Below are 57671 nucleotides of genomic sequence, written 5' to 3' on the forward strand. Positions count from 1 at the left end.
GCACGCTGAAAGGGGTCACGATCACTTGCCCTGGGAGGGCCAGCAGGTGGGATCGCCCTTGCACCACATGGTTTTCGTCACCGTCACGGTGACGGTGGGGTTCGGCTGCCCGTTCGGCGGCCGGTACGTGGCGGGCGGGACGGGGTTGCTGGTGGCGTTGCAGTTCCCCAGGCCCTGCACATGGAACCACTCCTTGCCGCCGACCTTCGCGACGAGGTCGCCGCGCACGCAGGCGCCGTCGACGGCCCGGGTGACCCGGCCCTTGACGGTGATCTCCCGCCCGTCGTCCGACTGTCCCTGGCAGTCGACGGAGGCGACCGTGTTCTCCGTCGGCCGGGGCGACTTGCCGGGCGTGTAGGCCTTGTTGTTGCCGTAGGAGGCGGTGCAGCTGAGCCAGCGCACGTTCACGTGCTGCCGTTCGAGCTCCTTGGTGGCGGTCTTGTCGGTCGTGTACGCCACTGCAGCCGGGCTCAGCCCGTCTCCTGGCTCGCAGGCGGCCACGCCGAAGATCCCGGCCGCCGCGAACCCGGTCGCCAGCAGTACCCGTCGACGCCCCGCCCGGCGCCCTGTACGCCTCAAAGCCCCCATGAACGGCAGCGTGCCACTCTCCCGGCGGCCGCGGTAGACCGCATGCGGACACTGCGTGGAGTGCACCGCCCGTCCGTGCGATCCCGGTTCGAGCACCCGCGCCAGGGCCGAACACACGGGCGGACGCGGGTACTTCCTCCGGGGACGTCAGCCCAGGAGGAGCAGCCACTCCTGGAGCTCCACCAGATTCCCCTCGGGGTCCTTGAGGTGCGCGACGCGCATCCGCTCGGTCATGGGGGCCGGGCCGTGCAGGATCGTCGCGCCGCGCGAGGTGATCTGCTCGCAGTACGCGTCCAGGTCGTCCACCCGCAGCACGACCAGCGAGCGGTGACCGGTCGCCAGATCGCCCAGCTCACCGAGGACCTCGGCCATCATCGAGCGGTCCTGTATGGCGATGCCCGCCGAGCCGGTGGAGGGGCTGAACTTCTCGTAGGGGCCCTCGGCCGAGCCCGACTGGGGCTTGAGGCCGAGGACGTCCGCGTAGAAGTGGTAGCAGGCGGCGAAGTCGGAGACGAGCAGCCGTACTTGGGCGAGTTCCAAGGCGATCCCCCGTGCGTGTCAGGACCAGCGGCCGGTGCGTGCCAGCAGCAGCGCCGTCGCCACCGTCCCGGCGGTCGATGTGCGCAGAACGGTACGCCCCAGGTGGAACGTCCGCGCCCCCGCCCCGGTGAAGAGCGCGACCTCCTCGGGGGAGATCCCGCCCTCGGGTCCCACCACCAGCACGATCTCCCCGTCGGCGGGCAGGTCCGCCGTGGCGAACGGCTCGGTGCCCAGCTCCGTGTCCTCGTGCAGCACCGCCGCCAGATCGGCTTTGGCGAGAAGTGCGGCAACCTGCTTGGTCGTCATCGCGTCCGCGACGTCGGGGAAACGGACCCGGCGGGACTGCTTGCCGGCCTCCCGGGCCGTGGCCCGCCACTTGGCGAGCGACTTCGCCCCGCGGTCGCCCTTCCACTGGGTGATGCAGCGGGAGGCCGCCCAGGGGACGATCGCGTCCACACCGGTCTCCGTCATGGTCTCGACGGCGAGTTCGCCCCGGTCGCCCTTGGGGAGGGCCTGTACGACGGTGATGCGCGGCTCCTCCGCGGGCTCCTCGGTGACCGAGTCCATCCGGACGACCAGCCGGTCCTTGCCCTCGGTGTCGAGCACCACGCACTCCGCGTAGCGTCCGGCCCCGTCGGTGAGGACGACGTCCTCTCCGGGGCGCAGCCGCTTCACCGAGACGGCGTGCCGGCCCTCGGGGCCGTCGAGGACGTAGCGTCCGTCGCCGCCCGCGTCGAAGTGCTCGACCACGAACACCGGTGCCGTCATCGGCCCGCACCCGCTTCCTCGTCCGGGAACGCCGACGTGTCCGGGCCCGGCAGGCCCGACAGCCCGTGCGCCGTCGACAACGCTGTCCGGGCGGCGGCGAGTTCGGCGCTCAGCACCTCCACCAGCCGTGCGGCGGGCAGCTCCCGCGCCATGCGGTGGCCCTGGCCGGCCCACAGCGCCATGCCCTGCGCGTCGCCCGCCCGGGCAGCCGCCTTGCGCAGCGGCGAGGTCAGATGGTGGACCTCGGGGTAGGCGGCGGGCGCGTACGGCCCGTGCTCGCGCAGGAACCGGTTGACGAGTCCGCGCGCGGGACGGCCGGAGAACGCCCGCGTCAGCTCCGTACGGACGTAGAGCGGGTTGGTCAGCGCCTGCTTGTGCACGGCGTTCGCGCCGGACTCGTGGGTGGCGAGGAACGCGGTGCCGAGCTGGGCGGCGCTCGCGCCGGCCGCGAGGGCGGCGGCGATCTGGCTGCCGCGCATGATGCCGCCGGCCGCGACGATCGGGATCCGCACGGTCTCGCGGACCTGCGCGATCAGCGAGAGCAGGCCGATGCCGGTGCCGTCCGTCTCCGGGTTGTCGCGATGGGTGCCCTGGTGGCCGCCCGCCTCGACGCCCTGCACGACGACGGCGTCGGCGCCCGCCCGCTGCACCGCGAGGGCCTCGTCGGCCGTGGTCGCGGCGATCAGGGTCAGGGTGCCGACGCGGGCGAGGGACTCCAGGACGTCGGGGGCGGGGCAGCCGAAGTGGAAGGAGACCACCGGCACCGGATTGTCGAGGAGGACGGCGAGCTTGGCGTCGTAGCCGTCGTCGCGGCCGCTGTCCGGGTCACCGAGCTCGGTCTCGTACCAGGCGGCCTCTCCGGCGAGCTGATTGGCGTACACCTCGACGGCCGACCGGTCCGCGTACTCGGGCTGCGGCATGAAGAGGTTCACGCCGAAGGGCTGGGCCGTGAGTCCGCGCAGCTGCTTGATCTCCTGGTACATGCCGTCGGCGGTCTTGTACCCGGCGGCCAGGAAACCGAGTCCGCCGGCCTCGGACACCGCCGCCGCGAGCTGCGGCACGGAGACGCCGCCCGCCATGGGGGCCTGCACGATCGGCAGCGGGAAGAGATCGGTCAGCGGGGAGGACATGACCGCATGTTGTCACGTCCTCCGTGCAAGTCCGAATCCACCCTTCCGCCTGTCCGGAACCGGCCGGAAGGGCACCTGGTCAGCGCCCTCCGCGGCTCCGGTCCCGGCTCTCGACGGTCGCTCAGCGGCCGTTGAACGCGTCCTTCAGACGCGAGAACAGACCCTGCTGGCCGGGCTGGAACTGCCCGGTGGGCCGCTCCTCGCCGCGCAGCTTCGCCAGTTCGCGCAGCAGCCGCTCCTGCTCGGGGTCGAGCTTGGTCGGCGTGGTGACCTCGACGTGGACGATCAGGTCGCCGCGGCCGCCGCCGCGCAGGTGCGTGACGCCCCGCCCGTGCAGCGGGATCGACTGCCCGGACTGCGTGCCCGGACGGATGTCGACCTCCTCCAGGCCGTCGAGCGTCTCCAGCGGCACCTTCGTGCCGAGGGACGCCGCGGTCATCGGGATGGTGACCGTGCAGTGCAGGTCGTCGCCGCGCCGCTGGAAGACGTTGTGCGGCAGTTCGTGGATCTCCACGTACAGGTCGCCGGCGGGGCCGCCGCCGGGGCCGACCTCGCCCTCGCCCGCGAGCTGGATCCGGGTGCCGTTGTCGACACCGGCCGGGATCTTCACGGTCAACGTCCGGCGGGAGCGGACCCGGCCGTCGCCCGCGCACTCGGGGCACGGGGTCGGGACGACGGTGCCGAAGCCCTGGCACTGCGGGCAGGGGCGGGAGGTCATGACCTGGCCCAGGAAGGAACGGGTGACCTGGGAGACCTCACCACGGCCGCGGCACATGTCGCAGGTCTGCGCGGAGGTGCCCGGAGCGGCGCCCTCGCCGTTGCAGGTGGCGCAGACGACGGCCGTGTCGACCTGGATGTCCTTCGTGGTGCCGAAGGCCGCCTCGTCCAGCTCGATCTCCAGACGGATCATGGCGTCCTGGCCCCGGCGGGTGCGCGAGCGCGGTCCGCGCTGCGACGCCGTGCCGAAGAAGGCGTCCATGATGTCCGAGAAGTTCCCGAAGCCGCCGGCACCGAAGCCGCCCGCGCCACCGCCGCCCGCCTGGGACAGCGGGTCGCCGCCGAGGTCGTAGACCTGCTTCTTCTGCGGGTCCGACAACACCTCGTAGGCGGCGTTGATCTCCTTGAACCGCTCCTGCGTCTTCGGATCGGGGTTGACGTCCGGATGCAGCTCGCGCGCGAGCCTCCGGAACGCCTTCTTGATCTCGTCCTGGGAAGCGTCGCGGCGCACGCCGAGCACGGCGTAGTAGTCCGTGGCCACTTACGACTCCGCCAGGATCTGTCCGACGTACCGTGCCACCGCTCGTACCGCTCCCATCGTTCCCGGGTAATCCATGCGGGTCGGGCCGACCACGCCGAGTTTGGCTACTGCCTCGCCGCCCGAACCGTAGCCGACGGAGACCACGGACGTGGAGTTGAGTCCCTCATGGGCGTTCTCGTGACCGATCCGCACGGTCATGCCCGAATCCTTCGCCTCACCAAGCAACTTGAGGAGCACGACCTGCTCCTCCAGCGCTTCGAGCACCGGCCGGATGGTGAGAGGGAAGTCATGTCCGAAGCGGGTGAGATTGGCGGTGCCGCCGATCATCAGCCGCTCCTCGGTCTCCTCGACGAGTGTCTCCAGGAGGGTGGAGAGCACCGTGGCGACCGTACCGCGGTCCTCGGGCTCCTCGAACGCCTCCGGAAGATCCTGCACGAGCTGCGGGACGTCCGCGAAACGGCGGCCCGCGACCCGGCTGTTGAGCCGCGCCCGCAGGTCCGCCAGCGACGTCTCGCCGAACGGCGCGGGGCAGTCGATCATGCGCTGTTCGACCCGCCCGGTGTCCGTGATCAGGACGAGCATGACGCGCGCCGGAGCGAGCGACAGGAGCTCCACGTGCCGCACGGTGGAGCGGGTCAGGGACGGGTACTGCACGACGGCGACCTGCCGGGTGAGCTGCGCGAGCAGCCGCACGGTCCGGGCCACGACGTCGTCGAGGTCGACGGCGCCGTCGAGGAAGTTCTGGATGGCCCGCCGCTCGGGCGCCGTCATCGGCTTGACCCCGGCGAGCTTGTCGACGAAGAGCCGGTAGCCCTTGTCGGTGGGGATGCGCCCGGCACTGGTGTGCGGCTGGGCGATGTACCCCTCGTCCTCCAGCGCCGCCATGTCGTTGCGCACGGTCGCGGGCGAGACGCCGAGCCGGTGCCGCTCGGTGAGCGCCTTGGATCCGACCGGCTCCTCGGTGCCCACGTAGTCCTGGACGATGGCGCGCAGCACTTCGAGCCTGCGTTCACTGAGCATCGCGCACACCTCCAGAAGTCGGCTCCGTGGTCCTCGTGGCCCCTGGCCTGGCACTCAGCGCACGCGAGTGCCAGCGTTCCCCGGCCCAGTGTACGGCTGTGAGGTACGGCCCGGGCAAGGGCCGGCCTGCGATGTCGTGCTCACCACGTCCGCACGACTAGCGTCTCCGTATGAGCGTGACTTGGGAAGAGCCGGGGTGGGAAAGGGTGACACCCCGGGTCGGACGACGGCGGCTTCCGGTCTGGGACTGCACCGTCGGGCTCGTGGTGGGCGAGGACGCCGCGCTCGTGATCGACGCCGGGTCGAGCCTCGGGGAGGGCGCACGGCTGCGCGCCGAGGCGCTGCGGCTGCTCGGACCCGGTCGCAGGGTGACGCACCTCGCACTCACGCACCCGCACTTCGACCACGTCTTCGGTGCGGCCGCGTTCTCGGGGGTGGAGGTGTTCGGGGCGGTCGGGCTGGACACCGTCCTCGCGCACGGGCGTGACGAACTGCGCGCGGACGCGGTGCGCAACGGTCTTGGACCGAGCGCGGCGGCCGAGGCGGCGGATCTTCTGGTGCACCCCCGGCACGCGGTGTCCGGCGAGTGGACGCTCGACCTCGGCGGCGTCCAGGTCCTGCTGGCGAACGTGGGCCCGGGACACACCGCGCACGATCTGGCGGTCCTGGTCCCCGGTGGGCCGGACGGTCCGGAGACCGTCTTCTGCGGCGATCTGGTGGAGGAGTCGGGCGAACCCCAGGCCGGTCCCGACGCGATCCCCTCACACTGGCCGGCCGCCCTGGACCGGCTGCTCGACCTCGGCGGCGAGGACGCGGTGTACGTGCCCGGTCACGGAGCGTCGGTGGACGCGGTGTTCGTGCGCGCCCAGCGGGACGCGCTGGCGGCGCGTTTCGGCGTGTCGTAGCGATCTCCCCCGCACCGCCCCGCCGCTTCTCCTATCGTCATCCGAATGCGCCAGTACTCTCCCGACCTGACTCCGCCGTGGAAGAAGCCCAAGCCCGTGCCGGAGGTCGCGGCGGACGCCGGTCTGGTGGTCGAGGAGCCCGGTACCGGCTTCTGCGGTGCCGTGATCCGCTGCGAGGCGGGCACGGTCACCCTGGAGGACCGCTTCGGCAAGCACCGGGTGTTCCCGCTGGAGCCGCGCGGCTTCCTGCTGGAGGGGCGGGTCGTGACGCTCGTACGGCCGTCGTCGGCGCCGGCCCGCCCGTCCCGCACGGCGTCCGGTTCGGTGGCCGTGCCCGGTGCGCGGGCCCGGGTCGCCCGCGCGGGCCGCATCTACGTGGAGGGCCGCCACGACGCCGAGCTCGTCGAGCGGGTGTGGGGCGACGACCTGCGTATCGAGGGCGTCGTCGTCGAGTACCTGGAGGGCGTCGACGACCTCCCCTCCATCGTCGAGGACTTCGGTCCCGGCCCCGACGCCCGGCTGGGGGTCCTGGTCGACCACCTGGTGCCCGGCACGAAGGAGTCCCGCATCGCCGAGGCGGTCACCAGCGACCACGCCCTGGTGCTCGGCCACCCGTACATCGACATCTGGGAGGCCGTGAAGCCGTCGGCCGTGGGCATCGCGGGCTGGCCCCGGATCCCGCACGGCCAGGACTGGAAGACGGGCGTGTGCCGGGCCCTGGGCTGGCCGGAGAACACCGGCGCGGCCTGGCAGCACATCCTGTCCCGGGTGCGCTCCTACAAGGACCTGGAGCCGGAACTCCTGGGCCGCGTGGAGGAGTTGATCGACTTCGTCACGGCGCCGGAGTGACGGTCCTGCCGCCGGTTCCACGGGTGCGGCGGCGGTGCCCCTTCAGGTCCGGGGCTCCCTCGTAGCCGGACTTCATCCGCTCCGCACCGAGCCAGAGGTCCGGCGCCCAGCGCCGACAGCCCGCCACCACCGCGTGCCGGCCGCCGGCGGGCCGGACGGAGACGCGGTGGCGCAGCCGGGGCAGGCCGGGCCGTGGCGGCTCGCCGTCCCGCACGAACAACCACAGCAGCGGGGCGTCGCGGTCGATCTCGTCCTTCGGGCAGAGTTCGAGGGTGTACAGCGGTGGCGCGCCGTGGATGCCGACTCCGGCGAGCGAGTCCCACGGCACGGTGGCGGACCGTCCGCGCCGGGTGACGTGGACGCCGGTGGCGTCCATGGTGACGCGCTGGTTCCAGACGAGCCGTACGCCCCGCGCGTGGAGGAGGAGGCCCCAGCCGACCAGCGCGACGAGCACGACGGCGGTCACCTCGCGCACGACGGCGACGGCCCCGTGCCCGTGCTCGGGTATGAGGGCCGGCACGGCCCAGGCGCAGGCCGACACCATGACGAGCGCCGCGACCAGCCGGCGGCGGACCAGCACGCCGGCACGGTGGACCACCACCGAGTCGCCGATCTCGACGGTCTCGAAGACGAGTGGTTCGCGCGTGCCGCGCCCCGCCGCGCCGGTCCGCTCCTGGTGGCCCGCGTGATCCGGTCCGCCCAAGTACGACATCGGCTGTTCCCGGCGGCCGAACCACAGCCCGGGCGCCCACTGCTGGAAGGCCTTCTCGTACGCCTTGTGGGAGTCGCCCACGTCGATGCGGTAGCGGAGCCGGGGCAGTCCCGGCCGGAGCGGCTCCGTGTCGCGGACGAACGTCCACAGCAGCGGATCGTCGCGGTCGATCTCGTCCTTCGGGCAGAGCTCGACCGTGAAGACGACCGTCTTGCTGCCGCGAGCCCAGTGGATGCCCGCGCCGGCCAGGGAGTCCCAGCGGATCAGCGCCATCTCCTTGCCCCGCATCCACCAGAAACCGGTCGAGTCGAAGGCGGTGGTCCACTGGCGGGCCCGCCAGCGGGAGACGAGCAGGATCACTCCGGCGACACCCATCGCCATCAGCATCCCGAGCGGTATCCAGCCGGCCCCGATCCCGTCGTGCTCGACGGCGATCCATACCCCCATCACACCGCCGGCGATCAGCACCAGTGCGATCGGCAGCGACATGAGCAGCCGCCGCAGCCCGTACCGGAGGACGGTCGCGTCCTCGGCGGGCCATCCATCGAAGATCATGGCCGCGGACTGTACGGGAACAGTGGTTCAGTCCACCAGGTCCCTGACGACGGCGTCCGCGAGCAGCCGCCCGCGCAGCGTGAGCACCGCCCGGCCGTCCTCGTACGGACCGGCTTCGAGGAGCCCGTCGGACAGGGCGCGGCGGGAGGCCGCGAGGCCGTCCGGGCGCAGCAGGGACAGCGGGCAGCCGTCGCGCAGTCGCAGTTCGAGCAGGATCCGCTCGACGCGGCGGTCCTCGTCGGCGAGGAGCTCGCGCCCGGCCCCCGGGGACCTGCCGCCGGCCAGCGCCGCCGCGTAGGCGCCCGGGTGCTTCACGTTCCACCAGCGGACGCCGCCGACGTGGCTGTGGGCGCCGGGGCCCGCTCCCCACCAGTCGGCGCCGCGCCAGTACAGCTCGTTGTGCAGGCAGCGGCCCGCCTCGGAGGTGGCCCAGTTCGAGACCTCGTACCACTCGAAGCCCGCCGCCGACATCACCTCGTCCGCGATGAGGTAGCGGTCCGCGTGGACGTCGTCGTCCGTCATCGGGACCTCGCCGCGGCGGATGCGGCGGGCGAGCTGGGTGCCCTCCTCGACGATCAGGGCGTACGCGGAGATGTGGTCCGGCCCGGCGCCGAGCGCCGCGTCGAGCGAGGCGCGCCAGTCATCGTCCGACTCCCCCGGGGTGCCGTAGATCAGGTCGAGGTTCACATGCTCGAAGCCCGCCGCGCGCGCCTCGGCGACGCAGGCCTCGGGGCGGCCGGGGGTGTGCGTGCGGTCGAGCACCTTCAGAACGTGCTGCCGGGCGCTCTGCATGCCGAAGGAGATCCGGTTGAAGCCCCCGGCGCGCAGGGTCGCCAGGTACTCCGGGCCGACCGACTCCGGGTTCGCCTCCGTCGTGATCTCCGCGTCGTCCGCGAGCCCGAACTCGTCGCGGATCGCCCCCAGCATCCGCACGAGGTCGTCGGCGGCCAGCAGGGTGGGCGTGCCGCCGCCCACGAAGACGGTGCGCACCGGGCGCGGGTCGTCGCCGAGCACCTTGCGGGCGAGTCGGACCTCGTCGATCAGCGTCGACGCGTAGTTGTCCCGGGAAGCGAGCACGCCGCCCGTGCCCCGCAGCTCGGTCGCCGTGTACGTGTTGAAGTCGCAGTAGCCGCAGCGGGTCGCGCAGTACGGGACGTGCAGGTAGAACCCGAGGGGCCGCTCGGCCGCCCCGGCCAGGGCATGCGCGGGCAACGCCCCGTCGTCGGGGACGGGCTCACCGTCGGGAAGTGCGGAAGGCATGCGTTCCATTGTCCAGCACGGCCGGGGGTACCGGATTCCGGTCCGCGGGCCGGGCTCCGCCGGCACGGGTGATCGGCATCTCGCCGGGCGACCAGGACACCCCAGCCCGTCCACCGGCAGAGAGGCAACAGCCCGTCCGGCGCTTGAGGACGAGACCGTCCAGGCCGATGCATTTCAGCCCGTCCGGCGCTTGAGGACGAGACCGTCCAGGCCGACCGGGGGTCCGGGGGCGGAGCCCCCGGGGAACAGAGCACCCCCCGGGACGACCCCGCGCTACTCGGCCTGAAGCACGAGAAGCGCCATGTCGTCCTCCGAAGGCCCCGTCCCGAACTCGTGCACCAGCCTGCGGATACGTTCCGCGATCCGCTCCGCGGTCAGCCCCGTACAGCCCGCGAGAGCCTCGGCCAGACCGTCGTCGTCGTCGAACTGGCTCGCACCGCTGCGCCGCTCCGTCACCCCGTCCGTGACGCACAGCAGGCTGTCGCCGGGGTGCAGCTCGAAGGTCTCGGAGGTGTACGCGGCGTCCTCGACGACGCCGAGCAGGGTCTGCGGCCGGGCCACCTCCCGTACGTCCCCGTCGGGGCCCAGCAGCAGTGGCAGCGGATGCCCGGCGGAGGCCAGCGTGCAGCGCACCCCGCCGTCGAAGGGGACGAGCTCGCCGTAGAGCATGGACAGGAAGCGCGTCTGCGGGCCGAGGTCCGCGCCGAGCCCCGGCCCGCCCGCGGCCACGAGCGCCCGGGCCGCCGCGTCCGCGGCCTCCGTCGCGTCGTCGAGCAGGAGCTGGTTGAGCCGGTCGAGCACGTCCGCGACGTGGTAGCCCTCACGGGCCAGCAGCCGCAGCCACGGCCGGGCCAGCCCGATCACCACGGCGGCCTCGGGTCCCTTGCCCTGGACGTCGCCGACGGCGAAGCACCAGCGGCCGTCACCGGCCGGGAACAGGTCGTAGAAGTCGCCGCTGGGCCCGCCCTTGTCGAGCGGCTCGTACACGAGGGCGCTGCGCACGCCGGGGATCTCGGCGACCGCTCCGGGCAGCAGACCGCGCTGGAGGACCCGGCTGATGGTGGCCTGGCGCGCGTACTGGCGGGCCGCGCCGATGGCGAGGGCGATACGGCGGCTGAGGTCCTCGACGAGCCCGGTGACCTCGTCGGGGAAGTCGGCCGCTCCGGACCGTCCGATGACGAGCGTGCCGAGCGGCCGGCCACCCGCGATCAGCCGGTACGCGAGCGCCGCCCCGCTCGCCCCGGGGGTGCCCAGGGCCTCGCCGGGCCAGGGCACCGGCACGGCCCGGGAGCGCACCGCGTCCGGGAGCCGCGGCGGGTCCTTCTCCAGGGCGAGGCGCAGCTCCTCGATGCGGTTCTCGCTGCCGTGCCAGACGCGGGCGAGCCGGGGCCCCAGGGCGAGGCCCAGTCCGCCGGCCCGGTCGGTGGCCTCGTCCTCCAGCCACACCGCGCACCAGTCGGCGAGGCGGGGCACCAGCAGCTGTCCGGCGAGCGCGGCGACCAGGTCCTCGTCGAGCTGGCCGGCGAGCAGGTCGGAGGCCTCGGCGAGGAAGGAGAGGGCTCCCCGGTTGAGCCAGTCCTGGTCGGGCTGGGCGTCGCGGCCGGGTTCGGGTGCGCGTATCTCGGGGCCGGGCGTCACGCCGGTCCGGGGTTCGGGCCCCGGGCCCCGCTCACCGGCGTACGTCTGTGTCCTCTCCCCGTGCCGCATCGGCGCCGTACTCCCGCCGCCGTGCCCGGCGTCCGCGGCCCCCACGCCGTTCGCCGACCTCGCGGTGTGCGGCCCTGTCGCCGCGTCCGCCTCCTCCACGGCGTCCGGCTGCTTCGTCGCGTCCGGCCGCTTCGCCGCCTCCGCGGTGCCCCTGAGGTCCGGTGCCGAGCCGGTGCCGGAGAACAGGCCGTCCTGCGACATGCCGTCGCCGCCCGTGCGGCCGTCGAGCGGGATGCGCGCCCACACGGTCTTCGTGCCGGGGCGGTAGGTGATCCCCCAGGCCTCGGAGAGCGCGGAGACGAGTCGCAGGCCCCGCCCGTACTCCGGTGTCCCGTAGGGCCGTTCGACGGTCTCGTCGCGCAGACCGCGCGAGGGGTGGTGGTCGGAGACCTCGACGACCAGGGGGCCGGGCAGTCCGTCCGCGGGACATTCGAGGCGGCACAGCAGGCCCACGTCGGTGCCCGCGTGCACGACCGCGTTGGTGACGAGTTCGCTGACGATCAGCAGGGCGTCTCCGGTGAGCCGGTCGTCGATCATCGCGGCTCCGGGCAGGGCGAGTTCGGCCCATTCGGCCAGGGTGTCGCGCAGGAATCTGCGGGCGGTCCCCGAGGCCAGTGGGGTGCCGGGCAACGAGGTGCGCACCACGACGTCCTGACCGGCGCGGTGGTGCGCAGGCGCATCAGGGGCACGCGCCATGAACTCCCGTTGCGTCGGAATGGCCCCCACTGTGCGGCTCCCTGAGCAGTTCGGACGAATACGCCTCAGCCGATGCGGACAGGGTGACAGACTGACCACGCCCATAAGCGCCGAGTTACCGAAGTGGGCCGCCATGAGTGAGAACAGTGGTATGCAAGTGCTCGAAGACGGACAGATTCGAGCATCGGATCTGCGCCCGCTGCTCGCCGCGATGACCGCCGCGCGGGACGGCGATTTCGGCAAAGTGCCGGAGACGGGCCATGGCCTGGTGGCCGAGCTGAGCACCGTCTTCAACCAGATCATGGACCGCAGCGCCCACTTCAACTCCGAGGTGCAGCGGGTGCGTCGGGAACTGGTGCGCCACGGCCGGCTCGACGAGCGCCTGTCGGCGAGCCCGGGCCAGGGCAACTGGACGACTCGCGTCAACGACGTGAACCAGCTGCTCGACGCGCTGGTCGCGCCCGCGGCGAACGCGACGCGGGTCCTCGACGCGGTGGCCGGCGGCGATCTGACCCAGCGGGTCGATCTGCACGACGGCAATCGTCAACTCCGGGGCGATCTGCGCCGGCTGGGCCGAGCCGTCAACAAGATGGTGGACCAGCTGTCGCTGTTCACCGGCGAGGTCACCCGGGTCGCCCGCGAGGTGGGCACCGAGGGCCGGCTCGGTGGACGCGCCAAGGTGACCGGCCTGTCCGGGAGTTGGCGGGACGTGACCGAGGCGGTCAACACGATGGCGTCCCGGCTGACGGCGCAGGTGCGGGACATCGCGCTGGTCACCACGGCGGTGGCGCGCGGCGACCTGACCCGTACGGTGACCGTCGAGGCGACCGGTGAGCTGCTCGAACTGAAGCTGACCGTGAACACGATGGTCGACCAGCTCTCCGCCTTCGCCGACGAGGTCACCCGCGTCGCCCGCGAGGTCGGCACAGAAGGCCAGCTCGGCGGGCGCGCGCAGGTGCGCGGTGTGTCCGGGGTCTGGAAGGACCTCACCGACAACGTCAACTTCATGGCCTCGAACCTGACCTCGCAGGTCCGCAACATCGCCCAGGTGACCACGGCCGTCGCCAACGGCGACCTGAGTCAGAAGATCACCGTCGACGCGCAGGGCGAGATCCTGGAGCTCAAGTCGACGATCAACACGATGGTCGACCAGCTCTCCGCCTTCGCCGACGAGGTCACCCGCGTCGCCCGCGAGGTCGGCACCGAGGGCAATCTCGGCGGCCGTGCCCAGGTCCGGGGCGTCTCCGGCGTCTGGAAGGACCTCACCGACAACGTCAACTTCATGGCGGACAACCTGACCTCGCAGGTCCGCAACATCGCCCTCGTCTCCACGGCCGTGGCCCAGGGCGACCTCGGCAAGAAGATCACGGTGGAGGCGAAGGGCGAGATCCTGGAGCTGAAGTCCACGATCAACACGATGGTCGACCAGCTCTCCGCCTTCGCCGACGAGGTCACCCGCGTCGCCCGCGAGGTCGGCACGGAAGGCAACCTCGGCGGCCAGGCGCAGGTCCGGGGCGTCTCCGGCGTCTGGAAGGACCTCACCGACAACGTCAACTTCATGGCGCTGAACCTGACTTCACAGGTCCGCAACATCGCCCAGGTGACCACGGCCGTCGCCAACGGCGACCTGTCGAAGAAGATCACCGTCGACGCGCGCGGCGAGATCCTGGAGCTGAAGGACACCGTCAACACGATGGTGGAGCAGCTGCGCGCCTTCGCCGACGAGGTCACCCGCGTCGCCCGCGAGGTCGGCACCGACGGGCGGCTCGGCGGACGCGCCCAGGTGCTCGGCGTGTCCGGCGTATGGCGGGATCTGACCGACAACGTCAACTACATGGCGGACAACCTGACCTCACAGGTCCGCAACATCGCCCAGGTCGCCACCGCGGTCGCCCAGGGCGACCTCTCGAAGAAGATCGACGTGGACGCCCGCGGCGAGATCCTCGAACTGAAGACGACCATCAACACGATGGTCGACACCCTCTCGTCCTTCTCCTCGGAGGTCACCCGCGTGGCCCGCGAGGTGGGCTCCGAGGGCCAACTCGGCGGCCAGGCACGGGTGGAGGGCGTGTACGGCACCTGGAAGCGCCTCACGACGAACGTGAACGAGCTCGCCTCCAACCTCACCACCCAGGTCCGTGCCATCGCCGAGGTGGCCTCCGCGGTCGCCCAGGGCGACATGTCCCGCTCCATCACCGTGGAGACACGGGGCGAGGTCGCCGAGCTGAAGGACAACATCAATCTGATGGTGGCCAACCTGCGCGAGACCACGCGCGCGAAGGACTGGCTGGAGTCCAACCTCGCCCGCCTCGCCGCGCTGATGCAGGGCCACCGCGATCTGATGGAGGTGGCGGACCTGATCCTGCGCGAGCTGACCCCCCTGGTGAACGCGCAGTACGGCGCCTTCTTCCTCGCCGACCCGGAGGAGGACGGGACCTCGCTGCGCACGGCCGTCCCGGCCAAGGGACTCGCCTTCATCGCCGGCTACGGCTCGGCGCAGGGCGCGACCGTCGACACGGGCGGCATGCCCGTGCACGGGCTCGTACGGCAGGCTGCGCGCGAGAAGAAGCGGATCCTGGTGGAGGAGGCCCCACCGGACTACATCAAGATCAACAGCGGTCTGGGGGAGGCCGCGCCCGCCAGCGTCGTCATCATCCCGATCCTGTTCGAGGACACGCTGCTCGGCGTGATCGAGCTGGCGTCCTTCTCCCGCTTCTCCGACGTCCACCTGGCCTTCTTCGACCAGTTCGTGAACACCATCGGTGTCGCCATCAACACCATCATCGCCAACTCGCGCACCGAGTCGCTGCTCGGCGAGTCCCAGCGGCTGGCCGTGCAGTTGCAGGACCGCTCGGACGAACTCCAGTCGCAGCAGGCCGAGTTGCAGAGGTCGAATGCGGAGCTGGAGGAGAAGGCCGCGCTGCTCGCGACGAGTTCGCAGTACAAGTCCGAGTTCCTGGCGAACATGTCGCACGAGCTGCGCACCCCGCTCAACTCGCTGCTCATCCTGGCGCGACTGCTGTCCGACAACCCCGACGGGCATCTCTCCGACCAGGAGGTGCAGTTCGCGACCACGATCCACCGCTCCGGGTCCGACCTGCTCCAGCTCATCAACGACATCCTCGACCTGTCGAAGATCGAGGCCGGCCGCATGGACGTACGGCCCAAGAAGCTGCCCCTCATCAAGCTGCTCGACTACGTCCACGCGACCTTCCGCCCGCTCACCCTCGACCGGGGGCTCGCCTTCGAGGTGACGGTCGGCGAGGACGTACCGCGCGAGATGTACTCCGACGAGCAGCGGCTCCAGCAGATCCTGCGCAACCTGCTGTCCAACGCGATCAAGTTCACCGCGACCGGCCGGGTCGAACTGCGCGTCAGCCGCCTCAAGGACCCGGGGCACATCTTCACCCGCGAGCACAGCGACGACGTGATCGCCTTCGCGGTGTCCGACACCGGCATCGGCATCGCCGCGGAGAAACTCCCGGTGATCTTCGAGGCGTTCCAGCAGGCCGACGGCACCACCAACCGCAAGTACGGCGGCACGGGTCTCGGCCTGTCCATCAGCCGGGAGATCGCAGGCCTGCTCGGCGGCCGGATCATCGCCGAGAGCAAGCCGGGCACGGGGTCCACCTTCACGCTGTACGTCCCTGTCGTGAGCCCCGGACACACGGCGACCGGCCCGGTGCCCGAGGACCGGCCGGTGCCGATGCCCGAGCAGTTGTCCAGCGAGCCGTACCCCGCCCACGACACGGACGACACCTGGCCGACGCCCACGAAGCTGGAGGCCTGGAAGTCCGGCCGGGCGGGCCAGGTCCTGCCCGGGCGGCGCGTGCTGATCGTGGACGACGACATCCGCAACGTCTTCGCGCTCACCCATGTCCTGGGCCGCGTCGGCATGCCGGTCCTGTACGCGGAGAACGGCCGGGAGGGCATCGAGACCCTGGAACGCAACCCCGACGTCGAACTCGTCCTGATGGACATCATGATGCCGGAGATGGACGGCTACGAGACGATCTCCGCGATCCGCCGCACCCCCCGCTGGACGGGCCTGCCCATCGTCGCGCTGACCGCGAAGGCCATGCCGGGCGACCGCGAGAAGTCCATCGCGCGGGGCGCCAACGACTACGTGCCGAAGCCGGTGGACGTCGACCGGCTCCTCACCGTCGTCTGCGCCCTCCTCGACCCGGAGGGCAGCGGCACGGGCGCCGGGAGCGTGGACTCGGCGGCCCTGGAGGGGGCCGGCTCCCCGGAGGGCGGGGCCGGGCCGCCGAGCGCGGAGAAGCCGGAGGACCCGGACGCCCGGGAGAGCGCGGGCGTCTGGGGCGAGGCCCCCGCAGGCGGTGCCGACGCATCGGCTCCGGGCCCCCGGGGTGAGCCCGCCGTCCCGCCGACGACCGAGTGAGGCACCGTCACCATGAGCGCTGAGGCAACGACCGGCGAGCGCGCCAGCATCCTCCTCGTCGACGACATGGAGGACAACCTGATCGCGCTCGAGGCCGTCCTGGGGTCCCTCAACGAGCCGCTGGTGCGCGCGCGTTCCGGCGAGGAGGCGATGAAGGCACTGCTGCGGCAGCGGTTCGCCGTCGTCCTGCTCGACATCCGGATGCCGGGCATGGACGGCTTCGAGACCGCCGCGAACATCAAGCGGCTCGACCAGACCAAGGACGTCCCGATCATCTTCCTGACCGGCACCGACGCCGACGCGGGCTACGCCTTCCGCGGATACGCGACCGGAGCCGCCGACTATCTGACGAAGCCCTTCGATCCCTGGGTCCTGCGGGCCAAGGTCAGCGTCTTCCTCGACCTGCACCGCAAGAACCAGCAACTGGAGCGCATGCTCGCGCACGAACAGGAGCAGTTCGACGACCTCGCCGACCGTCTGCGGAGCATCGAGCGCCACATGGCCGCCGACCACCACCATGACGTACCGGAACTGCGCGACCAGGTACGGCAGTTGCAGGAGCTGGTCCGGTCGATGCGCCGGGGACGAGGCGTGTGAGGCGACGACTTGACCGCCGCCGGGCGTCCACGGGCGGTACGACGACGGTACGGGGGGCTCCGCCGCGCGGCGGAGCCCCCCGTACCGGGCCGGGCGGCGGGACTACGCCTCGCGCGCGCCCGCGTACATCTCGTCGATCAGGTGCTTGTACTCGCGCTCGACGACCGGGCGCTTGAGCTTGAGGCTCGGAGTGATCTCGCCGTGCTCGACGTCGAGGTCACGGGGCAGCAGCCGGAACTTCTTGATGGTCTGCCAGCGCTGGAGACCCTCGTTGAGCTCCTTGACGTAGCCCTCGACGAGGGCGACGGTGGCGGGCGCCGCGACGATCTCGGCGTAGGACTTGCCGTCCAGGCCGTTCTCCTTCGCCCACTCCAGGATGGACGGCTCGTCGAGGGCGATGAGCGCGGTGCAGAAGTTCCGGTCCGCGCCGTGGACGAGGATGTTGGAGACGTACGGGCAGACGGCCTTGAACTGGCCCTCGACCTCGGCGGGCGCGATGTACTTGCCGCCGGACGTCTTGATGAGGTCCTTCTTGCGGTCCGTGATGCGCAGGTAGCCGTCGGGCGACAGCTCGCCGATGTCGCCCGTGTGGAACCAGCCGTCCGACTCCAGCACCTCGGCCGTCTTCTCCGGCAGTCCGTGGTAGCCCTCCATGATGCCGGGGCCGCGCAGCAGGATCTCGCCGTCGTCCGCGATACGCACCTCGGTGCCGGGCAGCGGCTTGCCGACCGTGCCGGTGCGGTACGCCTCGCCGGGGTTCACGAAGGAGGCGGCGGAGGACTCCGTGAGGCCGTACCCCTCCAGGATGTGGATGCCGGCGCCGGCGAAGAAGTAGCCGATCTCGGGCGCGAGCGCCGCGGAACCGGAGACGCAGGCCCGCAGGTTGCCGCCGAACGCCTCGCGGATCTTGGCGAAGACGAGCGTGTCGGCCACCTTGTGCTTGGCGCCGAGCGCGAAGGGCACCGCAGCGGTGCCGGTGCGGCGGAAGTTGTCCTGGCTGACCTTCGCGTACTCGCGGGAGACCTCGGACGCCCACTGGAAGATCTTGTACTTGGCGCCGCCGCCGGCCCGCGCCTTGGCCGCGACCCCGTTGTAGACCTTCTCGAAGATGCGCGGGACGGCCGCCATATACGTCGGCTGCACGACCGGCAGGTTCTCGATGATCTTGTCCACGCGGCCGTCGACGGCGGTGACGTGCCCGACCTCGATCTGGCCGGAGGTGAGCACCTTGCCGAAGACGTGCGCGAGCGGGAGCCACAGGTACTGCACGTCGTCCTGGCCGACCAGCCCGGTCGCCGAGATGGCCTTCGCCATGTACGCCCAGTTGTCGTGCGGCAGACGGACACCCTTGGGGCGGCCCGTGGTGCCCGAGGTGTAGATCAGGGTGGCGAGCTGGTCGGCGGTGATCGCGCCGACGCGCTCCTTGATCAGCTCAGGGTGCTTCTCCAGGTACGCGGCGCCCCGCGTCTCCAGCTCGGCGAGCGAGAGGACCCCGTCACCGGTCTCGACCCCGGCCGCGTCGACGACGACCACATGGGTCAGCTCGGGCAGCTCGGCACGCTTCTCCTGCGCCTTGGCGAGCTGGGCGGCGTCCTCCGCGATCAGGACCCGGCTCCCGGAGTCCGAGAGGATGAACGCCGACTCCTCGGCGTTGGTCTGCGGGTAGATGGTCGTCGTGGCCGCGCCCGCGCACAGGATGCCCAGGTCGGCGAGGATCCACTCGACCCGCGTGGAGGAGGCCAGCGCGACGCGCTGCTCCGGCTGCACGCCCAGTTCGATCAGACCGGCTGCGATGGCGAAGACGCGCTCGGCGGCCTGCCCCCAGCTCAGCGACTTCCAGTCGTCCGCGCCCTCGCCCGACGCCGGTGGCACCGGGTAGCGGTACGCCTCGGCGTCCGGCGTAGCCGCCACGCGCTCCAGGAAGAGGGCCGCCACGGATGGCGGACGGTTCTCGATCAGGGTCTGTGTGTCGCTCACGACATCCTCCGGGGCCCGCGACAGTGCGTGCGTCTTGGCTCGACCGACTGTTGGCTGCTGACTGCCGACTGCTGCTGTGCGGCTGGCTGGTTGCGGCTGTTGTTTAACTCGCGAGTAACCATCGAGCAGAGATCAGAGTAAAGCGCGTCCGGCCAGTGCGTAAGAGGCGGCGGACTGTCACTTCCTACAGAGAGCGAACCTACGCACGCGTACGGGCTCGCCGCGCCGAAGCGCGACGAGCCCGCATTGTGCCCCAGTTTCCGGGGGTAACAGGTGGCTACTTCTTGCCCTTGACCGAACCACCGCTGTCGTCGCTGGACAGGACGGCGATGAAGGCCTCTTGCGGAACCTCCACAGAGCCCACCATCTTCATCCGCTTCTTGCCTTCCTTCTGCTTCTCCAGCAGCTTCCGCTTACGGGAGATGTCACCGCCGTAGCACTTGGCCAGCACGTCCTTGCGGATCGCGCGGATGGTCTCGCGGGCGATGACCCGGGAGCCGATGGCCGCCTGGACGGGCACCTCGAAGGCCTGCCGGGGGATCAGCTCGCGCAGCTTGGCGACGAGCCGCACACCGTACGCGTACGCCTGGTCCTTGTGCGTGATCGCCGAGAACGCGTCGACCTTGTCGCCGTGCAGCAGGATGTCGACCTTCACCAGGCTGGACGCCTGCTCGCCGGTGGGCTCGTAGTCGAGCGAGGCGTAGCCGCGGGTCTTGGACTTCAGCTGGTCGAAGAAGTCGAAGACGATCTCCGCGAGCGGCAGGGTGTAGCGGATCTCGACGCGGTCCTCGGAGAGGTAGTCCATGCCGAGCAACGTGCCCCGACGGGTCTGGCACAGCTCCATGATCGAGCCGATGAACTCGGAGGGCGCGAGGATCGTGGCGCGCACGACGGGCTCGTACACCTCGTCGATCTTGCCCTCGGGGAACTCGCTCGGGTTGGTGACGGTGTGCTCGCTGCGGTCCTCCATCACGACCCGGTAGACCACGTTGGGCGCGGTCGCGATCAGGTCCAGCCCGAACTCGCGCTCCAGCCGCTCACGGATCACGTCGAGGTGCAGCAGGCCGAGGAAGCCGACACGGAAGCCGAAGCCCAGCGCCGCCGAGGTCTCCGGCTCGTAGACGAGCGCGGCATCATTCAGCTGGAGCTTGTCGAGAGCGTCGCGCAGCTCCGGGTAGTCGGACCCGTCCAGCGGATACAGCCCGGAGAAGACCATGGGCTTGGGGTCCTTGTAACCGCCGAGCGGCACGGTCGCGCCCTTGTGCAGGGTGGTGATCGTGTCACCGACCTTGGACTGACGGACGTCCTTCACACCGGTGATGAGGTAACCCACCTCACCGACACCGAGCCCGTCGGCCGGCAGCATCTCGGGCGAGTTGGTCCCGATCTCCAGCAGCTCGTGCGTCGCGCCCGTGGACATCATCCGGATGCGCTCGCGCTTGTTGAGCTGGCCGTCGATGACACGCACATAGGTGACGACACCCCGGTACGAGTCGTACACGGAGTCGAAGATCATCGCGCGGGCGGGAGCGTCGGCGACACCGACCGGGGCCGGGATCTCGGCGACGACCTTGTCCAGCAGCGCCTCGACGCCCATGCCGGTCTTGGCGGAGACCCGGAGCACGTCGTCCGGGTCGCAGCCGACCAGGTTGGCGAGCTCCTCGGCGAACTTCTCCGGCTGGGCGGCCGGCAGGTCGATCTTGTTGAGCACCGGAATGATGGTGAGGTCGTTCTCCATCGCCAGGTAGAGGTTGGCGAGGGTCTGGGCCTCGATGCCCTGGGCGGCGTCGACGAGGAGGATGGTCCCCTCGCAGGCGGCCAGCGACCGCGACACCTCGTACGTGAAGTCCACGTGCCCGGGGGTGTCGATCATGTTGAGGATGTGGGTGTTGCCCGGGTCCTCGGTCGGGGCCCAGGGCAGCCGGACCGCCTGGGACTTGATCGTGATGCCGCGCTCGCGCTCGATGTCCATACGGTCGAGGTACTGAGCGCGCATCTGCCGCTGCTCGACCACCCCGGTCAGCTGGAGCATGCGGTCGGCGAGCGTGGACTTGCCGTGGTCGATGTGCGCGATGATGCAGAAATTGCGGATCAGAGCCGGGGCGGTACGGCTCGGCTCGGGCACATTGTTAGGGGTCGCGGGCACGCAGGGTCCTGTCTCTTGAGGCGCCTGTCGCCTCGGGTCGGATCGATACGTAGGTTCCATGGTCCCACGCGTGGGGACCTGCGACCGGTTTGGGCCGCATGAGTGGATGCCGACCGCGGGTTTCAGAGGTCGGGCGAGGGCCGTCACGGGGGTCGCGTCGGTTTTTCGGGGAGCGGTGCGAAGGGCGGGCCGGGGCGACAGCGGCGATCGGTAGTCATGGGGGCGGACGGCCGGGGCGGGGTCGGCCGGGGTGGCTCGCGGCCTGTGGGTGTGAGGCCCACCCGGGACCCTGGGGGGCGGCCTGTGGGCGGTGGCCTGTGGACGGCGGCCTGTGGGCGTGGGTCCGGGACGGGGCGAACCCAGGGACGAGCGGCGTGATGCAAACGCGGGAACGAGTGGCGTGAACGGTCCCGCGCGGGGGGCGACGACCGGTTTGGGGCGGTCGCGGGGCGGCTGGTAGCCTGAGTGGCTGTGTCTCATGCCCTCTCTGCAGGAGGCACACCTCAAGGAAATCAAACGGCGTGCGAGACGTGCTGTCTCGTGCGCCTGAACCTGTAAAGGCTCATTTCGTGGCGAACATCAAGTCCCAGATCAAGCGGATCAAGACCAACGAGAAGGCCCGGCTGCGCAACAAGGCCGTCAAGTCTTCCCTGAAGACCGCGATCCGCAAGGCCCGCGAGGCCGCTGCCGCGGGTGACGTCGAGAAGGCCACCGAGTACACGCGCGCCGCGTCGCGCCAGCTCGACAAGGCCGTCTCGAAGGGCGTCATCCACAAGAACCAGGCCGCCAACAAGAAGTCGGCGCTTGCTTCGAAGGTCGCTTCCCTCAAGGGCTGAGTCGGCTGAGCCCCTTAGGGCTCAACCCCTGACTTGACCGTCGGCCGGACCAGAGCGGGCCCTCTCTCATCCGCTCCCGTCCGACACCCCGGATCCACGCGCGGCCTGCGTTCGCCACGCGGGCGTGGATCCAGCAGCTTGAACCGAAGGCCTCGTGCTCCTTCCTTCCCCAGGAAGGCGGACGGGGCCTTCGGCGTACCGGTGCGCCTCTCATGCCCCTCGGCCTCTGGTCGTCAGCCTCGCGAAGAGCCGGCGCCGGACCACACCCGCCGCGTCGGCTCGGCGCGCGGTGGCCGACTTGGGGGCAGGGTGTCGGACTTGGGGGCTGGGCGTCCGGGAGACGCAGGCGCGGCGGCCTGTGGGCGCAGGCCCTGAACGGGACGGGGCCCATCGGGGCGGCGGCCCGTGCGTCTCCCGGACGACTCAGCGGCCGACTCCGGGCCGTGGTGACTGCGCGGTCTCAGCCGACCCGGCCGGCCAGGTCGAAGCAAGGGGAAGCAGGACCACGGAGGCACACCGGGGACTCGGCAGCCCGAACGGCTAGCCCCGGCCGGACCGAGCCGCGCGGGCGATCGCCACGACCGCCTTCTCCAGCGCGTACTCGGGGTCGTCCCCACCGCCCTTGACTCCCGCGTCGGCCTCTGCGACGGCCCGCAGCGCGACGGCGACTCCGTCCGGAGTCCAGCCCCGCATCTGCTGCCGCACCCGATCGATCTTCCACGGCGGCATCCCCAGCTCGCGCGCGAGGTCGGCCGGCCTGCCACCCCGTGCGGACGACAGCTTCCCGATCGCCCGCACCCCCTGTGCCAGCGCACTGGTGATCATCACGGGCGCCACCCCGGTCGCCAGGGACCACCGCAGCGCCTCCAACGCCTCCGCGGCCCGTCCCTCCACGGCCCGGTCGGCCACGGTGAAACTCGACGCCTCGGCCCGTCCCGTGTAGTACCGCCCGACGATCGCCTCGTCGATCGTCCCCTCGACGTCCGCGGTCAACTGGGACACCGCGGAAGCCAACTCCCTCAGGTCGCTCCCGATGGCGTCGACGAGCGTCTGGCACGCCTCGGGCGTCGCCGACCTCCCGAGCGCACGGAACTCGCCCCGCACGAACGCCAGCCGGTCCGCCGGCTTCGTCATCTTGGGGCACGCCACCTCCCGCGCCCCCGCCTTGCGCGCGGCGTCGAGCAGTCCCTTGCCCTTGGCCCCACCCGCGTGCAGCAGCACGAGGGTGATCTCCTCGACCGGCGCCCCCAGATACCCCTTCACGTCCTTGACCGTGTCGGCCGAAAGATCCTGCGCATTGCGTACGACCACGACCTTGCGCTCGGAGAAGAGCGACGGGCTCGTCAGCTCGGCGAGCGTGCCGGGCTGCAACTGGTCCGGGGTGAGGTCGCGTACGTCCGTGTCGGCGTCGGCGGCCCGGGCGGCGGCCACCACCTCCTGCACGGCACGGTCGAGCAGGAGATCCTCCTGGCCCACCGCGAGCGTGACGGGGGCGAGAGGGTCGTCTTGAGCTGTCTTCCTGGCCATCACCGAAAGCATCCCACGCGGCACCGACAACGCGTGCCGTGCGGGCAGCCCGCCCGGAGCCACGAGCGGGTCACGGCTCCTCGCGCCAGCCGTCCCACTCCCCCGCGAACTCGTCCAGCTCCTTGGGGTCGAGCTGCTCCTCCGGGTCCGTCAGGACGACCAGCCACTGGGCGTCCTCGGCATCGTCCTCACCGGCCAGCGCGTCCCGGACGAGCTGCGGCTCCTCATCGAGGGTGAACCGGTCACCGAGTGCTTCGGCCGCCTCTTCCGCCGCGTCGCGGTCGGGCAGTACCAGCACATGTCTCACATCACTCACGTGGACATTTTCCGATACGCCCGACGCCGCCCGCGCCGGGGGCCGAGATCCCGGCACCGCACTCCGCGCCGCCCACGCCACGACGGCTCCCCGCCCTCCGCGCTACGCCCGCGCCCGCACCTCGGGCACCCGCTCCAACTCGATCCCGAAGCGCTTCCGATAGGTGTCCAGTACCTCCTCGTCCGTCGCCAGCTCCGAGACCTCCTTCGCCCCGTCGGCCGTCGTCACCGTGAACTTCCGGCCGCTGAGCGTGATCCTTCCGCCCTCCTCCGTGACCCGTGAGCAGACGAGCGACCGTCCGAAGTGCGACTCCGGTGAGGTGCTGTGCCACCACGCGCCGACGACGAAGTCCTTGAGCACCCTCGGCCGTACCTCCATGCGGTACTGCGCCTTGCCGTCCCGGACGACGTCGAGGTCGCTGTCCTCCCGGCTCGCGCCGGGTCCCCGCACACCGGCGGTGTCCGGACCCGACTCGACGATCCGGAACGTGCCGCCCGGGTCCTTCTGCTCCCCTCTGCCGCCGAAGGCCAGCGGGTAGTGGCTGTGCGCCCCGAAGCCGACATCGGCCAGCCAGTCGCCCCCGTCCACCGTCCGCACCCGCAGGGCGAGGTGGTCGTACGGAATCCCGAGCATCCCCTCCTTCCCGTACACCCGCGCCGCGAGCAGGGTCACGTCGAAGCCCAGGGCGCCCAGCAACGCCCCGAACGCGCCGTTCAGTTCGTAACAGAAGCCACCCCTGTGCGCGCCGACCAGCTTGTCCAGCAGCCGCCGCTCCTCCAGCACGATCTCCTCGGCGAGATGGATCGACAGGTTCTCGAACGGCACCGTCTCCAGATGGCGCAACTGGAGCTCGCGCAGTACATCGGACGTGGGCCACGCGGGGTGCTGGGCCCCGATCCGGCGGAGGTAGGCGTCGGCCTGTGCGGAGTTCATGAGTTCAGTCTCTCGCCACGCTCAGCGCTCCGCCCGCACCCACGACCGCCAGCGCCCCGTCCTCGTCCGTGCGCAGCACCACCGCGCCCGCCGCCCGCAGCGTCGCCACGGTGCTCGGAGCCGGGTGTCCGTACGGGTTGTCCCTGCCACAAGAGATCAACGCGAGCCGCGGGGCGACCCTGCGCATGAGGTCCGGGTCCTGGTAGGCCGATCCGTGGTGGGCGACCTTGAGCACGTCCACCCGGCCGAGCTCGGCAGCCGCCGGTGTCCTCAACAGGGCTTGCTGCGCGGGGGGTTCGAGGTCGCCGAGGAGCAGGAGCCTCAGCCCTGTGGAACGCACCAGCAGGGTCACGCTCGCGTCGTTCGGGCCGTCCAGGAGCGGGGCCGGGTCGGCGGTCGAAGCAGGGGGCGGCCACAGCACCTGCCAGTCCAGGCTTCCGGCGCGCCGCCGCTCCCCGGCCGCCGCCCGCGTCACCGGGACGTGCCGTGCCGCGGCCTCCCTGCGCACGAACTCCGCCTGATCCGGTGGCTCTTCCAGACCCGTCGTCTCGATCGCGCCCACCGAACGCCCATGCAGCACGCCCGGCAGCCCCGCCACATGGTCGGCATGGAAGTGGGTCAGCACGACGAGCGGAATCCGGGTGACGCCGAGAGCGCTCAGACAGCGGTCGACGAGCACCGGGTCGGGTCCTGCGTCCACCACGGCCGCACTGCCGTCCCCCGCCGCGAGCACCGTGGCATCCCCCTGTCCCACGTCGCACATCGCGAACCGCCAGCCCGGCGGCGGCCATCCCGTGATGACCCTGGTGAGCGGGGGCGGCTGCACCACGAGCAGCAGGAACAGCAGCACGAAGGCGCCGCTCAGCCATGGATGTCCCACGAGCCGCCGGCAGGCGATCACGACGACCACCGTGGCCAGGGCGAGCAGCACGGCCCCCGTCCAGTCGTCCGGCCAGTCCACTCCCCCGCCGGGCAGGGACGCGCCTGTTCGGGCGATGTCCGCGATCCATCCGGCCGGCCAACTCGCCGACCACGCGAAGGCCTCGGCGACCGGCATCGCCACGGAGGCCGTCGCCAGTGTCGCGAACCCCAGCACCGTCGCCGGCGCGACCGCGAACTCCGCGAGGAGATTGCACGGCACGGCCACCAGGCTCACCCGGGCCGACAGGAGCGCGACGACCGGCGCGCACAGCGCCTGAGCCGCGGCGGCAGCGGCGAGCGCCTCGGCCATGCGTGGCGGCACACGACGCCTCCGCAGAGCGGCACTCCAGCGCGGGGCGAGCGTGAGCAGGGCGCCGGTCGCCAGGACGGAGAGCAGGAAGCCGTAACTCCGCGCGAGCCACGGGTCGTACAGCACCAGCAGCAGGACGGCCGTGGCCAGCGCGGGGATCAGCGATCTGCGGCGGCCGGTCGCGATGGCGAGCAGCGCGATCGACCCGCAGGCCGCTGCCCGCAGCACACTCGGGTCCGGTCGGCACACGATCACGAAGGCGAGCGTGAGCGCTCCGCCGAGCAGCGCGGTCGCTCTGAGCGGCACACCCATCAGGCGCGCCAGGCCGCGCCGCTCGGCGCGCTGGGCCAGCCCGAGCGGGCCGATGAACAGGGCCAGCAGGATGGTGAAGTTGCCGCCGCTGACCGCCAGGAGGTGCGTGAGATCGGTCGCCTTGAAGGCGTCGTCCAGCTCTGTCGTGACGTGGGACGTGTCTCCGACCACCAGCCCCGGCAGCAGTGCCCGTGCGTCCGCGTCCAGCCCGTCGGTGGCCTCCCGCAGCCCTTCGCGCAGGCGGCCGGCGAACCGCTGCGGCCCAGACGGTTCTCCCACCACCTCCGGCCGCGCGCGTTCCGGCACGCGCAGCACGGCCGCGGTGTCGTCACCGTCCGACAGCGCCGGCACGAGTCGACCCGACACGCGCAGCCGCGTGGACGGCAGCAGGGACAGCCAGGACGAGCCGTCACCGGAGGTCCGGGGCGAGCCCCGCGCCGAACGCGCGTCGACGATCACGAGCACGGGTGTCCGCGTGGCGACCACCGTGCCGTCCGACCGTGTGACGCGCCTGACCTCCGCGTCGAACAGCACGGCCGTAGGTGCCATGTGGTCTCCCTTGATCCGTGGCCGGGTGAGCCGGGGATCGGACGTGACCTCCAGCTCCACTGTCACGTGGGCGAACCGCCTTGCCAGTTCGGGCACGGGGCCACGTCGCTGGTCCGCCCCGTGCAGACCCGCCGAGGCCGCGGCCGCGGCGACGCAGAGCAGGACGGCCGCTGCGGAGACCCGCCTCCAGGAACGCGCAGGCCCTTCCCCGTCTCCGTGCGCCGTGCGGGCGCGCCTCCACTCGGTCAGCAGCAGCGCGAGGCCCACGAGCAGGGAGACGACGACCACACCCGTCGCCCAGCCGGACGGGGCGGCCACCGTCACGGCCGCGGTCGCCCAGACCGCCAGGGCCGGCGGCACGAGGCGGAGATCCGTCGGACCCTCTTCCCTCGGGTTGGCGGCACCGAGCCGCTTCCCCGAGGCGGCGTGCACGGCCCGTCGGCTCGCGGCGCCGTCGAGCGGGCCCTCCACCGTGCCGCGCGGCTCCATCGGTGGCGGCCCGCTCATGGCCGCACCAGATTCCGCAGGTCCGCGAAGCGACGATCGCCGATCCCGTTCACCTCTCGCAGTTCGTCCACGGAGCGGAAGCCTCCGTGCTGGGTGCGGTAGTCGATGATGTGCCGGGCGAGGACGGGACCGACGCCGGGGAGCCCGTCGAGTTGTTCCACGGTGGCCGTGTTGAGGGCGACCGGAGCGGAGGGCGCGGCCCCGGCGACGGATCCGCCCGCTCCGGCCGGGCCCGAACCGCCTGTGCCGGGCCCCGTCACGGGGGCCGGTCCACCGACCACGATCTGTTCGCCGTCCACGAGGAGTCGCGCGCGGTTGAGCGCGTCGGTGTCCGTGCCCGGCCGCACTCCGCCTGCGGCACGAAGCGCGTCCTCGACCCGGGAACCGGCCGGCAGCCGTTGCAGTCCGGGGCTCCGTACCTTTCCGCCGACGTCCACGACGATCCCGCTCCCGGCGGCACCGACGGGAGCCGGCGCTCCCGTCGAGGCATCGGGGCTCGTCCCCGTTTCCCCCTCCTGCCCGCTCCGCCCCTCTTCGTCGCCGTAGGGAGCCGCTGCCCGCACCACCTCGGGTGCGCGAACCGACTGGGTCCGGCCGGTCCAGAAGTGCTGCACGGCGAGGACCGCAGCGACCACCAGCACCACCGTGAGGGCGACCAGGCTCCGGCGTTCAAGACCGCACCTCGGCTGCAACCACAACGGCAGCCGCTCCCGCACGGCGAGTCCCGCCCGGTGCCGCCAGGCTGCCCGCTCCGGCACGTCCGAAGTGGCGTCCTCCTGCCGTACGGCGCCTGCGCGCAGGTCGGCGCGCTTCTTCGGAGCGGCGCTCCCCTGAAGGCCGGTCCCTTCGTGGAGGCCGGCCTCTTCATACAGTTCGGCTTCCTCGAGCAGATCCGCGTCCTCGTGCAGCTCTGCGCCCGTGCGCGAGGCCGCACGAGCCGCGACCCTGGCCACGGTGAGCCCGACGGCGGGCTCGTCCGCATCCCTCGCCGCGTGGTCCACCCTCGGCGGTCCGTGCCCCAACTCCCGCCGCTCCACGGGCCTTGTGGTGAAGAGCGCCTCCGCGCGCAGCCGGAGCGCCTCGGCGGACGCCTCGCGGCGCAGGGCGCGGCTTCGCGGGTGCCGACGTCGATGGCCGTCGCGGCCGTCGGACGAGGGCCCGCGTCCGGGGCCGCTGGTCGGTGTGGCTGTGCGTGTGCGTGATCGAAGTGCCATGCGACGAGAATCCGGCATGACATCGCTCTCGCGATGATCTTGCTCAATTCCAGTGGATTACCACTCAGTTGTGGATAACTCCGTCACTCGCACGGGCTGCGGACGGCGCCCGCCGCCGCACGCAGGGCCGGACGCGCTGTGGACGGTATCCATCACTACACGCGGGGCCGCCCGGGCCACGCGGCCCGCCCAGCGCGCCCGGGTCGCGGCGCGTGACGCCGACGGTCACCCACCGCCCGCGGTCGCATGTCTCACCGAGGCGAGACGACCGCCCCGAGCAGTCCAGGGCCCGTGTGCGCCCCGATCACCGCGCCCACCTCGCTGACGTGAAGATCCGCAAGCCCGGGGACCCGCTCGCGCAGGCGGTCCGCGAGTGCCGACGCCTTCTCGGGGGCGGCCAGGTGATGAACGGCGATGTCGACCTGGGCGCTGCCCGCGCGCTCGGCCACGATCTCCTCCAGCCGGGCGATCGCCTTGGACGCCGTCCGCACCTTCTCCAGGGGTTCGATGCGGCCGTCGTCCAGGCGCAGCAGCGGCTTCACCGCGAGCGCGGAGCCCAGCAGCGCCTGGGCAGCTCCGATCCGGCCGCCGCGGCGCAGGTAGTCGAGGGTGTCGACGTAGAAGTAGGCGGAGGTGCCCGCGGCCCGCTTCTCGGCGGCGGTGACCGCCTCGTCGACCGTGCCGCCCGCCTCGGCGGACTCGGCCGCGGCGAGGGCGCAGAAGCCGAGCGCCATCGCGATCATTCCGGTGTCCACCACACGCACGGGCACCGGAGCCTCCCGTGCCGCGAGGACCGCCGCGTCGTACGTGCCGGACAGCTCTGCGGACAGATGGAGGGAGACGATGCCGGTGGCGCCCGATTCGGCGACCCTGCGATAGGCCTTGGCGAAGACCTCGGGGCTGGGCCGGGACGTGGTGACGGATCGGCGTTTCTGCAGTGCCTGGGCCAGGGCGCGGGCCGAGATCTCCGTGCCCTCTTCGAGTGCCTGGTCGCCGAGGACCACGGTCAGGGGCACCGCTGTGATGCCGTGGCGCTCCATCGTCCGCGGCGGCAGGTAGGCCGTTGAATCGGTGACGATCGCGACATGGCGGGACATGAGCTGGAGGTTACCTGTCGGCGTGGCCGGGCGGCAGCCCGGCCCCTACCAGCTCTTGTCGCAGCGACCGGATCAAGTCGTGCTCTCGGGGCGGGGCTTCTTCTGCCAGGGGTAGGCGGGGCCTCGGACCGGCGGGTCGATGGCGGACCGGGTCGGCTCCTCGGCCCGGCGGGACTCCGGGCTCTCCGGCCAGGTCTGTCCGCCGGACGCGGCCTCGTCCGCCGCCGGGGCCTCGGGCCAGCCGGCGGCGGCCGGTCCCGGTTCCTCGGTCCAGTGCCGCAGTGCGCCGGCTTCCACGTCGATCTGCGCGCTCAGTGAGTCCAGGTCGTCGTCGGCGAAGCGGCGGGCCCGGTCGCGCGCGGCCCAGCGCAGCGAGTCCGCGGACTGGGTGATGCGCTCGGTGCGCTCGCGCAGGGCGGGCAGCCGGGCGGCGAGCGTGGCCCGGTCGGGCTCGCTCTCCAGGCGCTTGAGCTCGTCGTCCAGTTCGTGCCCGTGCGCGCTGAGCCGCTCGAAGAGGCCCAGGGATTCCTTGAGGGACTCGTCGTCCGCCACACCCGCGTGCAACGCGTCCTGCGTGGCGCGCATGGAGGTGCGCAGCTTGAGGCGGAGCTCGGCGAGCTCGCCCGTGGGGCCGGGCTGAGCGAGGGTCCTGGCACGCAGCGTGGTGTCCTCGACCGTGCGGCGTGCCTGCGAGATCGTGCGGTCCACACCACGCTTGGCGGCGCCGATCACCTTCACCGTGGCGTACGCGCCGAGTACCACGAACAGCAGGAAGAGCAGCGCGATTACTGTGATCAAGGTTCCCACCACGCTCCTCCTCCATTGCCGCGACAGGTCTCGTCGCGCTCTTCAACGGTAAACGCCACGGGCAGGTTCGGAGTTCCTGGAGAACCCCGAACCTGCCCGTAGGGGACTACCCCGAGCCCGCCCGGCGGCCGGGCGGGCAGGACGGCTAGGCCGTCACGATGTTCACCAGCTTCGGCGCGCGCACGATCACCTTGCGGATGCCCGCGCCACCCAGCGCCGCGACGACCTTCTCGTCGGCCAGCGCCACCTTCTCCAGCTCCTCGTCGGAGATGACCGGGGAGACCTCCAGGCGTGCCTTGACCTTGCCCTTGATCTGCACGACGCAGGTCACGGTCTCGTCGACGACGTACGCCGGGTCGGCGACCGGGAAGTCGTGGTGGACGACCGAGTCCGTGCGGCCCAGCCGGCGCCACAGCTCCTCGGCGATGTGCGGGGCCAGCGGCGCGATCAGCAGCACCAGGGGCTCGGCGACCGAGCGCGCGACGGGGCCGCCCGCCTTGGTCAGGTGGTTGTTCAGCTCGGTGACCTTGGCGATGGCGGTGTTGAACCGCATGCCCTCCAGGTCCTGGCGGACACCGTCGATCGCCTTGTGCAGGGCGCGCAGCGTCTCCTCGTCCGGTTCGGCGTCGACGACGGTGACCTCACCGGTCGCCTCGTCGACGACGTTGCGCCACAGTCGCTGCAGCAGGCGGAACTGGCCCACCACCGCGCGCGTGTCCCACGGCCGGGAGACGTCCAGGGGGCCCATGGCCATCTCGTACAGACGCAGGGTGTCCGCGCCGTACTCGGCGCAGATCTCGTCCGGAGTGACGGCGTTCTTCAGGGACTTGCCCATCTTGCCCAGCAGCCGGGAGACCTTCTCGCCCTGGTGGTAGTAGGCGCCGTCGCGCTCCTCCACCTCGGCGGCCGACACGGCGATGCCGCGGCTGTCGCGGTACACGAAGGCCTGGATCATGCCCTGGTTGAACAGCTTGTGGAACGGCTCGGCCGAGGAGACGTGGCCCAGGTCGAACAGCACCTTGGACCAGAAGCGCGCGTACAGCAGGTGCAGCACCGCGTGCTCGGCGCCGCCGACGTACAGGTCGACGCCGCCGTGCGGCCGGCCCTCGCGCGGGCCCATCCAGTACTGCTCGATGGCCGGGTCGACCAGCTTCTGGTCGTTGTGCGGGTCCAGGTAGCGCAGCTCGTACCAGCAGGAACCGGCCCAGTTCGGCATGGTGTTGGTCTCGCGGCGGTACTTCTTGGGGCCGTCGCCCAGGTCCAGCGTGACGTTGACCCAGTCCTCGTTGCGGGACAGCGGCGTCTCGGGGGACGTGTTCGCGTCGTCCGGGTCGAAGGTGCGCGGCGAGTAGTCCTCGACCTCCGGCAGTTCCAGGGGCAGCATCGACTCGGGCAGCGAGTGGGCGATGCCGTCCTCGTCGTAGACGATCGGGAAGGGCTCGCCCCAGTAGCGCTGGCGGCTGAACAGCCAGTCGCGCAGCCGGAAGTTGACCGTGCCCTCGCCGATGCCCTTGCGCTCCAGCCACTCCGTCATGCGGGCCTTGGCGTCGACGACGCCCAGGCCGTCCAGGGAGATCTCCTCGCCGGCGGAGTTGACGATCTTCGCGTCGTACGAGGCGAAGGCGTCGTCCCAGGTGGACGCGTCCGTGCCGCGGTCGTCCGAGGGCTCCACGACACAGCGCATGGGCAGCTCGAAGGCACGGGCGAACGCGAAGTCGCGGGTGTCGTGCGCGGGGACGGCCATGATCGCGCCGGTGCCGTAGCCCATCAGCACGTAGTCGGCGATGAAGACCGGGACCTGCTCGCCGTTGACCGGGTTGGTGGCGAACGTGCCCGTGAAGACGCCGGTCTTGTCCTTGGCCTCGGCCTGGCGCTCGACGTCGGACTTGGAGGCGGCCTGGGCGCGGTAGGCGGCGACGGCCTCGGCGGGGGTCGCGTGCCCGCCCGTCCACACCTCGTGGGTGCCCTCGGGCCATGCGTCCGGGGTGAACTTCTCGACCAGCGGGTGCTCGGGGGCCAGCACCATGTAGGTGGCGCCGAACAGGGTGTCCTGGCGGGTGGTGAAGACCGTGATCGCTTCGCCGTCGATCGGGAAGTCGACGCGGGCGCCCTCGGAGCGGCCGATCCAGTTGCGCTGCTGCAGCTTGATGGCCTCGGGCCAGTCCAGCGCGTCCAGGTCGTCCAGCAGCCGGTCGGCGTACGCGGTGATGCGCATGTTCCACTGGCGCAGCTTGGCCTTGAAGACGGGGAAGTTGCCGCGCTCGGAGCGACCGTCGGCGGTGACCTCCTCGTTGGCCAGCACGGTGCCCAGCCCGGGGCACCAGTTGACCGGCGCGTCGGAGGCGTACGCCAGGCGGTACTCGCTCAGGACGTCCGCACGCTCGGAGGCGGTCAGTTCGTTCCACGCGCGCGTGGTGCCGTCGGCGGCCTGGACGGCACGGTCACCGCTCTCGAACTGGGCGATCAGCTCGCTGATGGGACGGGCCTTGGCGGCCTCGTCGTCGTACCAGGAGTTGAAGATCTGCAGGAAGATCCACTGGGTCCACTTGTAATAGTCCGGGTCGATCGTGGCGAACGACCGGCGCTTGTCGTGGCCCAGGCCCAGGCCGCGCAGCTGGGCCTTCATGTTCTCGATGTTGGCCTCGGTGGAGACCCGCGGGTGCGTGCCCGTCTGCACGGCGTACTGCTCGGCGGGCAGGCCGAAGGCGTCGAAGCCCAGCGTGTGCAGGACGTTGTGGCCGGTCATCCGCTGGAACCGGGCGAATACATCGGTGGCGATGTAGCCCAGGGGGTGACCGACGTGCAGGCCCGCACCGGAGGGGTACGGGAACATGTCCATGATGAACTTCTTGGGCTTGGCGACCAGCTCGGGGTCCCCGGCCAGGTCACCGCTCGGGTTGGGCGCCTCGTACGTGCCGTCGGCGTCCCAGAAGTCCTGCCAGCGTGCCTCGATCTCAGCGGCCAGCCCGGCCGTGTAGCGGTGCGGCGCCGCCACCTCGGCGGTGGCAGCGGTAGTCGTCTCGCTCATGATCCTCAAAGCTCCATCGATCGTCTCTGCCAGCGGAAATGAAAAAACCCCTCGCACAGGAGGGGACGCCGCGCCGATTCCGACCACGATCTCTTCAGTGGTCAGGACTGATCAGCGCGGCTCGCTAAGCAGAAGGCGTACGGCACGCATGGCGTCAGGGTACCGCAGCCGCCGCGGGCGTCGCGACGAGGTTCCGGGCCGCGCGGCACGCCGTGCCACCGTCCCGATCACCGAAAAAAGCTGAACGATATTCAAATATTACTTCGCGTAACAGCCTCTAAGGGACAACACAAAGACCCGATTGCCCTTTGGTAACAACGCAATAACTCAAACCTCGTACTCCTCGGTATGGCTCCACTTAGAGTGCCGCTTCGGGACCGCTTCCCCGAACCGTTGGGAGTAACCCCCCATGAACCCTCGTCGCAACAACAGCTCGATACCCCGGTCGGGCCGCTCGGCCTACGGGGCGATGACGGCTGCCGCTCTGTTGCTCATCCCCCTGGTCGTGCTGGTCGGAGGTGACGGCCTGCGCGACTTCCTCAACTTCGGCGCCGGCGTGCTCTCGCTGGTCGCCCTCACCTGCTCGGTCATCTGGGGACTCCTCGCCACCGACCGGCTCTTCCTGAACACGCGCCAGCGGCTGGTCGCCCAGGCCGTGCACAGGACGACCGCCGTCTCCTCGGTCGCCTTCCTGCTGCTGCACATCACGGTCAAGCTGGCGCTCGACCACACCACCCTGATCGCCGCGCTGATCCCCTTCGGACTCGGCGTCACGGGCAGCAACGGGCTGATCGGCCTGGGCTCGCTGGCCGGTCTGCTGATGATCTTCACGGCCATCACCGGCGCGCTGCGCAGCGCCTTCGCGTCCCCCGCGCCGGTCGCGGCACGCTGGCGGGCCGTGCACATGCTGGCCTATCCGGCCTGGTGCTCGGCTCTGGTGCACGGCCTCTACGCGGGTCGCGCCGCCAAGCCGTACGTCACCGTGTCCTACAGCCTCTGCCTGATCGCCGTGATGGGCGCCCTGGCGCTGCGCTCGGCGTCCGCCCCGTTCAAGCGCAAGGTCGCCGACCGCATCCTGTCGGTCCTCGGGGAGAGCAACGGCCCCGGCGCCCGTCCCTTCCGCGAGGAGCAGGAGGCCCCCCGCGGGGCCGCGGCGCAGTCCCCGCTGCCCGGCTTCGCGGGACGCTCCGCCAGGCAGTCCGCCCAGGACACGTTCGCAGCGCCGCCGCGCACCCCGTCCGCGACGGGCCTGTACGACGCCGCTCAGGACACAGCGGCCACCGGCACCGGCATGTCCGGCTTCGCGGCCGCCTACCGCGCCGTGTCGGGCGGCACTCCGGGCGTGGACGGCGCCGGGCAGAGCCAGACCGAGCGCTTCCAGATGCCCCTGGAGATGCAGCCCACGGAGACGTTCCCGCGCGTCGACGGCAGCAGCACGTCGGGCAGCTGGCCCATCCCCTCGCCGCCCCCCGTCGGCGAGGCGCCCCAGTCGGCCTACGACCCGCTGAACGACACGGGATACAACGTTCCTGTCTATGACAATTCGGCTGCCGGCGCCTACGGAACAAGTGACTTGTACGACACCGGTGAGACGAACCCCTCCTACGGCACGTACAACACCAACGACACGTACGACAGCGGTCCCACGACTGAAGTACTGCCGGGCGCCTACGACGCTCCTGGCCCTGGTGAATCATGGAACGCCCCCAGCGGAGGCTTTAGGTGAACGAGGCCCTGCCCGACGTCCCGGAAGTCCGTGTAGTCGGACTTCCACAGCTCACGTCGGGCTTCGACCTGGTTGAACGACTCGATCTGCCCATGCACCTCAAGGTGCACGGGCCGCTCGAACCGATGGGTGGCGAACAACTCGCGGGCCTCGCCGAGGCCATCTCTCTGAAGGGGCGCGGTGGCGCGGGTTTCCCCTTCGCCAAGAAACTGCGCTCGGTCGCCGAATCGGCCATCCAGAAGGGCATCCGCCCCGTGGTGGTCGTGAACGGAAGCGAGGACGAACCGGCCTGCCGCAAGGACACGGTGCTCATCAACCGTGCCCCGCACCTCATCCTGGACGGCGCCCTGCTGGCGGCGGAGGCCATGGGTGCGCGCACCCTGGTCATCGGGGTGACGCGTGCGTCCACGCAGGCCTCGATGGAAGCCGCGCTGGCCGAGCGCGGCTTGAGCAACCGGCGCGGGTCCGCCCTCCGCGCGCGCGTGCAGCGCAACCCGGTGCGGATGGTGACCGGCGCTGCCGCCTCGCTGATCCGCTCCATCGACGGCGGCCCGGCCATCCCGCCCGGCCGCAAGATCAGCGCGTCGCAGAGCGGCGTCGGCGGGGCACCGACGCTGCTGTCCAATGCCGAGACCTTCGCCCAGCTGGCGATCGCCGCGCGCATCGGCCCCGACCGCTACCGCAACACCGGTCTGTACGACGAGCCCGGCACCGTCATGCTCACCGTCTCCGGGGCGGTCGCCCGCCCCATGGTGATCGAGGTGCCGACCGGCGTGCCGCTGCGGTACGTGCTGCAGCTCGCCGGCGCCCCGCCGCTGCCGCAGGGCGTACTGACCGGCGGCTACCACGGCAAGTGGCTGGACGCGGCGACCCTCAACGAGGCGATCGTCTCGCGCAACTCGCTGGACGCCGTGGGCGGCGCGCTCGGCGCGGGCGCGATCCTCCCGATCACCCAGCAGACGTGCCCCCTGGGCGAGTCGCTGCGCGTGGCGCAGTGGCTGGCCGAGGAGAGCGCGGGTCAGTGCGGCCCCTGCTACCTCGGCCTGCCCGCCGCGGCGCGCGGCCTGGAGGACATCCTCAACGGCGGTGGCCCGGCGGCCCTGGAGGCCGTCAAGCAGGTCGCCAAGGCCGTGAAGCGGCGCGGCGCCTGCTCCCACCCGGACGGCTCGGCGATGTTCATCGAGTCGACCATCAAGGCGTTCACCGACGACCTCGCCGCGCACGTGCTCGGAAACGGCTGCGGAAGGCCCGTGGAGGGCGTTCTGCCGCTCTTCGAGGGCGGCAGGCAGCCCACGGGCCTCCCGGGCGGCCAGGCCCAGGAGGAGACCGGCCCGAGCCGGCAGAAGATCTTCGTGGACTGGACGCTGTGCCGCGGGCACGGCCTGTGCGCCGACATCCTCCCCGAGGTCTTCGAACTGGGCGCCGACGGATTCCCCACCGTCGCCCAGGCCTCCGTGCCCCGCTACGCGGAGGCCAAGGCACTGCGCGCCGTGCGGCGCTGCCCGGCGCTCGCCCTGCGCATCGAGGAGGACACCCGGTCCTCGGCCCCCGCGCGGAACAACCTGCCGGTGCTCTCCCAGGGACGTGGCCGCCGGGCACTCGGCAGCGGCCGCTGAACACGAAGAAGCGGGCCACCCGATCGGGTGGCCCGCCATCAACGTCTGTGGAGCTAAGGAGAATTGAACTCCTGACCTCCTGCATGCCATGCAGGCGCTCTACCAACTGAGCTATAGCCCCTCGCGGTCTTGCGGCGGAGCCGCATATCGACCGTGTCGCCCGGTTTCCCCGGCGGCGTCGCCAACATTACACGGTCACCTGGGTGCATCACCAAATCGTTTCCCTTCTGTACGGATTCGGGCGCTAGTGTCGGCCTTCGTGACCGTGATCGCGCTCCCCCGTGTCAGACGTCGTACGCCCGTCGCCGTGGGGGTGTGCCTGCTGTCGTTCGCGGCCTTCTGGTGGGCGCAGCGGGCCGCGCACGTATCGATGATCGATCTGATGGTCTACCGGGCGGAGGGAGAGACGGTCCGTGCGGGCGGCGACCTCTACGCGCTGCGCACGACCGAGGCCCATCTGCCCACCACCTACCCGCCCTTCGCGGCGCTGCTGTTCACGCCGCTGACGCTGCTGGACACGACGAGCATGCGCGCGGTGGCCACCACCGGAAATCTGGCCCTCCTTGTGGCGTTCGTCGCACTCTCGCTGCGACTCGTGGGCCACACGCGCGTGGAGGGCGCCTGGTGGGTGGCGGCGGCGGCCGTGTGGTGCGAGCCGGTGTGGACGACGCTGCGGTACGGCCAGATCAATCTGCTGCTGGCCGTACTGGTGCTGTGGGATCTGTCACGGCGACCGGGGCGCCGCTGGGCCGGGGTGGGCATCGGGATCGCCGCGGCGATCAAGCTGACGCCCGCGCTGTTCGCGGTGTTCCTGCTGGTCACCGGTGTCGTGGAGCGCTCCGGCAGGGGCTCGGCGGGGCCTTGGCTGCGCCACGCGCGCGGGGCCGCCGTCGCGTTCGCCGGGGCGACGCTGCTGGCGGCGGCCCTGCTGCCGCACGACTCCTCGCGGTTCTGGACCCGCATGGTCTTCGAGGCCGGCCGGGTCGGGCTCGTCGAGGACACCGCCAACCAGTCGCTGCGCGGTCTCCTGGCCCGGTTGCTGCACACCACCGAGCCCGGGGCCCTGTGGGCCGTCGCCGCGGCCCTGGCGGGCGTTCTGGGCCTTGCCGTGGCCGTCGCCGCCGAGCTGCGCGGGCTGCGGGCCTGGGCTACGGTCGCCTGCGCGGTGACGGCCCTACTGATCAGTCCCGTGTCGTGGTCGCACCACTGGGTGTGGTGCGTGCCGATGGCGTTGCTCCTCGCCACGAAGAGCCGCACGGCGGCCGTCTGCGCGGCCCTGGCCTTTTGCACCTACTCCCTGTGGTGGGTGCCACACGGTCCGGGCAGGCTGGAACTGCACCAGAACGGCGTCGAGTTGACACTGTCGTCCCTCTACGTGGGAGTCGGTTGCGCCTTCCTGGCCCTGGTCGGGGTCAGGCTGTGGCGAACGAGTAGAACCGCTTGAGGGTGCAGTGCTCGTCGAGGAGCCGTCCGTAGATCGGCTCGCCCTCCAGCTCGCGGTACGTCTCGATCGGGTCGCCTTTTATGATCAGCGCCCGCGCGCACTCCTCGCACCAGTACTGGTAGTCGTGGTTGACCGGCTCCATGTCGCGGACGATCGGCGTACCACTGCCGCACCAATCGCACTTCCGCCTGTGTGCACCCATCGATCAGCTCCAGCTGTGGCCGCAGGCCGTGCACACGTAGGAGATCCCGCCGTTGTCGCCGAGGACCTGGGCGACGTGGACCGATCCGCAGGAAGGGCAGTCGAGGAGAGTGGCTTTTTCCGTCTCGGTGCCACTTCGAGGAGATCGTCGACCTCCTCGCGGATGCTCGCAGGCATCGCTACTCCCTCCCGTCGGGCCGCGCCCCCTTCCGGCCGTTTGATTCTGCCACGGCCGGAGCAATACGGTCAGCGACGCCTGCGTACCAGTCCGGACACGGCACCCACCAAGGCCGTCGCGGCCAGCGCGTACATGCATGTGAGGAGCGCGTCCGCAGAGGTATACGCCCCCGGAGCCCCAAGTGACTCAAGCCGGTTCAAGAACAGAGTGCCGAAGGCCGCTACACCCATCAGCTGACCGAGCTGGGTGACGGTCGCGAGCAATCCGCTGGCGTCCGCCGCGTCCTCGGGCCGCACCGTCGCCAGCGCCCTGGTGAGCGTGGGGCTGAACCCGAGCGCGAGCCCGGCCCCGACACCCGCGAACGCCACGTACAGCCATGCTCCGCCGTCGCCCCCGCCGTCGAGGACGGCTCCTACGCCGGCCACGGAGCCCGCGGCGAGCACGAAGCCGGCCGGTATCAGGGCACGCTGCCAAGAGGCGGGCCAGTTGCGCCAGGTCAGGCCGACCAGGCCGAAGATCACCGCGGTCGGCGCGAAGGTGAGGCCCGCCCGCAGGGCGCTGTAGCCGAGCCCGCCCTGGATGTGCAGGGTGAGCGAGAACAGGAAGCCCGCGTTGACCGCCATCACGGCCAGCAGCCGGAAGACCGCGAGACCGATGCCGGGATGACGCAGCACCCGCGGCGCGATCAGCGGCGCTCCGCCGCGCCGGGCCAGCCGGGACTCGTACCGGCCGAACAGGGCGAAGAACACCGCGGCCGACCCGAGCGAGAACCACGACCACAGCGGCCAGTCCTCCTCCTGCCCGAGCACGAGCGGCACGGTGAACAGTGAGACGGCGGCGGCGAGCAGCACGAGACCCGGCACGTCGAGGCCGCGCGAGCGTTCCAGGGCCCGGGCGTCGTCCCGCGGCAGGACCCGCCGGCCGACGGCCAGCAGGACGAGACCGACGGGCACGTTGACGAGGAACACAGGACGCCAGCCCGTGCCGAACAGATCGGCGCTGACGAGCAGGCCGCCCAGCACCTGTCCGGCAGCGGCGCCGGTGGCAAGGATGGCCGCGTACGCGCCGAGGGCGCGCGCCCGTGCCTCGCCGGTGAAGTTGCGCTGGATCAGACTGAGGACCTGCGGGATCATCACGGCCGATCCGGCGCCCTGCACCAGCCGGAAGGCGATCAACTCCCCCGTTCCCTGGGCCAGTCCGCAGGCCAGCGAGGCAGCGGTGAAGATGGCGAGTCCGGCCAGGTAGACACGGCGGTGGCCGAGCCGGTCGCCCAGCCGGGCTCCGGTGATCAGCAGCACGGCGTAGGAGATGGAGTACCCGGCGACCACCAGTTGCAGTCCCGCGCCGGACGCGTGGAGTTCGGAGCCGATGGTGGGCACCGCGACGTTCACGATGAACACGTCGAGCAGTGCCATGAACTGGGCCGCGAGCACGACCGCGAGCAGTCGTCCCGGCCGATTGTCAGTGCCAGGGTTTTTACTGTCAGCAGGACTTGGACCGCGTGCGGGCCCTGTGCCCGCGGGGGTTGTCGTCGTCATGCCGTCGAGCGTGGCGGCGGCCGGATACCGGTAACGAGAGCCCCTCGATGCTGGTAGTGACAGCACCTGGCAGCGGTCGGGTCCGGCACGGACCATGGTGACGGGGGATGTGGAGCCGATGAGCACGACACAACGCCGCAGGCCGGAGCTGGCCGCCTTTCTGCGCAGCAGGCGGGCGCGGGTGACACCCGCGGACGTCGGGATGCCGCCGGGCTTCCGGCGGCGCACGCCGGGGCTGCGCCGCGAGGAGGTGGCCCAGCTCTCCGGCGTCGGGGTCACCTGGTACACCTGGCTCGAACAGGGCCGCCCGATCAACGCCTCCCCGCAGGTCCTGGACGCGGTCGCCCGGACACTGCGCCTCGACCAGCCCGAGCGCGAGCACCTGTACCACCTGGCCGAGGTGCCTTACGAGCAGGATCCCCCGGCCGCCGCACGAGCCGTCGGTCCGGAGATCCAGGGCGTCATCGACGCCGTCGACCCGCACCCGGCCGTGGTCTACAACGCGCGCTTCGACATCCTCGCCACCAACCGCGCCTACCGCGACGTGTTCTTCACGCCCCAGACCGCCAACTCGGGCATGGGCAACGCGCTGTGGACACTGTTCACCGTGCCCGAGCCGGCCTGTCCCCTGGTGTTCCGGGAGTCCGAGCTCCCGGTGATGGTGGCGACGCTGCGTTCGTCCTACGGGCTGCATGCCGGCGAGCCGGCGTGGGAGGACTTCATATGCCGCTTGTCGGAGGCGAGTCCGCACTTCGCCCGGCTGTGGCGCAACGGCGACGTGGTACCGCCCGGCCCGCGGGTGAAGACGTTCCGGCACGCGGCGGTCGGTGAGATGCGGATGACGTCGATCTCCCTGTCCATCCACGGTCTGCCGGAGTGCCGGATCGTGGTGTACCAGCCGGTGGACGAGGAGACGAGCCTGCGCGTGGCGCGACTGCGGGCGCTGATGACGCAGGAGACCACGGGGACGACAACGAAAAATCCCGCTCCCTGACGGGAACGGGATCCTTCATCACCGATCTTTGACAACTCCAAAGAGAGTCATTGTGTGGAGCTAAGGAGAATTGAACTCCTGACCTCCTGCATGCCATGCAGGCGCTCTACCAACTGAGCTATAGCCCCTTGCGTTCTTCCCGATCAGCGGGCCGAACAAGAAGAACCTTAGCCTGCGACCAGCCAGAAAGTGAAATCCGGTCCCGACGGGCCCCGGGACCGGACAGCGGGCCGCTCAGTCGTCGTCCCCGAGCACGGGCTCCGGCAGGGTGCCGGCGTTGTGCTCCAGGAGCCGCCAGCCGCGGGCGCCCTCCCCGAGGACGGACCAGCAGCAGTTGGAGAGGCCGCCGAGGCTCTCCCAGTGACGGGACTCCAGGCCGAGGAGACGGCCGATGGTGGTGCGGATGGTGCCGCCGTGGCTGACCACCACGAGGGTGCCGTCCTCGGGGAGTTTGTCGGCGTGCCGCAGCACCACGGGGGCGGCGCGGTCGGCGACCTCGGTCTCCAGTTCGCCCCCGCCGCGGCGCACCGCCTCACCACGCTTCCAGGCGGAGTACTCGTCGCCGTAGCGGCCGATGATCTCCTCGTGCGTCAGCCCCTGCCAGACGCCCGCGTACGTCTCGCGCAGGCCCTCGTCGTGGGTGACGTCGAGGTCGGTGAGCTCGGACAGCTCCGCGGCCGTCGCCGCGGCGCGCTGGAGGTCCGAGGCGACGATGGCGTCGGGCTTCAGCGAGGCCAGCAGCCGGGCGGCGCGACGGGCCTGGCCCACGCCGGTCTCGGTCAGCTCGATGTCCGTCGAGCCCTGGAAGCGGCGCTCCAGGTTCCAGGAGGTCTGGCCGTGCCGCCACAGGATGATGCGACGGCCCCGGCCGGGCTTCTTCCCGGCCTCTGCGCTCACCGGAGCTCTCCCAGTTCGGCGGCGTCCTCCTCGGCCTGGAGCTTGGCGTGCTCGGCGGCCTTGCCCCGGGTCGCCTTGGCGTCGGCGGGCAGGTCCAGCTCCGGGCAGTCCTTCCAGAGCCGCTCCAGGGCGTAGAAGACACGCTCCTCGCTGTGCTGCACGTGCACCACGATGTCCACGTAGTCGAGCAGCACCCAGCGGGCCTCGCGGTCGCCCTCGCGGCGCACCGGCTTGGCGCCGAGCTCCTTGCTGAGCCGCTCCTCGATCTCGTCGACGATCGACTTGACCTGGCGGTCGTTGGGAGCGGACGCCAGCAGGAAGGCGTCGGTGATCGACAGTACGTCGCTCACGTCGTAGGCGATGATGTCGTGCGCGAGCTTGTCGGCGGCCGCCTGTGCGGCGGTGTTGATGAGCTCGATGGAGCGGTCCGTGGCGGTCACTACGCGGCTTTCCGTAGGCGGTCAGTAATGACTCAAGGGTCTCACGGACCGCCGAGGAGGCCCCACGCGTTTCCCGGGCCCCGGTCCGGGGCGCCCGGCGGGCGGCCCCCGGACCTCCCGGGGCGGGGCGTCGGCCGCCCCGGGAGAGGCGCCGGTCAGCCGGTGGGGCCGCTCAGCTTGTAGTCCTGGCCGAGGACCACGGACACGTCCGCGTTGGACGTCACCGTGCCCTTCTTCACGGAGCCGGCGGGCAGCCCCAGTGTCTTGGCGACCTCGGTGGCGTCGGCCTTCTTGGCGGCGTCGGAGTAGGTGATCCGCGACACGGTCTGCGCGGCACCCGTTCCCGAGTCGAGGAAGGTGTAGCCGCCGTTGACCAGGACCACGCGGGCCTGCTCGGTGGCGCCCTTGGTGCCCGTGGCGTTCTTGATCCCGACCCGGACGGCCGCGTCGGCGTCGGGGCTCTTGGCGGTGCCGCCGAGCACGTCCTTGATCACGCTGTTGCTGGCGCTCTCGCTGAGCGTGCCGTCCTGCTGCACGGGCAGCAGCGCGGTCTTGTAGTCGCCGCCCTTGGCGAGGTCGGCGAGCTTCGCGAGGAAGGTGCCCAGGTCCGCGTCGGTCAGCGGCGGATCGAGGATCTGGGCGAGCGTCTGCACGGTGGTGGTCGCGGCCTGCTTGTCCGAGGACAGCTTGCGCAGCACGCCCTGCATGACCGCTCCGAACCGCTCCAGCTGCGCGTTCTGGGCCTCGCCGGAGGCCCGGTAGGTGGCGTAGGCGACGGCCATCCTGCCGCTGAGGGTCTGGCCCTCGCCCTTCTTGACGAGGGGCGCCTGACCCTTCTTCTTCGCGTCGGGGTCGGGCACGTCGGTGTTGGTGGTGATGTCGATGTTGCCGACGAGTTCGACGAGGTTGTTCAGGTACGGGGTGTCGAGGCGCCAGGTGCCCTGGATATCGGTCCCGAGCACCGTGTCGATCGCGTCCCGGGTGCCGGAGGTTCCGTCGTCGTCGACCGACTTGGCCAGCGTGGTCGTCGAGCCGTTGTCGTCCGTCATGGCGAGCGAGTTGGGCAGCAGGACGGTGGTGCCCTGCTTGGTGGTGGTGTTGTCGACGAGCAGGGCCGTGGAGGTGCCGCCGCCCTTCGTGTTGTGCAGGTGGACGACGATCACGTCGCGGTTCTGGGCACCCACGGCGGTCGTCGCGCCCGGCTTGCCGTCCGAGGAGGTGCCGGGCAGCTTGCCCGCGTACCAGAGGTAGCCGACGCCGCCGACCGCGACGAGGGCGAGCACCACGACCAGGGCGACGACGCGGCTGCGGGCGCGGCGCTTGGCCTCCTCGCGGCGCTCGGTGCGGTTCTCGGTGAACGCCAGCCAGTCGATGACGTCCTCGGAGTCGTCCTCCTGCTCCTCGACGAACGCGAACTGCTCGGTGCGGTAGTCACGGCCCGCCCGGGGTTCGTCGCCCTCCGCGGGCCCCGCCTGCTGCGGGATGTAGGCGGTCTGCTCGGCCACACGGGGCTGCTGCCCGGTGCCGGGGCCGCCCGGGCCCGCGGCCTGCCCATAGGGGTCGTACGGGCCCGGGGCACCCGCGGCGGGGGCACCGGTGCCGTAGGGGTCGTACGAGGGCGCGGGCGGCCGCCGGGCGGGGTCGTAGGGCGGTACGGCCTGCTGCTGCCCGGTGTCGTACGACGCCGGCTGCTGTCCGTCCGTGTCGTAGGGCCGACCTGGCTGCGGGCGCCCCGAGGCGTACGGGTCGTAGCCGTAGCCCTGGGGCTGGGAGCCGTAGGGGTCGTAGCCCTGCTGCTGGGGCTGCTGCGACACCTGTCGGTACACAGGCTGCCCGAACTCGTCGTAGCCGACGAGCTCGTACTGGTCGCCGCCCGCGTATCCGTCGTATCGGTCGTTCACCGGTGCCCCTCTCGGCTCACTCGCCGCGGTACAACTCGCGCTTGTCGATGTAGCGCACCACACCGTCCGGCACCAGGTACCAGACAGGGTCGCCCTTGGCGACTCTCGCACGGCAGTCTGTGGACGAGATGGCGAGCGCGGGAACCTCGACGAGCGAGACACCGCCCTCGGGCAGTCCCGGGTCGGTCAGGGTGTGACCGGGCCGGGTGACCCCGATGAAGTGCGCGAGGGAGAACAGTTCTTCCGTGTATCGCCAGGTGAGGATCTGGCCCAGGGCGTCGGCGCCGGTGATGAAGAAGAGATCCGTGTCGGGGTTGAGCGCGCGCAGGTCGCGCAGGGTGTCCGTGGTGTAGGTCGGGCCGCCGCGGTCGATGTCGATGCGGCTCACCGAGAACTGGGGGTTCTCGGCGGTCGCGATGACCGTCATCAGGTAGCGGTCCTCGGCCGGAGTGACCTTGCGGTCGGTCTTCTGCCACGGCTGCCCCGTCGGCACGAAGACGACCTCGTCGAGGTGGAACTGCGCGGCGACCTCACTGGCTGCCACGAGGTGCCCGTGGTGGATCGGGTCGAACGTTCCGCCCATGACGCCGAGGCGGCGCTTGCCCGGATTCGAGGGACCGTTTCCGGGGCCGGTCGTCACACGGCCGACGATGCCGGCCGTGCCGCCCTTGGCGGAACCGCCGGTGCCGCTCTCCGTGTCACTCGCCGGACCGGTAGGCATGTCCTGCTCTCCCATGCGTGCAGACCCTACCGGCCCGGCCGACGGGCTCCGGCCGACAGGGGCCCTGAGCGGGCCCTGTGGGGCTCAGCGGTCGCGGTTGAAGCGTGTGGTGATCCACAGCAGCAGAAGGAGGATGAAGAGGGCGCCGCCGCCGGTCAGGTACGGGCTGAGGCTCTCGTGGTTGCCGCCGTTCTCACCCTCGGCGGCGACGGTGACCAACTGTGCAGCGGTGCTGTGGAAGCTCATCTCGGCAGGACCTATCCGGTGTGGGCGGGATAAAGACGTCGGCTCATCGTATGCGGGGGCCTCGGCCACGATCACGCCGACTCCGCCGTTGGGGACGCCGGTTGCCGCGCGGCGCCGGAAAACCGGGCGTCACAGGCGGTCAGTCGTCCCGCTTGTACCCGCGCAGCAGGAACCATGCGGTCAGGGCCACGCCGACGACCATGACGACCAGCACGACGCGGAGCAGATTGCCCGGCCCCTGCTTGTCTGCCGCGTTCGCGGCCTCGGTGAGCCAGGCGGCTGCGGGGATGTGCTCCATGGCGTACGACTCCTTCTCTGTACTGCCCGTCAACGGTATCTCCGCCTAGGCTGGGCTCTGCCTTGGGGGCACATAGGGCACACAGACGCACATGGGGGAAGACATGTCCGACGACGGCCACGAGCAGAACGGGCACGAGAACGTGCCGAGCAGGCAGCGCAGGCGCTTCGAGGGGATCTCCTCGCGGGCGTACGAACACCCGGCGGACCGCTCGGCCCTGGTGGCCCTGCGCAAGCTCAGCGGCTTCGACACGGTCTTCAAGGCGCTCAGCGGCCTGCTGCCCGAGCGCAGCCTGCGGCTGCTGTTCCTGTCCGACTCGGTGCGCGTCTCGGACGCCCAGTTCGCGCACCTCAACGCCATGCTGCGGGACGCCTGCTACATCCTGGACCTGGAGAAGGTCCCCCCGATGTACGTCACCCAGGACCCGCAGCCGAACGCGATGTGCATCGGCCTGGACGAGCCGATCATCGTGGTGACGACGGGGCTCGTCGAGCTGCTGGACGAGGAGGAGATGCGCGCCGTCGTCGGGCACGAGGTCGGCCACGCGCTGTCCGGTCACTCCGTGTACCGCACGATCCTGCTCTTCCTCACCACCCTCGCCCTCCGGGTCGCCTGGATCCCGCTGGGCAACCTCGCGATCATGGCGATCGTCACGGCGCTGCGCGAGTGGTTCCGCAAGTCGGAGCTGTCCGCGGACCGCGCCGGGCTGCTGGTCGGGCAGGACCTGCGCGCCTCGATGCGCGGCCTGATGAAGATCGCGGGCGGCAACCATCTGCACGAGATGAACGTGGACGCGTTCCTCGCGCAGGCCGAGGAGTACGAGGCCGGGGGCGACCTGCGGGACTCCGTCCTGAAGATCCTCAACGTCATGCCCCGCACCCATCCCTTCACCACGGTGCGTGCGGCGGAGCTGAAGAAGTGGGCCGAGTCCCGCGACTACCAGCGGATCATGGACGGTCACTACCCGCGGCGCAGCGAGGACAAGGACACCTCGGTGTCGGACTCCTTCCGCCAGTCGGCGGCGAGCTACGCCAGCGACGTGAAGAACTCCAAGGACCCGCTGATGAAGCTGGTGAGCGACATCGCGGGCGGTGCGGGAGACCTCGGGGGCCGGGTGCGGCGCGGCTTCGGCGGCTTCACGGGCAGCGCGCCCAAGGACGCTCCGCCGCGGAATTCCGGCGGCGGGTCCGGCGACGACCACCCGGGCGACGGACGTCCCGACGGCGACAGCTGACCGAGGCAGAGGCTCCCACCCACCGGGCGCGGGCCGGGGAGCCGGCGGGCGGTCACACTTTCGGCTGGGCGCTCTTCGCCAGTGAACCGCACAGGGCCGTGGCGCTCCCGGTGGCGTACGGGTCGGTGCCGGCGGGGCCGCCCGCCTTGGCCGTCTGTCCCGCGAGCAGCGGATGCAGCCGGCTGACCGAGTCCTCGGAGCAGGCGAGCGGGCCGGCCTGGACGTAGGAGACGGCCAGCTCGGCCTGGTGCATGCGCAGGTCGTCGCGGTCGAAGCGGAAGTGCAGCTCGCGCCGCACGGTGAACAGCGAGGCCTGCGCCTTCGCGTCCGACCCTGTCGGCTTCAGCGCGTACACGAAGGTGTGGTCGGCGATGACCTCCAGGGTGTTCGCGTCGAATTCGGCGGCCTGGAGGGTGCCCTGTACGCGGATCTTGTTGTCGGCGAGCTGGGCGCCGGCGTGGTCGAAGCGGACCAGCCAGCCGGTGGGGGCGTGCCGCCCGTCGGCCATGGGCCGTTCGAAACTCTGGTCGAACTGATCGAGCTGCTGAGGATCGAGCAGGATGCGCACGGGCCGGGTGGCGCCGCCGGTGAGCACGTCGGGGTCGAGGGCGGACTCGACGAGATAGTCCTTCGCGGTGGTCAGGGCGGTGACGACCTGGCTGTCGGAGAAGTGCGCGGTGCGCCGGGAAGCGGGCAGCGTGATGCCCTCGGCGCCGATGCGGAACTGCGCGGCGGGGCTGCGCGCGTACAGCTCGTCGGTGCTGGTGGAGCCGGGCACGGCGGTCTGCGGGGACAGGGGTATGACCGTCATCCGCAGCGGCTCGGGGGGCTGGGCGGTGGGGGTCTGGTACGGGTGGCGTACGCCCATGTAGATCGCCGTGCCGAAGGCTATGGCGATCAGCAGCACGAGTATCAGCGCCTGCCGGGACAGGCCGCGCTGGAGGGTCGGGCGGCGGCGTACGGCCGGTGTGTGATCGGCCATGCGCTCCTGGGCGGAGAACTCCTGGAGGCGGGCAGCGCGGACGAACGACTCGTCGAAGACGACGGATCGGTACTCGTCCTCTCCACCTGCGGGAGCGCCCTCGGGTGTCCCCTCAGGTGGGTCTCCAGGCCCGCCCATACATTCAGAGTAGGTCTCCCGGAGCTCGGGTAAACGCCGTGGTACACGACAAGTTCTGACAGGTTCTCACCAGGACCGTCAGGCCGTTCGAGGGATCGTCACCTGGCCGTCCGAGGGGCCGAAGTCCTTGTCCTCCCGGGCTCGAAGGCCTTGTTCTCCCGGCCCGCGGGCCGGTGCCCCGGCGGGTGCGGTGTCAGGGCCTCCTGGGGTCCGCCGAGACCGCCGGCTGGGAGTAGTCGGCCGAGGCGGAGGGGCCGGTACCGGTCACGCTCTCCTGGCCCTGCTCCAGGCCCGTGGAGGCGGGCGGCGGGACCTGCTCCTGGCGGCCGGAGGAAGCTCCCCGGTAGACCGCCGTGAAGGCCAGGGCGACCATGCCGATGCCCATCACGAGCGCGAGGATCCAGGCGACGGGGCGGTGCCAGCGGGTCTGCTTCCCGTAGGGCCTGCCGTAGGTCCCCGGTGCGCCGTAGTGGCCGTCCAGGACCTCGGTGTCGTCCAGATCGTCCAGATCGGGATCATGGCCGAAATCGCCGCGGCCGAAGCCGTCCTCGTACCGGTCGTCGTCGCCCCGGGAGCCCCTGGAGCGCGTACGGCGCGCCTCCGCCTCGGAGGCCTCGGCGCGGGCCTCGGCGGCTGCGAGGAGTCTCTCCACGGCGGTCGGCTCATGGATCACCGCCGCCCGTACGAAGTCCTCGTCGAAGACCACGGTGGCGAACTCTTCGTCCGCACCCCCGCGGTCGCGGTCGTCGTCGGGCTCCCAGCCGTCAGGGAACGGCGTGCCCCCCACGTCCTCCGGCACGGATCCAGAGTAGACCTGGGGGGTCAATTTGGGCAGACGGTATGGAAATTCATCCACCTGCCGAGACGGTTCCGCCGGGGCGGGTGTCAGCGCCGGATGTGCCCGTCCCCGGTGACGATGTACTTGGTGCTCGTGAGCTCCGGAAGCCCCATGGGCCCCCGGGCGTGCAGCTTCTGGGTGGAGATGCCGATCTCGGCGCCGAAGCCGAACTGGCCGCCGTCGGTGAAGCGCGTCGAGGCGTTCACGGCGACGGTGGTCGAATCGACCAATTGGGTGAATCGGCGGGCGGCCGGCTGCGAGGTGGTGACGATCGCCTCGGTGTGGCCGGAGGTCCACAGCCGGATGTGCTCCACGGCCCTGTCGAGCGAGTCGACGACGGCGGCCGCGATGTCGTAGGAGAGGTACTCCGCCTCCCAGTCCTCGGGGGTGGCCTCGACGACGGTGGCCTTGGAGTCCTTGGCGTAGGCGAGGACCCGCTCGTCACCGTGCACGGTGACCCCGGCGGCCGCGAGGGCATCCAGGGCGCGCGGCAGGAACTGGGGGGCGATGTCCTGGTGCACGAGGAGTGTCTCGGCGGCGTTGCAGACGCTGGGCCGCTGCGCCTTGGAGTTGATCAGGATGTCGATCGCCATGTCGAGGTCGGCGTGGGCGTCGACGTAGACATGGCAGTTGCCGGTGCCGGTCTCGATGACCGGGACGATGGACTCCTGGACGACCGTGCGGATCAGGGAGGCCCCGCCGCGCGGGATGAGGACGTCGACGAGGCCGCGGGCGCGCATCAGCTCGCGTACGGACTCTCGGTTCTCGCCGGGCACCAGCTGGACGGCGTCGGCGGGCAGGCCCGCGCCGCCCACGGCGTCGCGCAGGACCCGCACGAGGGCGGTGTTCGACTCGTACGCGGAGGAGGAGCCGCGCAGCAGGACCGCGTTGCCGGACTTCAGGCAGAGGGCGGCCGCGTCGACCGTCACGTTCGGGCGGGCCTCGTAGATGATCCCGACGACGCCGAGCGGGACGCGGACCTGACGCAGGTCGATGCCGTTCGGCAGGGTCGAGCCCCGGACGACCTCGCCGACCGGGTCGGGCAGTGACACCACGTCGCGGACGTCCGAGGCGATCGCGCGGACCCGCTCGGGCGTGAGGGTGAGCCGGTCGATGACGGTCTCGCTCGTCCCCGCCTCGCGGGCGCGGGCGATGTCCTTCGCGTTGGCCTCGACGATCTCGCTCGTACGGACCTCCAGCGCGTCCGCGATCGCGAGCAGGGCGTCGTCCTTGTCGGCCCGCGGGAGGGGCGCCAGGTCGGCGGCTGCGGCCTTCGCGCGGTAGGCGGCCTGGGTGACCGGAGACATGGAGTCGTACGGCGAGAGCGTGGTCATGGAGGAAGGGTAGTGCGCCGGGGGGACGGATCCACCCGTCATCCCACACCGCGAGACGGGCTCAAAAGGGGTGAACTCCGACAGGCGTGGCGGGCAGCGGCCCGTACCCCTCCGCGATCCGCTGGTGGTACGTCTCGCGGTCGATGACCTCCAGGCCGACGATCTCCCAGGGCGGGAGCTTGGCGGTCTGCCGGTGCTCGCCCCACAGACGCAGCGCGACGGCCGCGGCGTCGTGCAGGTCGCGGGCCTCTTCCCAGTAGCGGATCTCCGCGTGGTCGTTGGCGTAGCGGCTGGTCAGCAGGAAGGGGTGGTCGTGGGCGAGCTGTTCGAGGCCGCGCCGGACCTCCTTGAGCGGGGCCTCCTCGCCCGAGACGCTCAGCGTGACGTGCCACAGCCGTGGCAGGTCGGCGGGCGCCTCGCCCTCGTAGGTGTCACCGGCGGCGACGCTCGTCAGGGCGCGTTCCTCGCCCGCGGCTCGGGACGGGTGTCCTCCCGCCCGCGTGGAGTCGAGGGCGGGAGAGGCACCACCGCGGGACGCCGCCGCCCCAGGGCGCACTCGTCTCACGACGGCCTCCTTCACGCGATGTTCGTACTGAATCCCGGACTCTCCCTGCCACAAAGTTGAGCAGGTGGGGAGCCCTCGCGTGGCACTTTTACGGAGTTTCACCTCGCTGCGGCCGGCGTCCGCGAAACGTTCACAACATTTTTGGACCGGAGGTCCGGGCTCGTGGCCCCACCGCGGCACGCCGCCCGGCGGGGCTACGGGTTCAGGAGGACGAGGTCGTCCCGGTGGATGACCTCCCGCTCGTACTCCGGGCCCAGCTCGCGCGCCAGCTCCCGGGTCGAACGGCCGATGAGCCGGGGGATCTCCTTGGCGTCGAAGTTCACCAGGCCCCGTGCGACCGCCCGGCCCGTGCCGTCGCGCAGTTCGACCGGGTCGCCCGCGGTGAACTCGCCCTCGACGGCCGCGATGCCCGCCGGCAGCAGGGACTTGCGCCGCTCGACCACGGCGCGCACGGCCCCGTCGTCCAGCACGAGCGCACCCTGCGGGGTGGAGGCGTGCTGGAGCCACAGCAAGCGGTCCGCGGACCGCTTGCCGGTGGGGTGGAAGTACGTGCCGGTGTCCCCGCCCGCGAGGGCGTCGGCGGCGTGGACGGCGCTGGTCAGCACCACCGGGATGCCGGCCGCGGCGGCGATCCGGGCGGCCTCGACCTTGGTGACCATGCCGCCGGTGCCGACGCCGGCCTTGCCCGCACTGCCGATCTCGACGTGCGCGAGGTCGTCGGGGCCGTGCACCTGCGCTATCCGCGAGGTGCCCGGCTTGCTCGGATCGCCGTCGTACACGCCGTCGACGTCGGAGAGGAGGACCAGCAGATCGGCCCGGACGAGGTGGGCGACGAGGGCGGCGAGACGGTCGTTGTCGCCGAAGCGGATCTCGTCCGTGGCGACGGTGTCGTTCTCGTTGACGACCGGGAGGGCGCCCATCGCGAGGAGCTTGTCGAGGGTGCGGGAGGCGTTGCGGTGGTGGGCGCGGCGGCTGGTGTCGTCGGAGGTGAGGAGCACCTGCCCGACGCGGATGCCGTAGCGGGCGAAGGAGGCGGTGTAGCGGGCGACGAGGAGTCCTTGGCCGACGCTGGCGGCGGCCTGCTGCCGGGCGAGGTCCTTGGGGCGGCGGCGCAGTCCCAGCGGCGCGAGTCCGGCGGCGATGGCTCCGGACGAGACGAGGACGATCTCCCTCTCGCCCCCGCTGCGGCCCTTGGCGAGGACGTCGACGAGGGCGTCGACGCGGTCCGCGTCGAGCCCGCCGGAGGCCGTGGTCAGCGACGAGGAGCCCACTTTGACGACGACCCGGTGGGCCTGCGCCACAGCACTTCGGTGGGCGGGCGCCGCAGCACTCCCGTGGGCGTGCGCCCCAGCACTTCCGTCGGCGTGCGTCTCGCTCTGCCTTGCGCCTGCCACGTGCCGTGTGTCCCCTCGCGTAGGTCCGTTACCCCGCCCGGCAATCTACGCGAAGGGGAAGGCGATGCGCCCGCCGGTCCAGCTGCCGGACGGCGCCCCGTAGTCGGACGCTCACAGGTCGCGTATGCAAAAAAGGTTGTACGGGTTGCGCATAGTAAATAAAGACGACGCAAAGTTAAGTTGAATGTTGTGGCACTCAACGATCACCCTGTGAAGCGCATACTCCTGAGATCCGGGAAGAGTCCGTACGACGTGATCCCCCTGGAGGAGGCCCTCCATCAGGATGTGATCGCCACCAACTCGGGCAATCTGATCTTCAGCGACGCCGCGCACAAGATCCTCGAAACACCGCGGACCGAGGTCGTGTCCAACGGCATCCGCACCGACGTGAGCGCCGCGGGCCGGATCAACGAGGAGTTCGACGCGTTCGTCATACCCCTGGCCAACGCGTTCCGGCCCTCGTTCGAGCCGCAGCTCAGGCGACTGACGCGGCTCATAAGGAAGTTGAAGATCCCGGTGGTCGTGCCGGGCATCGGCGCGCAGACCGGCCTCGGCTACAACCCGGCCCGGCTCAAGCCCATGGAACCGTCCGTCCGCGACTTCGTCTCCGCGGTCCTGGACCACAGCGCCTCGATCGGGGTGCGCGGCGAGTTCACCGAGCGCTATCTGAAGGACATGGGGTTCAAGGACGTCGAGGTCATCGGCTGTCCTTCACTGTTCATGTACGGCAAGGACCTCGACGTGCGCAAGCGTGCGGAGTCACTCGGCCCGGAGGCCCGGATCGCGGTGAACGGCTCGCACAGCGCGGTGAAGTCGCAGGGGCTCGGGCGTGTCATCGACCGCGTCCACGCGCGCTATCCGCATCTGCGCTTCATCGGTCAGAACCTCAGCGACGCCCGGCAGTTGCACTGGCGTGACCTGTCGGACCCGAACGCGGCCGTCACCGCGATGCCCACGCACCCCGACCACCCGATGTACCGCGAGGACAAGGTCCGCGTGTACATCGACCCGGTCACCTGGATCGACGACCTGCGGGACTTCGACTTCTCCTTCGGCTCCCGCATCCACGGCAACATCGCGGCGCTGCTCGCGGGTACGCCCGCGACGGTGCTGTGCGGCGACTCGCGCACCCTGGAGCTGTGCCGCTACTTCGGCATCCCGCACCGGCAGATCACCAAGCTGCCGGAGGACCTCGACCCGGCCGAGCTGTACGCGGAGGCCGACTTCAGCTCCCTGACGGGCGGCCACCAGGAGCGTTTCGAGCGCTTCATCGGTTTCCTGGACCGCAACGGCCTGGAGAACACCTTCACGCACGGCGACGCGGGCGCGGCCTACGAGGAGCGCATCCGCTCCCTCCGCTTCCCGCCCGGGATCCGCCCCTGGAACGAGACGGACATCGCCTCGCTCAGCGCGCGTTTCGGCTGGCTCCAGACACGTATCACCGAACTGTCCACGGACAACGCCCAGTTGCGGCGGGACCTGGCACGGGCCGGCAAGGTGTCGAGGGCCCTGGCGGGACCAGGCGGTACGGGAGAGCGCTCGGTCTACCGTCGGGCCCGGCGAGCGGTGGGGCGGCCCTTGCGCAAGGCACTTCAGTCCGGTCGGCAGTAGCCCGGCCGGCGGGCCCGCGCCGGGTGGGGCGACGGGGACGGGGCGCCTACGCCGTCGCGCGGCGCGGGCCCAGCACACGGCGGGCCAGCCTGCGCAGCCGCGGCAGACGCCGCTTGCGCGGCCTGAAGCCCTCGATGGCGGCCGCCTCGCGGCTCGTGGGGACGTAGCAGCTGTCGGGGACGCCCGCGGCCGGGTCGCGGAAGTGGGGATAGGCGAGGTAGGCCTTGCGGCCCCGGTCCTCGAGGACCGCCTCGGGTTCCTTCTTGGCCTTGATGAACTCCAGTACGTCGACGAGGAGATCACCTCGCCCCTGGGCGACCAGGTGGAGTCGCAGCCGCTCGTGGACCTTGAGGCGGCCCGCGACACCGGGGTGCCAGTGCGCGGCCAGCAGCGGCTCGGCCAGGTCGAGCTTGTGGCGCCGGACCTTCTCGCTCTGCTTGAGGTAGCCGGGGCCGAACTGCGGGATCAGGGTCACGAGTAAGGGCCGGATCATCAGGGCGTCGCGGCGCGGCCCCGGGGGCACCAGGTCGGCGATGAGCCCCATCAGGGCGCGCGCCGAGTCGAAGCGCAGGGTGTAACCGCCGCTCTTGGTGGCGTGTTTGCCGTCGTCGCGCCCCACCAGGTAGTAGCACTCGTAATCGGCGATCACGGAGACACCGTCGGCACGGAGGTAGGCCTCCATCGTGAACAGGGCGTCCTCGCCGGTCTTCAGCGATTCGTCGAAGTGCATGCCGTGCCGGGTGAGCAGGTCGCGGCGGAAGAGCTTCTGCGCGCTGAGCGTGAACTTGATGTTCGAGGAGAAGACGTCGGTGCGGGTCAGGTTCTTGGCCCACATCGACTTCGGGGCGTTCCTGTTGACCCCGACGACCTTGCCGAGGACCACGTCCGTGCCGTGTTCGTCGGCCATGGCGACCATGCGCTCCAGGGCCTCGGGGCCGAGGTGGTCGTCGGCGTCGAGGAAGAAGACGTACCGTCCGCGGGCCTTGCCGAGGCCGACGTTGCGCGGGCCGCTGGGGCCGCCCGAGTTCGGCTGACCGATGACCGTGACGGCCATGGGCGCGCGTTCGGCGAACTTCTCCAGGTACTCCCCCGTGCCGTCCGTGGACCCGTCGTCGACGGCGATCACTTCGATCCGTGCGGGGTCGAGTGTCTGGTGTTCCACCGACTCCAGGCACTTGACCAGGTACGGCATCGCTTCGTACGCCCCGATGACGACGGTCACATCAGGCTGCGTCACGTTTCCCCCTCGTTACGGGAAGTGTCATGGAACATTTCCCTCTTATCACCTCAATCGCTACCTAGAAGACGACTGAAAGTACGTACCGGTTGCCCAGGGACGCTCACTTAGTGATCCAGCTCACAGCAGAGGGAGGGGCGCCCGGCGTGAGGTGCTCCACGCGTCAGGCTGGCAGGAGGACGTAAGAGGAGCGGGAAGAAGCGTAAGAAAAGGGCATGACCCCGAGGAGTGCTCCTCGGGGTCATGCCCTGGTGAAGACCGGTGGCGTCAGCCCGTGATCGCCGCGCCGTCCGTGTCGCCGGTCACCCGCTGGCCCGGCAGCACGTTCGCCAGATCACCGTCCGCGACCAGCTCGCTGTCGCTCGACAGGTCGGCGCCGACGGGCGCGCCGCCCTCCTGGCCGAGGTTGCGCGTCTCGGCCTTGCGCGCCAGGTCCCGCACCGCCGCGTTGAACTGGTCTATCGACGCCGGCTCGTCGGGGCCGAGCAGATACCGCTTCAGCTCCCGGCGGTCGGCGTCCTGGGCGTCGGCGTCCGAGTCGGCGACCGCGGTCAGCAGGTCGCCCAGTTCGGCCGCGGAGTTGGACAGGATGACGGCGGCGCGCACCGCGGTGTTCTGCCGCTTGAACTCCTCGACGCCGAGCTCGGCGGAGTCGGTGACCGCGTACGGCTTCCCGCTCGCGATGAAGTCGGAGACGACGCTGGAGATGTCGGAGACCATCGCGTCGGACACGTTGAAGCAGTCGTACAGACGCGGCTCGGCGCCCGTGATGACCCGGTGCTCGAAGCTGCCGAAGGAACGCCAGTACGCCTCGTTCCACTCACCGCGCAGCCGGGCGACCTCCGCGTGCCTCTCGACGTCGACCACGCCGTCACGGGTGGCCTCGGCCTCGTCGCCCTTGTCGGCGGCGGCGCCGGACAGCTCGGCCAGCCGGGCCTCGATGCGGGCCAGCTCGGCCTTCGCCTGCGTCTGCACGGCGGCGTCGGCCGTGAAGCGCGAGTCGGCGGCACGCTCGGCGCCGGCCTTCTCGACCAGGGCGGTGATGCGCCGGTGGGCGGCGCCCGCCTCGGGGCTGACCGTGCCGGTGAAAGGGTGCGGCTTGTACAGGACGCGGACCGGCGGGTCGGCCTTCACCAGCTTGTTCACGATGTTCTCGCCGGCGAGGACGATCGAGGTGTTGCCGGGGTTGCCGTCCCAGCCCTCCCAGGTCGGTGCGTACAGCACGGTGGGGATACGGCCCTCGGGCACGCCCTGCCACGACTGGATCGGGGCCAGCTGCGGACGGCCCACCTCGACGATGTCGTCGTCGCGGACGCCGACGTCGGCTATGGCGTAGCGGTCGCGGCCCGCGCGGCCGGCGGTCCACACCTCGTCGTACGCCTTGCTGAACGGGTTGACGCTGGCGAGCTTGTCGCTGTCGCCGTGGCCGATGAAGACGTGCTTCATGGTCGGCACGCGCAGCATGTGGATGTTCTTGCCGACGTTCGCCGCGTAGAGCGCGACGCGCACCGTGGACAGGTCCATGTTCATCAGGTGCACACCGCCGGGCACGCAGACGACCGGGACGGTGGTCGGGGCCATGCGGTCCAGGATGGCGCGCTCACGGAGGATGATCAGCGGACGGGTGTCCAGCTGCTCCATCGTCTCCAGCCACATGTTGACCTGGTACGCCGAGTCCTTGGAGCCCGAGAAGTAGAGCACCGTCTCCGGGCGGTACTCGCGCAGCCAGTCGTCGACGGCCGCGAGGACCCTCTCGGCGTTCGGCGGGATCTTCCGGCCGCGGACGTACGGCACCAGCGCGGCGACGTACCCGAAGCCGAGCGCCACGGTGAGGCCGATGCCCACGAACCCGTAGACGTTGTTGTCGGTCGCCGCGGTCACCAGGACGCCGACGACGGCCGCCAGGTCGAGGTGGAGCATCTTCTCGGCCGAGCGGGACAGCAGCCGGCGCGGGGGCGCGTCCGGGATGCGGATGCGCGAGGCCAGGTCGACATTGCGGGTGGCGACGGGCATCTTGCGGCGCAGCCGGATCAGCGTGATCAGCGCGCCGTGCGGGGCCTGGAAGCCGTAGAAGGCCAGGAAGCAGGCGATCGCCGCGTAGAAGACCAGGCTGTCGGACAGCTCCAACCGCGCCAGCAGCAGCACCAGGAGCAGCTGGCGGATCAGGAATCTGATGGACAGACCGGCCCGCACCTTGCTGAGGCGGTTGATCAGATAGCTGCCGCGCCGGTGCAGATAGTGGTCCGCCAGGTACGTCACGGCGGCCGCGGCCGCGAAGGCTGCGACGCTCGGCAGGAGCGCGGCCAGCATCAGGCAGGGGAAGCCCAGCATCATGAGGGCCGCCGCGGCCAGCTCGGCCGCGCTGCCCACCCGGGCAACGCGAATAGCGGTGGAAATCACGAAGAAACCTGCTCTTGAGAGAGTGCCGGTTTGGTACGAAATTGGAGCTTCACTCCAGAAAGCCGGAAAAATGCAGGAAACGGCATTCCGCGGCGATCCGGAACCTTACGGATTCAGGCCTCTGCGAATGCGCGGCAAACACGCAGCCACAGAGGCCTGAATTCCATAAAAAGCTATACGGTGATTATGCCACGCCGTCCTGGCGGTCCAGAACGCTGGCCAGCGCCGCCTCGAATCCGGAGGCCTTGCCCGCGCCCGCCGTCGGGTCCTG

46 protein-coding genes and 2 tRNA genes (1 of these 48 running past the window's edge) are annotated in these 57671 nt (G+C 71.1%); 11 read left to right on the forward strand and 37 right to left on the reverse strand.

Translation table 11 applies throughout. The features are described from left to right. Positions 1–21: 21 nt before the first annotated feature. From BKI49_RS11960 to hrcA, 6 genes are all read right to left on the reverse strand, one after another. Positions 22–588: a hypothetical protein gene (locus BKI49_RS11960; RefSeq protein ID WP_257004724.1), complete on the reverse strand. Its 567-nt coding sequence runs from the start codon at positions 586–588 to the stop codon at positions 22–24. A gap of 147 nt (positions 589–735) precedes the next feature. Next, complete coding sequence (locus BKI49_RS11965) at positions 736–1128, reverse strand: VOC family protein (protein ID WP_028804622.1); 393 nt, start codon at positions 1126–1128, stop codon at positions 736–738. 18 nt (positions 1129–1146) lie between these two features. Then, positions 1147–1896: a 16S rRNA (uracil(1498)-N(3))-methyltransferase gene (locus tag BKI49_RS11970; RefSeq protein ID WP_095934226.1), complete on the reverse strand. Its 750-nt coding sequence runs from the start codon at positions 1894–1896 to the stop codon at positions 1147–1149. Further along, positions 1893–3026: a nitronate monooxygenase gene (locus tag BKI49_RS11975; RefSeq protein ID WP_095934227.1), complete on the reverse strand. Its 1134-nt coding sequence runs from the start codon at positions 3024–3026 to the stop codon at positions 1893–1895. The genes BKI49_RS11970 and BKI49_RS11975 overlap by 4 nt, the downstream gene beginning before the upstream one ends. Before the next feature lie 121 nt (positions 3027–3147). Then, complete coding sequence (gene dnaJ / locus BKI49_RS11980) at positions 3148–4284, reverse strand: molecular chaperone DnaJ (protein WP_028804624.1); 1137 nt, start codon at positions 4282–4284, stop codon at positions 3148–3150. Further along, on the reverse strand, positions 4285–5304 hold the full coding sequence (hrcA, locus tag BKI49_RS11985; RefSeq protein ID WP_028804625.1) for a heat-inducible transcriptional repressor HrcA: 1020 nt from the start codon (positions 5302–5304) through the stop codon (positions 4285–4287). Positions 5305–5474: 170 nt separating this feature from the next. Between hrcA and BKI49_RS11990 the strand changes: the two genes are divergently transcribed. Beyond that, the gene (locus BKI49_RS11990; protein WP_095934228.1) at positions 5475–6209 is read left to right on the forward strand and encodes an MBL fold metallo-hydrolase; all 735 of its coding nucleotides are present in this window, start codon (positions 5475–5477) and stop codon (positions 6207–6209) included. A gap of 45 nt (positions 6210–6254) precedes the next feature. After that, positions 6255–7058 (forward strand): DUF3097 domain-containing protein, encoded by an 804-nt coding sequence (locus BKI49_RS11995; RefSeq protein ID WP_095934229.1) that lies wholly within the window; start codon positions 6255–6257, stop codon positions 7056–7058. Here BKI49_RS11995 and BKI49_RS12000 read toward each other — a convergent pair. From BKI49_RS12000 to BKI49_RS12010, 3 genes are all read right to left on the reverse strand, one after another. Continuing rightward, complete coding sequence (locus BKI49_RS12000) at positions 7042–8325, reverse strand: hypothetical protein (RefSeq protein ID WP_095934230.1); 1284 nt, start codon at positions 8323–8325, stop codon at positions 7042–7044. The genes BKI49_RS11995 and BKI49_RS12000 overlap by 17 nt on opposite strands. A gap of 27 nt (positions 8326–8352) precedes the next feature. Continuing rightward, positions 8353–9585, reverse strand: coding sequence for a radical SAM family heme chaperone HemW (gene hemW, locus BKI49_RS12005; RefSeq protein ID WP_179332410.1), 1233 nt, complete (start codon positions 9583–9585; stop codon positions 8353–8355). Between the two features lie 273 nt (positions 9586–9858). Continuing rightward, positions 9859–12018, reverse strand: coding sequence for a SpoIIE family protein phosphatase (locus BKI49_RS12010; protein WP_095934232.1), 2160 nt, complete (start codon positions 12016–12018; stop codon positions 9859–9861). Positions 12019–12121: 103 nt separating this feature from the next. Between BKI49_RS12010 and BKI49_RS12015 the strand changes: the two genes are divergently transcribed. After that, the gene (locus tag BKI49_RS12015) at positions 12122–16390 is read left to right on the forward strand and encodes a HAMP domain-containing protein (protein ID WP_257004726.1); all 4269 of its coding nucleotides are present in this window, start codon (positions 12122–12124) and stop codon (positions 16388–16390) included. 12 nt (positions 16391–16402) lie between these two features. Continuing rightward, on the forward strand, positions 16403–16987 hold the full coding sequence (locus tag BKI49_RS12020; RefSeq protein WP_095934233.1) for a response regulator: 585 nt from the start codon (positions 16403–16405) through the stop codon (positions 16985–16987). A 102-nt stretch (positions 16988–17089) separates the two neighbouring features. Here the strand turns inward: BKI49_RS12020 and BKI49_RS12025 are convergent, their stop codons facing one another. Both BKI49_RS12025 and lepA read right to left on the reverse strand, forming a co-directional pair. After that, positions 17090–18964, reverse strand: coding sequence for an AMP-dependent synthetase/ligase (locus tag BKI49_RS12025; RefSeq protein ID WP_095934234.1), 1875 nt, complete (start codon positions 18962–18964; stop codon positions 17090–17092). A gap of 277 nt (positions 18965–19241) precedes the next feature. Continuing rightward, entirely contained in the window at positions 19242–21110 is a 1869-nt protein-coding gene (gene lepA / locus BKI49_RS12030) for a translation elongation factor 4 (protein WP_095934235.1), read from the reverse strand. 569 nt (positions 21111–21679) lie between these two features. Between lepA and rpsT the strand changes: the two genes are divergently transcribed. Then, complete coding sequence (gene rpsT / locus BKI49_RS12035) at positions 21680–21946, forward strand: 30S ribosomal protein S20 (protein WP_028802556.1); 267 nt, start codon at positions 21680–21682, stop codon at positions 21944–21946. 540 nt (positions 21947–22486) lie between these two features. On the opposite strand, the gene holA is transcribed toward rpsT, so the two are convergent. The 8 genes from holA to leuS form a co-directional block, all read right to left on the reverse strand. After that, positions 22487–23473 carry a DNA polymerase III subunit delta gene (gene holA, locus BKI49_RS12040; protein WP_179332411.1) on the reverse strand — a complete coding sequence of 329 codons (987 nt, stop codon included), beginning with the start codon at positions 23471–23473 and terminating at the stop codon, positions 22487–22489. A gap of 70 nt (positions 23474–23543) precedes the next feature. Continuing rightward, positions 23544–23789, reverse strand: a complete 246-nt coding sequence (locus BKI49_RS12045) for a hypothetical protein (RefSeq protein ID WP_095934237.1) — start codon at positions 23787–23789, stop codon at positions 23544–23546. 102 nt (positions 23790–23891) lie between these two features. Next, positions 23892–24722 carry an arylamine N-acetyltransferase family protein gene (locus BKI49_RS12050; RefSeq protein WP_095934238.1) on the reverse strand — a complete coding sequence of 277 codons (831 nt, stop codon included), beginning with the start codon at positions 24720–24722 and terminating at the stop codon, positions 23892–23894. Positions 24723–24726: 4 nt separating this feature from the next. Further along, complete coding sequence (locus tag BKI49_RS12055; RefSeq protein ID WP_179332421.1) at positions 24727–27303, reverse strand: ComEC/Rec2 family competence protein; 2577 nt, start codon at positions 27301–27303, stop codon at positions 24727–24729. A gap of 14 nt (positions 27304–27317) precedes the next feature. Further along, positions 27318–28535: a ComEA family DNA-binding protein gene (locus BKI49_RS12060; RefSeq protein ID WP_095934239.1), complete on the reverse strand. Its 1218-nt coding sequence runs from the start codon at positions 28533–28535 to the stop codon at positions 27318–27320. A 251-nt stretch (positions 28536–28786) separates the two neighbouring features. After that, complete coding sequence (locus BKI49_RS12065) at positions 28787–29632, reverse strand: DegV family protein (protein ID WP_095934240.1); 846 nt, start codon at positions 29630–29632, stop codon at positions 28787–28789. A gap of 72 nt (positions 29633–29704) precedes the next feature. Then, a complete protein-coding gene (locus BKI49_RS12070; protein ID WP_373557538.1) occupies positions 29705–30430 on the reverse strand; it encodes a hypothetical protein in 726 nt (241 codons plus the stop codon). A gap of 154 nt (positions 30431–30584) precedes the next feature. Beyond that, complete coding sequence (leuS, locus tag BKI49_RS12075; protein ID WP_095934242.1) at positions 30585–33467, reverse strand: leucine--tRNA ligase; 2883 nt, start codon at positions 33465–33467, stop codon at positions 30585–30587. Positions 33468–33876: 409 nt separating this feature from the next. Between leuS and BKI49_RS12080 the strand changes: the two genes are divergently transcribed. Beyond that, entirely contained in the window at positions 33877–35193 is a 1317-nt protein-coding gene (locus BKI49_RS12080; protein WP_179332412.1) for a ferric reductase-like transmembrane domain-containing protein, read from the forward strand. Continuing rightward, positions 35190–36809, forward strand: a complete 1620-nt coding sequence (locus BKI49_RS12085; protein WP_095934244.1) for an NADH-quinone oxidoreductase subunit NuoF family protein — start codon at positions 35190–35192, stop codon at positions 36807–36809. The genes BKI49_RS12080 and BKI49_RS12085 overlap by 4 nt, the downstream gene beginning before the upstream one ends. Positions 36810–36857: 48 nt before the next feature. On the opposite strand, the gene BKI49_RS12090 is transcribed toward BKI49_RS12085, so the two are convergent. Then, positions 36858–36930, reverse strand: a tRNA-Ala gene (locus BKI49_RS12090). 138 nt (positions 36931–37068) lie between these two features. Between BKI49_RS12090 and BKI49_RS12095 the strand changes: the two genes are divergently transcribed. Continuing rightward, positions 37069–38253, forward strand: coding sequence for a glycosyltransferase 87 family protein (locus BKI49_RS12095; RefSeq protein WP_257004727.1), 1185 nt, complete (start codon positions 37069–37071; stop codon positions 38251–38253). Here BKI49_RS12095 and BKI49_RS12100 read toward each other — a convergent pair. Both BKI49_RS12100 and BKI49_RS12105 read right to left on the reverse strand, forming a co-directional pair. Further along, positions 38222–38455 carry a hypothetical protein gene (locus BKI49_RS12100; protein WP_010986886.1) on the reverse strand — a complete coding sequence of 78 codons (234 nt, stop codon included), beginning with the start codon at positions 38453–38455 and terminating at the stop codon, positions 38222–38224. The two genes, BKI49_RS12095 and BKI49_RS12100, sit on opposite strands and share 32 nt — an antisense overlap. A 245-nt stretch (positions 38456–38700) precedes the next feature. Continuing rightward, positions 38701–40065 (reverse strand): MFS transporter, encoded by a 1365-nt coding sequence (locus tag BKI49_RS12105; protein WP_257004728.1) that lies wholly within the window; start codon positions 40063–40065, stop codon positions 38701–38703. Positions 40066–40288: 223 nt separating this feature from the next. Here BKI49_RS12105 and BKI49_RS12110 point away from each other — a divergent pair, with 223 nt between their 5' ends. After that, positions 40289–41164 (forward strand): helix-turn-helix transcriptional regulator, encoded by an 876-nt coding sequence (locus tag BKI49_RS12110; RefSeq protein WP_095934246.1) that lies wholly within the window; start codon positions 40289–40291, stop codon positions 41162–41164. A gap of 55 nt (positions 41165–41219) precedes the next feature. Here BKI49_RS12110 and BKI49_RS12115 read toward each other — a convergent pair. The 7 genes from BKI49_RS12115 to BKI49_RS35025 all read right to left on the reverse strand — a co-directional run bounded on the left by BKI49_RS12115 (position 41220) and on the right by BKI49_RS35025 (position 45700). Continuing rightward, a tRNA-Ala gene (locus BKI49_RS12115) sits at positions 41220–41292 on the reverse strand. 106 nt (positions 41293–41398) lie between these two features. After that, positions 41399–42061, reverse strand: coding sequence for a histidine phosphatase family protein (locus tag BKI49_RS12120; protein WP_095934247.1), 663 nt, complete (start codon positions 42059–42061; stop codon positions 41399–41401). After that, the gene (gene rsfS / locus BKI49_RS12125; RefSeq protein ID WP_028802570.1) at positions 42058–42501 is read right to left on the reverse strand and encodes a ribosome silencing factor; all 444 of its coding nucleotides are present in this window, start codon (positions 42499–42501) and stop codon (positions 42058–42060) included. The genes BKI49_RS12120 and rsfS overlap by 4 nt, the downstream gene beginning before the upstream one ends. Before the next feature lie 155 nt (positions 42502–42656). Continuing rightward, on the reverse strand, positions 42657–44402 hold the full coding sequence (locus tag BKI49_RS12130) for an LCP family protein (RefSeq protein ID WP_095934248.1): 1746 nt from the start codon (positions 44400–44402) through the stop codon (positions 42657–42659). A gap of 16 nt (positions 44403–44418) precedes the next feature. Next, positions 44419–45138, reverse strand: coding sequence for a nicotinate-nucleotide adenylyltransferase (gene nadD / locus BKI49_RS12135; RefSeq protein ID WP_095934249.1), 720 nt, complete (start codon positions 45136–45138; stop codon positions 44419–44421). 69 nt (positions 45139–45207) lie between these two features. Beyond that, entirely contained in the window at positions 45208–45369 is a 162-nt protein-coding gene (locus tag BKI49_RS35275) for a hypothetical protein (protein ID WP_095934250.1), read from the reverse strand. Positions 45370–45508: 139 nt separating this feature from the next. Further along, positions 45509–45700 carry a hypothetical protein gene (locus BKI49_RS35025; protein WP_143658426.1) on the reverse strand — a complete coding sequence of 64 codons (192 nt, stop codon included), beginning with the start codon at positions 45698–45700 and terminating at the stop codon, positions 45509–45511. A 70-nt stretch (positions 45701–45770) separates the two neighbouring features. On the opposite strand from BKI49_RS35025, the gene BKI49_RS12150 reads away from it, so the two are divergent. After that, positions 45771–46901, forward strand: a complete 1131-nt coding sequence (locus tag BKI49_RS12150) for a M48 family metallopeptidase (RefSeq protein WP_095934252.1) — start codon at positions 45771–45773, stop codon at positions 46899–46901. A 52-nt stretch (positions 46902–46953) separates the two neighbouring features. Here the strand turns inward: BKI49_RS12150 and BKI49_RS12155 are convergent, their stop codons facing one another. The 5 genes from BKI49_RS12155 to proB form a co-directional block, all read right to left on the reverse strand. Next, positions 46954–48021: an SCO2583 family membrane protein gene (locus tag BKI49_RS12155; protein WP_095934253.1), complete on the reverse strand. Its 1068-nt coding sequence runs from the start codon at positions 48019–48021 to the stop codon at positions 46954–46956. Between the two features lie 193 nt (positions 48022–48214). Beyond that, complete coding sequence (locus BKI49_RS12160; protein ID WP_095934254.1) at positions 48215–48820, reverse strand: SCO2584 family spore wall biosynthesis protein; 606 nt, start codon at positions 48818–48820, stop codon at positions 48215–48217. Positions 48821–48906: 86 nt separating this feature from the next. Next, positions 48907–50193 (reverse strand): glutamate-5-semialdehyde dehydrogenase, encoded by a 1287-nt coding sequence (locus tag BKI49_RS12165; RefSeq protein ID WP_095934255.1) that lies wholly within the window; start codon positions 50191–50193, stop codon positions 48907–48909. Between the two features lie 61 nt (positions 50194–50254). Continuing rightward, on the reverse strand, positions 50255–50749 hold the full coding sequence (locus BKI49_RS12170) for a hypothetical protein (RefSeq protein ID WP_095934256.1): 495 nt from the start codon (positions 50747–50749) through the stop codon (positions 50255–50257). A 203-nt stretch (positions 50750–50952) separates the two neighbouring features. After that, on the reverse strand, positions 50953–52059 hold the full coding sequence (gene proB, locus BKI49_RS12175) for a glutamate 5-kinase (protein WP_095934257.1): 1107 nt from the start codon (positions 52057–52059) through the stop codon (positions 50953–50955). Between the two features lie 303 nt (positions 52060–52362). Between proB and BKI49_RS12180 the strand changes: the two genes are divergently transcribed. Continuing rightward, a complete protein-coding gene (locus BKI49_RS12180) occupies positions 52363–53763 on the forward strand; it encodes a polysaccharide pyruvyl transferase family protein (RefSeq protein WP_095934258.1) in 1401 nt (466 codons plus the stop codon). Positions 53764–53809: 46 nt separating this feature from the next. Here the strand turns inward: BKI49_RS12180 and BKI49_RS12185 are convergent, their stop codons facing one another. From BKI49_RS12185 to BKI49_RS12195, 3 genes are all read right to left on the reverse strand, one after another. After that, complete coding sequence (locus BKI49_RS12185) at positions 53810–54955, reverse strand: glycosyltransferase family 2 protein (RefSeq protein WP_095934307.1); 1146 nt, start codon at positions 54953–54955, stop codon at positions 53810–53812. 312 nt (positions 54956–55267) lie between these two features. Continuing rightward, positions 55268–57400 (reverse strand): hypothetical protein, encoded by a 2133-nt coding sequence (locus BKI49_RS12190; RefSeq protein ID WP_373557539.1) that lies wholly within the window; start codon positions 57398–57400, stop codon positions 55268–55270. Positions 57401–57584: 184 nt separating this feature from the next. Beyond that, on the reverse strand, positions 57585–57671 hold the final stretch of the coding sequence (locus BKI49_RS12195; RefSeq protein WP_095934260.1) for a bifunctional cytidylyltransferase/SDR family oxidoreductase. Its footprint extends 1413 nt past the window's final position; the window shows 87 of its 1500 coding nt (coding positions 1414–1500); the start codon falls outside the window, past its right edge; its stop codon occupies positions 57585–57587.

Source organism: Streptomyces sp. Tue6028 (genome assembly GCF_002300165.1).
GTDB classification, from domain to species: domain Bacteria; phylum Actinomycetota; class Actinomycetes; order Streptomycetales; family Streptomycetaceae; genus Streptomyces; species Streptomyces siamensis.

What these genes read in the sequence shown, in the direction of transcription:
- hemW (WP_179332410.1), bottom strand. Translation starts at nt 9,585, where the DNA reads ATGCCTTCCGCACTTCCCGACGGTGAGCCCGTCCCCGACGACGGGGCG.
- BKI49_RS12020 (WP_095934233.1), top strand. Translation starts at nt 16,403, where the DNA reads ATGAGCGCTGAGGCAACGACCGGCGAGCGCGCCAGCATCCTCCTCGTC.
- BKI49_RS12080 (WP_179332412.1), top strand. Translation starts at nt 33,877, where the DNA reads ATGAACCCTCGTCGCAACAACAGCTCGATACCCCGGTCGGGCCGCTCG.
- BKI49_RS12185 (WP_095934307.1), bottom strand. Translation starts at nt 54,955, where the DNA reads ATGCCGTACCTGGTCAAGTGCCTGGAGTCGGTGGAACACCAGACACTC.
- BKI49_RS35275 (WP_095934250.1), bottom strand. Translation starts at nt 45,369, where the DNA reads ATGAGCTTCCACAGCACCGCTGCACAGTTGGTCACCGTCGCCGCCGAG.
- BKI49_RS11995 (WP_095934229.1), top strand. Translation starts at nt 6,255, where the DNA reads ATGCGCCAGTACTCTCCCGACCTGACTCCGCCGTGGAAGAAGCCCAAG.
- BKI49_RS12150 (WP_095934252.1), top strand. Translation starts at nt 45,771, where the DNA reads ATGTCCGACGACGGCCACGAGCAGAACGGGCACGAGAACGTGCCGAGC.
- nadD (WP_095934249.1), bottom strand. Translation starts at nt 45,138, where the DNA reads ATGGGAGAGCAGGACATGCCTACCGGTCCGGCGAGTGACACGGAGAGC.
- BKI49_RS12110 (WP_095934246.1), top strand. Translation starts at nt 40,289, where the DNA reads ATGAGCACGACACAACGCCGCAGGCCGGAGCTGGCCGCCTTTCTGCGC.
- BKI49_RS12015 (WP_257004726.1), top strand. Translation starts at nt 12,122, where the DNA reads ATGAGTGAGAACAGTGGTATGCAAGTGCTCGAAGACGGACAGATTCGA.
- BKI49_RS12155 (WP_095934253.1), bottom strand. Translation starts at nt 48,021, where the DNA reads ATGGGCGGGCCTGGAGACCCACCTGAGGGGACACCCGAGGGCGCTCCC.
- BKI49_RS12100 (WP_010986886.1), bottom strand. Translation starts at nt 38,455, where the DNA reads ATGGGTGCACACAGGCGGAAGTGCGATTGGTGCGGCAGTGGTACGCCG.
- BKI49_RS12065 (WP_095934240.1), bottom strand. Translation starts at nt 29,632, where the DNA reads ATGTCCCGCCATGTCGCGATCGTCACCGATTCAACGGCCTACCTGCCG.
- BKI49_RS12050 (WP_095934238.1), bottom strand. Translation starts at nt 24,722, where the DNA reads ATGAACTCCGCACAGGCCGACGCCTACCTCCGCCGGATCGGGGCCCAG.
- hrcA (WP_028804625.1), bottom strand. Translation starts at nt 5,304, where the DNA reads ATGCTCAGTGAACGCAGGCTCGAAGTGCTGCGCGCCATCGTCCAGGAC.
- BKI49_RS12000 (WP_095934230.1), bottom strand. Translation starts at nt 8,325, where the DNA reads ATGATCTTCGATGGATGGCCCGCCGAGGACGCGACCGTCCTCCGGTAC.
- BKI49_RS12060 (WP_095934239.1), bottom strand. Translation starts at nt 28,535, where the DNA reads ATGGCACTTCGATCACGCACACGCACAGCCACACCGACCAGCGGCCCC.
- BKI49_RS11960 (WP_257004724.1), bottom strand. Translation starts at nt 588, where the DNA reads ATGGGGGCTTTGAGGCGTACAGGGCGCCGGGCGGGGCGTCGACGGGTA.
- BKI49_RS11970 (WP_095934226.1), bottom strand. Translation starts at nt 1,896, where the DNA reads ATGACGGCACCGGTGTTCGTGGTCGAGCACTTCGACGCGGGCGGCGAC.
- leuS (WP_095934242.1), bottom strand. Translation starts at nt 33,467, where the DNA reads ATGAGCGAGACGACTACCGCTGCCACCGCCGAGGTGGCGGCGCCGCAC.
- BKI49_RS11990 (WP_095934228.1), top strand. Translation starts at nt 5,475, where the DNA reads ATGAGCGTGACTTGGGAAGAGCCGGGGTGGGAAAGGGTGACACCCCGG.
- BKI49_RS11975 (WP_095934227.1), bottom strand. Translation starts at nt 3,026, where the DNA reads ATGTCCTCCCCGCTGACCGATCTCTTCCCGCTGCCGATCGTGCAGGCC.
- BKI49_RS12055 (WP_179332421.1), bottom strand. Translation starts at nt 27,303, where the DNA reads ATGGAGCCGCGCGGCACGGTGGAGGGCCCGCTCGACGGCGCCGCGAGC.
- BKI49_RS12165 (WP_095934255.1), bottom strand. Translation starts at nt 50,193, where the DNA reads ATGACCACGCTCTCGCCGTACGACTCCATGTCTCCGGTCACCCAGGCC.
- holA (WP_179332411.1), bottom strand. Translation starts at nt 23,473, where the DNA reads ATGGCCAGGAAGACAGCTCAAGACGACCCTCTCGCCCCCGTCACGCTC.